At 63.1% G+C, this 57087-nt stretch carries 52 protein-coding genes (2 of these 52 cut by a window edge); 25 read left to right on the top strand and 27 right to left on the bottom strand.

Annotated elements, in window-relative coordinates; translation table 11 throughout:
• The 4 genes from AC1DX4_RS02060 to AC1DX4_RS02045 all read left to right on the top strand — a co-directional run.
• A protein-coding gene (locus AC1DX4_RS02060) for a hypothetical protein (RefSeq protein WP_477218724.1) crosses the window boundary here: on the top strand, positions 1–397 show its 3' portion. The gene continues 155 nt to the left of window position 1, outside the view; only the last 397 of its 552 coding nucleotides appear in the window; its start codon lies beyond the left edge, outside the window; its stop codon occupies positions 395–397.
• A 2-nt stretch (positions 398–399) separates the two neighbouring features.
• Positions 400–1095, top strand: coding sequence for an abortive infection family protein (locus tag AC1DX4_RS02055; RefSeq protein ID WP_477218723.1), 696 nt, complete (start codon positions 400–402; stop codon positions 1093–1095).
• Complete coding sequence (locus AC1DX4_RS02050) at positions 1092–4235, top strand: type I restriction endonuclease subunit R (protein WP_477218722.1); 3144 nt, start codon at positions 1092–1094, stop codon at positions 4233–4235. The genes AC1DX4_RS02055 and AC1DX4_RS02050 overlap by 4 nt, the downstream gene beginning before the upstream one ends.
• A 328-nt stretch (positions 4236–4563) precedes the next feature.
• Positions 4564–5910, top strand: a complete 1347-nt coding sequence (locus tag AC1DX4_RS02045) for an MFS transporter (RefSeq protein ID WP_477219104.1) — start codon at positions 4564–4566, stop codon at positions 5908–5910.
• A 39-nt stretch (positions 5911–5949) separates the two neighbouring features.
• On the opposite strand, the gene AC1DX4_RS02040 is transcribed toward AC1DX4_RS02045, so the two are convergent.
• Positions 5950–7068, bottom strand: a complete 1119-nt coding sequence (locus tag AC1DX4_RS02040; protein ID WP_477218721.1) for a LacI family DNA-binding transcriptional regulator — start codon at positions 7066–7068, stop codon at positions 5950–5952.
• Between the two features lie 602 nt (positions 7069–7670).
• Here AC1DX4_RS02040 and AC1DX4_RS02035 point away from each other — a divergent pair.
• The 7 genes from AC1DX4_RS02035 to AC1DX4_RS02005 all read left to right on the top strand — a co-directional run bounded on the left by AC1DX4_RS02035 (position 7671) and on the right by AC1DX4_RS02005 (position 14900).
• Positions 7671–8633 (top strand): sugar-binding protein, encoded by a 963-nt coding sequence (locus AC1DX4_RS02035; protein ID WP_477218720.1) that lies wholly within the window; start codon positions 7671–7673, stop codon positions 8631–8633.
• A gap of 115 nt (positions 8634–8748) precedes the next feature.
• Positions 8749–10287, top strand: coding sequence for a sugar ABC transporter ATP-binding protein (locus AC1DX4_RS02030; RefSeq protein WP_477219103.1), 1539 nt, complete (start codon positions 8749–8751; stop codon positions 10285–10287).
• 60 nt (positions 10288–10347) lie between these two features.
• Positions 10348–11343, top strand: coding sequence for an ABC transporter permease (locus AC1DX4_RS02025; RefSeq protein WP_027040757.1), 996 nt, complete (start codon positions 10348–10350; stop codon positions 11341–11343).
• A gap of 84 nt (positions 11344–11427) precedes the next feature.
• Positions 11428–12207, top strand: a complete 780-nt coding sequence (locus AC1DX4_RS02020) for an SDR family NAD(P)-dependent oxidoreductase (RefSeq protein ID WP_477218719.1) — start codon at positions 11428–11430, stop codon at positions 12205–12207.
• Positions 12204–12800, top strand: a complete 597-nt coding sequence (locus AC1DX4_RS02015; protein ID WP_477218718.1) for an SDR family oxidoreductase — start codon at positions 12204–12206, stop codon at positions 12798–12800. The genes AC1DX4_RS02020 and AC1DX4_RS02015 overlap by 4 nt, the downstream gene beginning before the upstream one ends.
• A complete protein-coding gene (locus tag AC1DX4_RS02010; protein WP_477218717.1) occupies positions 12784–13683 on the top strand; it encodes an aldose 1-epimerase in 900 nt (299 codons plus the stop codon). The genes AC1DX4_RS02015 and AC1DX4_RS02010 overlap by 17 nt, the downstream gene beginning before the upstream one ends.
• A 185-nt stretch (positions 13684–13868) precedes the next feature.
• Positions 13869–14900, top strand: coding sequence for a substrate-binding domain-containing protein (locus AC1DX4_RS02005; protein ID WP_477218716.1), 1032 nt, complete (start codon positions 13869–13871; stop codon positions 14898–14900).
• Here the strand turns inward: AC1DX4_RS02005 and AC1DX4_RS02000 are convergent, their stop codons facing one another.
• Genes AC1DX4_RS02000 through AC1DX4_RS01985 form a run of 4 tightly spaced genes read right to left on the bottom strand, consistent with a single transcriptional unit; the run spans position 14901 to position 18730 of the window.
• A complete protein-coding gene (locus AC1DX4_RS02000) occupies positions 14901–16088 on the bottom strand; it encodes a mandelate racemase/muconate lactonizing enzyme family protein (RefSeq protein ID WP_477218715.1) in 1188 nt (395 codons plus the stop codon).
• An 8-nt stretch (positions 16089–16096) separates the two neighbouring features.
• Complete coding sequence (locus tag AC1DX4_RS01995) at positions 16097–17086, bottom strand: transketolase family protein (RefSeq protein WP_477218714.1); 990 nt, start codon at positions 17084–17086, stop codon at positions 16097–16099.
• Positions 17083–17931: a transketolase gene (locus AC1DX4_RS01990; protein ID WP_477218713.1), complete on the bottom strand. Its 849-nt coding sequence runs from the start codon at positions 17929–17931 to the stop codon at positions 17083–17085. Before AC1DX4_RS01990 ends, AC1DX4_RS01995 begins: the two co-directional genes overlap by 4 nt.
• A 4-nt stretch (positions 17932–17935) precedes the next feature.
• Positions 17936–18730: an SDR family NAD(P)-dependent oxidoreductase gene (locus AC1DX4_RS01985; RefSeq protein ID WP_477218712.1), complete on the bottom strand. Its 795-nt coding sequence runs from the start codon at positions 18728–18730 to the stop codon at positions 17936–17938.
• 119 nt (positions 18731–18849) lie between these two features.
• Between AC1DX4_RS01985 and AC1DX4_RS01980 the strand changes: the two genes are divergently transcribed.
• From AC1DX4_RS01980 to AC1DX4_RS01930, 11 genes are all read left to right on the top strand, one after another.
• Positions 18850–20070: a mandelate racemase/muconate lactonizing enzyme family protein gene (locus AC1DX4_RS01980; protein WP_477218711.1), complete on the top strand. Its 1221-nt coding sequence runs from the start codon at positions 18850–18852 to the stop codon at positions 20068–20070.
• Between the two features lie 139 nt (positions 20071–20209).
• Entirely contained in the window at positions 20210–22594 is a 2385-nt protein-coding gene (locus tag AC1DX4_RS01975) for a thiamine pyrophosphate-dependent enzyme (protein ID WP_477219102.1), read from the top strand.
• Positions 22595–22626: 32 nt separating this feature from the next.
• Entirely contained in the window at positions 22627–23637 is a 1011-nt protein-coding gene (locus AC1DX4_RS01970) for a C-terminal binding protein (protein ID WP_477218710.1), read from the top strand.
• On the top strand, positions 23634–24362 hold the full coding sequence (locus AC1DX4_RS01965) for an E3 binding domain-containing protein (protein ID WP_477218709.1): 729 nt from the start codon (positions 23634–23636) through the stop codon (positions 24360–24362). Before AC1DX4_RS01970 ends, AC1DX4_RS01965 begins: the two co-directional genes overlap by 4 nt.
• A gap of 82 nt (positions 24363–24444) precedes the next feature.
• The gene (locus AC1DX4_RS01960) at positions 24445–25209 is read left to right on the top strand and encodes a GntR family transcriptional regulator (protein ID WP_027040744.1); all 765 of its coding nucleotides are present in this window, start codon (positions 24445–24447) and stop codon (positions 25207–25209) included.
• Between the two features lie 296 nt (positions 25210–25505).
• The gene (locus AC1DX4_RS01955; protein WP_477218708.1) at positions 25506–26570 is read left to right on the top strand and encodes a sugar ABC transporter substrate-binding protein; all 1065 of its coding nucleotides are present in this window, start codon (positions 25506–25508) and stop codon (positions 26568–26570) included.
• 164 nt (positions 26571–26734) lie between these two features.
• Positions 26735–27802 (top strand): substrate-binding domain-containing protein, encoded by a 1068-nt coding sequence (locus AC1DX4_RS01950; protein WP_477218707.1) that lies wholly within the window; start codon positions 26735–26737, stop codon positions 27800–27802.
• Positions 27803–27870: 68 nt separating this feature from the next.
• On the top strand, positions 27871–29373 hold the full coding sequence (locus tag AC1DX4_RS01945) for a sugar ABC transporter ATP-binding protein (protein ID WP_477218706.1): 1503 nt from the start codon (positions 27871–27873) through the stop codon (positions 29371–29373).
• 36 nt (positions 29374–29409) lie between these two features.
• A complete protein-coding gene (locus AC1DX4_RS01940) occupies positions 29410–30408 on the top strand; it encodes an ABC transporter permease (RefSeq protein ID WP_477218705.1) in 999 nt (332 codons plus the stop codon).
• Complete coding sequence (locus tag AC1DX4_RS01935; protein ID WP_477218704.1) at positions 30405–31373, top strand: ABC transporter permease; 969 nt, start codon at positions 30405–30407, stop codon at positions 31371–31373. Before AC1DX4_RS01940 ends, AC1DX4_RS01935 begins: the two co-directional genes overlap by 4 nt.
• Before the next feature lie 2 nt (positions 31374–31375).
• Entirely contained in the window at positions 31376–32257 is an 882-nt protein-coding gene (locus AC1DX4_RS01930) for an SMP-30/gluconolactonase/LRE family protein (RefSeq protein ID WP_477218703.1), read from the top strand.
• Positions 32258–32261: 4 nt separating this feature from the next.
• On the opposite strand, the gene AC1DX4_RS01925 is transcribed toward AC1DX4_RS01930, so the two are convergent.
• The 14 genes from AC1DX4_RS01925 to AC1DX4_RS01860 form a co-directional block, all read right to left on the bottom strand.
• Complete coding sequence (locus tag AC1DX4_RS01925) at positions 32262–32954, bottom strand: amino acid ABC transporter permease (RefSeq protein ID WP_477218702.1); 693 nt, start codon at positions 32952–32954, stop codon at positions 32262–32264.
• Between the two features lie 3 nt (positions 32955–32957).
• Positions 32958–33623 carry an amino acid ABC transporter permease gene (locus tag AC1DX4_RS01920; protein ID WP_477218701.1) on the bottom strand — a complete coding sequence of 222 codons (666 nt, stop codon included), beginning with the start codon at positions 33621–33623 and terminating at the stop codon, positions 32958–32960.
• Positions 33624–33691: 68 nt separating this feature from the next.
• Positions 33692–34501: a transporter substrate-binding domain-containing protein gene (locus AC1DX4_RS01915; RefSeq protein ID WP_477218700.1), complete on the bottom strand. Its 810-nt coding sequence runs from the start codon at positions 34499–34501 to the stop codon at positions 33692–33694.
• A 287-nt stretch (positions 34502–34788) separates the two neighbouring features.
• Entirely contained in the window at positions 34789–35004 is a 216-nt protein-coding gene (locus AC1DX4_RS01910; RefSeq protein ID WP_477218699.1) for a hypothetical protein, read from the bottom strand.
• Positions 35001–35756, bottom strand: coding sequence for a COG4280 domain-containing protein (locus AC1DX4_RS01905; protein WP_477218698.1), 756 nt, complete (start codon positions 35754–35756; stop codon positions 35001–35003). Before AC1DX4_RS01905 ends, AC1DX4_RS01910 begins: the two co-directional genes overlap by 4 nt.
• A gap of 195 nt (positions 35757–35951) precedes the next feature.
• Positions 35952–36581 carry a phosphonate metabolism protein/1,5-bisphosphokinase (PRPP-forming) PhnN gene (gene phnN, locus AC1DX4_RS01900; protein ID WP_477218697.1) on the bottom strand — a complete coding sequence of 210 codons (630 nt, stop codon included), beginning with the start codon at positions 36579–36581 and terminating at the stop codon, positions 35952–35954.
• Entirely contained in the window at positions 36578–37717 is a 1140-nt protein-coding gene (locus AC1DX4_RS01895; RefSeq protein WP_477218696.1) for an alpha-D-ribose 1-methylphosphonate 5-triphosphate diphosphatase, read from the bottom strand. Before AC1DX4_RS01895 ends, phnN begins: the two co-directional genes overlap by 4 nt.
• A gap of 51 nt (positions 37718–37768) precedes the next feature.
• The gene (locus AC1DX4_RS01890) at positions 37769–38476 is read right to left on the bottom strand and encodes a DUF1045 domain-containing protein (RefSeq protein WP_477218695.1); all 708 of its coding nucleotides are present in this window, start codon (positions 38474–38476) and stop codon (positions 37769–37771) included.
• 152 nt (positions 38477–38628) lie between these two features.
• On the bottom strand, positions 38629–39441 hold the full coding sequence (gene iolB / locus AC1DX4_RS01885) for a 5-deoxy-glucuronate isomerase (RefSeq protein ID WP_477218694.1): 813 nt from the start codon (positions 39439–39441) through the stop codon (positions 38629–38631).
• Positions 39442–39445: 4 nt separating this feature from the next.
• Positions 39446–39664, bottom strand: coding sequence for a hypothetical protein (locus AC1DX4_RS01880; RefSeq protein WP_027040732.1), 219 nt, complete (start codon positions 39662–39664; stop codon positions 39446–39448).
• Between the two features lie 43 nt (positions 39665–39707).
• Positions 39708–40625, bottom strand: a complete 918-nt coding sequence (gene iolE, locus AC1DX4_RS01875; RefSeq protein WP_477218693.1) for a myo-inosose-2 dehydratase — start codon at positions 40623–40625, stop codon at positions 39708–39710.
• 107 nt (positions 40626–40732) lie between these two features.
• A complete protein-coding gene (gene iolD / locus AC1DX4_RS01870) occupies positions 40733–42583 on the bottom strand; it encodes a 3D-(3,5/4)-trihydroxycyclohexane-1,2-dione acylhydrolase (decyclizing) (RefSeq protein ID WP_477218692.1) in 1851 nt (616 codons plus the stop codon).
• A gap of 32 nt (positions 42584–42615) precedes the next feature.
• A complete protein-coding gene (locus AC1DX4_RS01865; RefSeq protein WP_477218691.1) occupies positions 42616–44550 on the bottom strand; it encodes a bifunctional 5-dehydro-2-deoxygluconokinase/5-dehydro-2-deoxyphosphogluconate aldolase in 1935 nt (644 codons plus the stop codon).
• Positions 44551–44705: 155 nt separating this feature from the next.
• The gene (locus AC1DX4_RS01860; protein WP_477219101.1) at positions 44706–45551 is read right to left on the bottom strand and encodes a MurR/RpiR family transcriptional regulator; all 846 of its coding nucleotides are present in this window, start codon (positions 45549–45551) and stop codon (positions 44706–44708) included.
• Positions 45552–45708: 157 nt separating this feature from the next.
• Here AC1DX4_RS01860 and AC1DX4_RS01855 point away from each other — a divergent pair, with 157 nt between their 5' ends.
• Together AC1DX4_RS01855 and AC1DX4_RS01850 are read left to right on the top strand one after the other, a co-directional pair.
• Positions 45709–46818: a Gfo/Idh/MocA family protein gene (locus AC1DX4_RS01855; protein ID WP_477218690.1), complete on the top strand. Its 1110-nt coding sequence runs from the start codon at positions 45709–45711 to the stop codon at positions 46816–46818.
• A 221-nt stretch (positions 46819–47039) separates the two neighbouring features.
• Positions 47040–48509, top strand: coding sequence for a KAP family P-loop NTPase fold protein (locus tag AC1DX4_RS01850; protein WP_477218689.1), 1470 nt, complete (start codon positions 47040–47042; stop codon positions 48507–48509).
• Here AC1DX4_RS01850 and AC1DX4_RS01845 read toward each other — a convergent pair.
• On the bottom strand, positions 48506–49225 hold the full coding sequence (locus AC1DX4_RS01845; protein WP_477218688.1) for a helix-turn-helix transcriptional regulator: 720 nt from the start codon (positions 49223–49225) through the stop codon (positions 48506–48508). The genes AC1DX4_RS01850 and AC1DX4_RS01845 overlap by 4 nt on opposite strands.
• Positions 49226–49354: 129 nt before the next feature.
• Here AC1DX4_RS01845 and AC1DX4_RS01840 point away from each other — a divergent pair, with 129 nt between their 5' ends.
• Positions 49355–49990: a LysE family translocator gene (locus tag AC1DX4_RS01840; RefSeq protein ID WP_477218687.1), complete on the top strand. Its 636-nt coding sequence runs from the start codon at positions 49355–49357 to the stop codon at positions 49988–49990.
• Positions 49991–50035: 45 nt separating this feature from the next.
• Here the strand turns inward: AC1DX4_RS01840 and AC1DX4_RS01835 are convergent, their stop codons facing one another.
• The 7 genes from AC1DX4_RS01835 to AC1DX4_RS01805 form a co-directional block, all read right to left on the bottom strand.
• Positions 50036–51127, bottom strand: coding sequence for a 3-deoxy-7-phosphoheptulonate synthase (locus AC1DX4_RS01835; protein ID WP_477218686.1), 1092 nt, complete (start codon positions 51125–51127; stop codon positions 50036–50038).
• A 200-nt stretch (positions 51128–51327) separates the two neighbouring features.
• A complete protein-coding gene (locus tag AC1DX4_RS01830) occupies positions 51328–52122 on the bottom strand; it encodes an SDR family oxidoreductase (RefSeq protein WP_477218685.1) in 795 nt (264 codons plus the stop codon).
• Positions 52123–52154: 32 nt separating this feature from the next.
• The gene (iolG, locus tag AC1DX4_RS01825; protein ID WP_477218684.1) at positions 52155–53150 is read right to left on the bottom strand and encodes an inositol 2-dehydrogenase; all 996 of its coding nucleotides are present in this window, start codon (positions 53148–53150) and stop codon (positions 52155–52157) included.
• 113 nt (positions 53151–53263) lie between these two features.
• Positions 53264–54031 carry an ATP-binding cassette domain-containing protein gene (locus AC1DX4_RS01820; RefSeq protein ID WP_477218683.1) on the bottom strand — a complete coding sequence of 256 codons (768 nt, stop codon included), beginning with the start codon at positions 54029–54031 and terminating at the stop codon, positions 53264–53266.
• A 2-nt stretch (positions 54032–54033) separates the two neighbouring features.
• On the bottom strand, positions 54034–55110 hold the full coding sequence (locus AC1DX4_RS01815) for an ABC transporter permease (protein WP_477218682.1): 1077 nt from the start codon (positions 55108–55110) through the stop codon (positions 54034–54036).
• A 106-nt stretch (positions 55111–55216) separates the two neighbouring features.
• On the bottom strand, positions 55217–56158 hold the full coding sequence (locus AC1DX4_RS01810) for a sugar ABC transporter substrate-binding protein (RefSeq protein ID WP_027032509.1): 942 nt from the start codon (positions 56156–56158) through the stop codon (positions 55217–55219).
• 349 nt (positions 56159–56507) lie between these two features.
• Positions 56508–57087 carry the 3' portion of a hypothetical protein gene (locus AC1DX4_RS01805; protein ID WP_477218681.1) on the bottom strand. Its footprint extends 212 nt past the window's final position, so 580 of the gene's 792 nt are visible here — the last part of the coding sequence; its start codon lies beyond the right edge, outside the window — the gene reads right to left on this strand; the stop codon is at positions 56508–56510.

Raw genomic sequence — 57087 nt, 5'->3', positions numbered from 1 at the left:
CTTGCTGGACGAGGCTAGCAGCTGCAACGAGTCCTGGGAGAGCATCGATCCGATTTTGTTCTGCTTCCGGCACGCTCTCGAACTGAACCTCAAGGCGATCCATGAGGCCCAACCGCAGCGAAACCATGGCCTCCGCGACCTCGCTTTCCAACTGCACGAGCGTCTGACAGGTTGTTATCAGCAGTCGCAGTTGGACTGGCTCAGGGATCGCATTCTGGAGTTCGATACCGTCGATCCACGTTCGACGGCGTTCAGGTATGACGACGTCGCCAATGCCAATGTCGCGCCTGAGGTTTGGGTCGACTTCGCGCGGCTCCGTCGGATCATGAACGCAATCTTCAGCGCACTTGACAGGGTCCGGCTTGACGACTTCGAGCGTGTCAGGAAGGAACCCTGACGATGCCCTACTCGCTCCAGATGCTCCGCGCCCTGCTTGAGCTCCACCCAGACCGTGCGGAGCCTCTCAGGATTCACATAGAGGCCTTGGAGCGCAGCATCGAGAGCCAGCCGGCCTTCTGCCTGCAGAGTGTCAGGACGCTCTTCGAAGCGGCACATTCGACGATAGGGCCACGCTTGGGTATCGAGTTTCGCAAGAAAGACGGCTTCCCGGACCGAATGCGCGGGGTGATCGATGCGATGGATTTCTCGCTAACAGATCACCCAAACGCAGCGGATATCAACGAACACATCAAGGCGCTTACCAAGGGAATCGATGACATTGCTGTCGCGCTGGCGAAACTCAGCAACGTACCCAACATGCGCCATGGCGGATCGCTCGATTGGGGAACGCTGCAGCGCCAGCATGCACTGATGCTTGGCGGCCTTTGCGACAGCCTTGTCGCCTTCTTGTTCGATGTCGCGTGGAGCCGAGCGGAACCGGGGCTGCAGGACGACGGTGCCGCGACCTACAGCACAAATGCTGCGTTCAACGAGCATCTCGATGCCGAGTACGACATGGTCGAGATAGCAGCCGCAAGCTTCCAACCGAGCTACGTTCTCTTTCACTTGGACGAAACGGCCTATGATGCCGCCCGCCTCGATTGGGAGGCAGAAGGTCTGACCGCAGGCTCTCAGGGCGCCGAGATTGCGGCATGACCGAGAGTTACGTCCTGCCGACGGAAAAACGACGCCTTGAGCTTGCAGAGGAGGCGGTCGAACTCGCAGCCCTGTCCTGGTTCGAACTGATTGGTTGGAAGTCGGTTCCCGGCGACTATCTCGCGCCTGATGGCCCCATGGGCGCCCGTACGGATTATCGGCAGGCAATCCTGGAGCCGGAGCTACGTAGCGCACTGGCAAGCCTCAATCCGGAAGCGACGGCAGCCATGGTCGATGCGGCAGTGCGAACGATCATGGCCGTGCCCAGCCAGGATCTGATCGAGAACAACAGGCTTTTCCATCCGTTTCTAGTTTCTGGCGTTCCAGTCGAGATCAACGACCGTGGAGAGACGCGAACTGTCGGGTTGCGAATTCTTGATCGCGATAGCCCCTCGGCCAACCGTCTGCTCGTCGCGAACCAGTTCATCGTGAAGGGAGACCGTGGCGTCGTTCGCACGGACCTGACCGCCTTCGTGAACGGACTCCCGGTAGCGATCTTTGAGTTCAAGAGCCCAGCCAGCATCAATGCTACGCTGGAACGGGCACATACCCAGTTGAGGAACTACGCCGAGAAATGCCCGGACCTATTCCGTGCGAACCAGGTTCTCGTCGTAAGCGACGGCATGAAAGCCCGGATCGGGTCGCTCACGGCGGAACCGGATCGGTTCGCGCCTTGGAGAACCATTGATGGAACCGATCTGGATGACAGCGGTCGGTCGGAACTCGAGGTGCTCATCCGTGGTGTCTTTGCGCCGGAGCGCTTCCTCGATTTCATCGTCGACTTCGTGGCGTTCGAGGTGAAGGACGGGACCGTCAGGTCGAAGAAGCTCGCCGGATATCATCAATTCTACGCCGTCCGGAAGGCATTGGCTTCAACCGTGGCCGCCTCAGAGAGCAGATCACGGAAGGGCGGTGTCGTGTGGCACACGCAAGGGTCTGGCAAGTCGCTGACGATGCTATTCTTCGTGCGTCAGCTCCAGTTGGCCAAGGCGCTTAAAAACCCGACGATCGTCATGGTAACGGATCGCAACGACCTGGATGACCAGCTCTTTGGCACCTTTGTTGACCATAGTGCGGCTCTACGCGGAACGCCCCGCAAAGGCGAAACAGCGGAGGAGATGCGAAGGCTGCTGTCAGTTGATATCGGCGGCCTCGTATTCACGACGATACAGCGGTTCCGTGGTGCGGATGGCACACACCCGCTGCTCACGGATCGCAGCAATGTCGTCGTGATCGCCGACGAGGCCCATCGAACGCAATACGGGTTCAAGAAGACATTCGTGGAACGCGACGGCGAGATCAGGGAAGCTGTGGGGTTCGCGGACTATCTCCATCAGGCCCTGCCGAATGCCACGGCCGTTGGGTTTACTGGGACACCTATCGACGAAAGGGATCGCGACACTTACGGAACCTTCGGCGACGTCATCGACACCTACGACATGACGCAAGCGGTGAGGGACAAGGCGATCGTTCCAATCCACTACACCGCACGGCTGGCTAGATTGCACTTAAACCTGTCCGATGAGGACCGGGTCCAACTCGACACACTGGCGGAGGAACTTGCGGAAGGAGAGGACGCTGCCGTCGAGCGGATCAAAGGCAAGCTCGCGAGATTCGATGAGGTCGTCGGCGCCCCAGACCGGGTGGAAGAAATCGCGGCAGACGTCGTCGCGCATTTCGAGAAACGCAGGGAGGCGATGGCCGGCGGCAAAGGAATGATTGTCGTGATCAGCCGGAAAGTCGCGGTGATGCTCTATGACGAGATTGCCAAGTTGCGCCCTGACTGGGTTTCGGCCGAAGCGCGCGATGACACTAGTGGTATGCTAAAGGTCGTCATTACCGGGAACCGCTCTGACGACCCTGCTTCGCTGCAACCGCACCTACGCACGAAGTCTCGGCTGGAAGCTCTCGCCAATCGCTTCAAGAAGCCGGCGTCCGGCTTCGACTTGGTCATTGTCCGTGATATGTGGCTGACAGGATTCGATGCACCCTCGCTTCACACTCTCTATGTCGACAAGCCGATGCAAGGGCATGGCCTCATGCAGGCCATCGCGCGTGTCAATCGCGTCTGGGGTGATAAGCCTGGTGGCTTGGTCGTTGACTATCTCGGTATCGGAGCCGAATTAAAGGCGGCTCTTTCGAAATACACCCAGGGCGATCGCGACCAGGTGCGGATGGACGCCGACGAGGCTGCTCGGCAGACGCTTACAAATCTTGAAAGCTCCTTGGCATTCCTGGAAGGTGCACCGTGGCGTTCCTTCTTTGGGGCAAGTCCTGTTCAGCGCCTTACGCTTCTCAAGCAGTGCCTTGAGCACCTTCTGTCGACCCAGCACCGCGACGCCTTCATCGATGTCGCTTTGAAGCTTGAGGTCGCTTACGCGATTAGCGCCGGTGACGAGCGGGTCACGGCGAAGCGGAATGAGATCGCGTTGATCGCGGCCCTCCGGGCGAACCTGGTGAAGTATACCTCCGGTGGCGGCCGCAGTCGCATTTCGGTCGAGCGCGACATACGTCAACTCCTGTCGCGAGCGGTTATGGCTGATGGGATCCTCGACGTCTTCCAGTCTGCGGGACTAGACCAGCCCGACCTTTCAATCTTTTCCGAAGAATTCCTTGCCGAGGTACGCGGTAGCAAACAACAGAATCTGGCGATTGAGACCCTTCGCCGACTGCTTGCTGACGAAATTAGATCACATGCCCGAACGAATATCGTCCAATCGACAAAGCTGAGCGATCGCCTCGACGACACCCTTCGGCGATACCATAACCGCGCCGTCGACAGCGTGCAGGTCATCGAAGAGCTAATCGAACTCGCCCACGAAATTCGGGACAATGCAGCGCGCGCTCGGGAGTTAGGTCTCACTGAAGAGGAAATAGCATTCTACGAGGCACTGGCGGACAACGGATCAGCAAAGGAACTGATGGCCCACGAGACACTCCGAACCCTCGCGCAGTTGCTTGTTCACACCATACGGGCGTCAGCGACGATTGATTGGACGCGGAAAGAAGGCGTCCGGGCAAAAATGCGAATTGAGGTGCGAAAGCTGCTGGCTCGGTATGGTTATCCGCCCGATCTGCAGAAAGCAGCTGTGGATCTTGTCGTCAGACAGGCGGAGACAATCGCAGCCGACTGGGGGTAAACCATACGATGGCATCTTTCGGCCATTTTCGGCTCATCATGAGCAGTTAAACTAGACGGCTCTTCCGCCATTGCAGGTCAGCGGGCACTTCCGCTTCGTAGTCGGATATCACCCTTCCCAACAGGGGCCGGCCAGCGCGCAACGCTCGTGACAAAGCTGGCCGACCATTTCCCCGCCTCTGGTCTGCCCATCCATCATTGCCAACAATCCACACGCCCCCTATTTCGATCCCCATCGATCCTGATGAGGTTCCCACCCACTCGGCCATAGCCTCATCGACAGCAGAAGAGGGCGCTACCCAGCCCCGTCGGAGTATGTCCCAGTGTCCATCTCAGCCACCGCAGCGTCCGCCAACGCCGTTCCCGCCAATCCGCGTTCGCGCGTCATCCTGGCGAGCCTGATCGGCACCACCATCGAATTCTACGATTTTTATGTCTACGCCACGGCAGCGGTGCTGGTCTTCCCGCATCTCTTCTTCCCGGCGGGCAATGAGACGACAGCGCTTCTCGCCTCCTTTGCCGTGTTCGGCGCGGCGATGATCGCGCGGCCGCTTGGCGCCATCTTTTTTGGCCATCTCGGCGACAGGCGCGGCCGCAAGATCACGCTGGTCGGCGCGCTGCTCACCATGGGTGTCGCGACGTTCCTGATCGGCCTCTTGCCGACCTATCCGGTGGCCGGCTGGTTCGCGCCCGCGCTGCTGGTCCTGCTGCGGCTGGCGCAGGGCTTCGCGCTCGGCGGCGAATGGAGTGGTGCGGCCCTGGTGGCAACGGAGAACGCGCCGAGGGGCAAGCGCGCGATCTATGGCACGTTTCCGCAGCTTGGCGCGCCGATCGGGTTCATCATCGCCAACGGGCTGTTCCTGATCATCGCGGCCGCACTGCCTTCCGACGATCCGTCGCGGCCGTCGCTCGCCTTCCTGGCGTGGGGATGGCGCATCCCGTTCCTGTTCTCGATCGTCATGGTCGCCATCGGCCTGTGGGTGCGCCTCAGCCTCGTGGAAAGCGCTGCCTTCGAGAACGCGGTCCGGAAAGGCGAGGTCAAGAAGGTGCCGCTGGCGGCAGCGGTGAAGACGCACTGGCGGCAGCTGATCCTCGGCACGTTCTACATGCTGGCGACCTACGTGCTGTTCTACCTGATGACGACCTTCTCGCTGAGCTATGGCCGGGCTGCGCCCACTGGCGCGGTTCCGGGTCTCGGCTACGACTACACGACCTTCGTGCTGATGATGATCATCGGCGTGGTGTTCTTCGGCATCTTCACCCTGGTTTCCGGTCCGTGGGCGGAGCGTTGGGGACGGCGCAGGACACTGATCGCGATCACCCTCGGCATCATCGTCTTCGGCTTGCTCTGGGTTCCCATGCTGGCGGCCGGCACCGTCGGTGTCATGGCCTGGCTCATCATCGGCTTCACCCTCATGGGCATGACCTTCGGGCCGATGGGCGCCCTGCTGCCGGAACTGTTCCCGGCCAGCGTCCGCTATACGGGCTCGGGCATCTCCTACAATGTCTCCTCGATCCTTGGCGCCGCCGTCGCGCCATTCATAGCGGTGGCGCTGTGGCGCGTCGGCGGCGGCAGCCCGTTCTGGGTCGGCGTCTATCTCTCGGCGATGGCCGTGCTGACGCTGATCGCGCTGATGATCGGGCAGGAGACCAGGGATATCGACATCGACAGCTAGCGCTGTCGTTAAGGGGCCGATAGCGGTCGTGGGTAGCAATCAACCGCCCGCCACCGCCCTTACACTCTCCCGCTCGACCAGTGGGCATTCCAGCTTGGTGATGGGATAGCGCCCCTGCCCGGGCGCCGCCGGCGCCTCCAACTGTTCGATCGCCCATTGGCCCATCGCCATGTGCGGCAGGATCGAGGTGGTCAGCGGCGGGAACAGATGCCGGGCGATCTCCTCGTCGTCGTAGCCGACCACTGAAATGTCTTGCGGAATGTGCAGGCCGGCTTCCTTCAGCGCTTCGTAGCAGCCGATCGCGGTGCGGTCGTTCTGGCAGAAAATCGCCGTCGGGCGGTCCTTCAGCGCCAACAGCTTGACGGTCGCGGCATAGCCCGCACTGGCCGACCAGTCGCCCTCGACCACCAGCTCCGCGTCGAAGGGGATGTCGGCCGTGGCGAGCGCGCGTCGGTAGCCTTTCAGCCGGTCCTGCGCGGCCTGCATCCACGGCTCGCCGGTGATGGTGGCGATGCGGCGGTGGCCGTGGCTGATCATATGCCGGGTCGAGCTCTGGCCGCCGGCGATCTCGGAAGGCACCACGGCGGGAAAAGCGTAGTCGGCCGTATAGCAATTGAGCAGGATCACCGGAATGTCGAGGCTGTAGAGGAAGTCGGGCGCCGTGATCTCGCGGGTGAAGATGGTCATGTAGATCAGCGCCGAAATGCCCCGCCGGGTCAGCGCCTGGATGGCGCGCGGCTCCATCACGGCGTCGCCCATGGTCTGCGCCACCAGCAGCACATTGCCGGCATTCCACGAAGCCTGGCGTGCGCCTTCGATGGCGACCACCGCCTCCGGGCTGGTCGCCAGCTGGTCGACGGCAAAGCCGATCACCCCGTCGAGTCCATCAAAGGTGGGTCCATCAAAGGCGGCAACAGGCTTGCGCAGCGCCGAGAAGGCGGGCGCGCTGTAGCCCAGCGCTCTTGCGGCCTCGATCACCCGTTCGCGGGTCTGCTGCGACAGCCGGATGCCGGGCGAATTGTTGAGCACGAAGGAAACGGTCGCCTGCGAACAGCCGGCGGCCCTGGCGATGTCGGTCATGGTGACCCGCCCCTTGGGCTTTGCCGGCGCCTTGCGGCGCTTCGCGGTCTCGACGGCCGGATCCCTGGTCTCGCTCATTGCATCCGTGTCCCCAATCCCCGGCCTGTCTAGCGGCAGCCTGCCGGCCCGACAAGATGCCGCGGTGGCGTCGATTTATAGAAACCGTCGCTGAATTTATATCTATTAGCAGGCTGTTGATCCATCGGTCGAGCGGCTCCGGGTACTCAGAAAGGTAGGAATAGCAAGGATTGGACTGCCGCGCTGGCAAGCAAGCCATCGTCGGCAGATCGGTTGCGATGTCGCGCGGATCTGTCCAGGCGCGGGCGAATACTAATACTGTTTACTAATACAAAGATGCGCTGTAACGTCAATCCGTCGCGCCCAGCCCACTGGGTCCCGGGTGCGGCGGGAGTGCTCGTGAATGGTCCGATGGTGAGCGGATATTGCCTCCGCGAGCCTTGTAGCAGATATGTGATATGTCAGACAAATCGGACTATTTACGAATGAGGGATGAGTCTCTAAAGTCCGTGATCGTGGCTGGACGACGCCATTCTTTCAGTGCCGGGAACCCCTGAGGAGGAGGGGCGTCCAAGCCGCAAACGGCAAACTCAGATGAGCAAGGCAATTCTAGTGAGCAAGACCGGTCAGCCCGAAGGCTGGACCAAAACGGGAGGTTGAACATGAAGTCCTTGATACGCAATGCATCCGTGGCCGCCGCGGCCCTGGCTGTCGGCCTGACGGCGACAGCCATCGCGCGCGCCGACGACAAGCCGACGCTGGCTTTCGTCGTCAACGGCGCTTCCGATTTCTGGAAAGCGGCCGAAGCCGGCGTCAAGAAGGCGCAGGGCGAACTGCCCGACTATACGCTCGAGCTCAAATATCCGGAACAATCCTCGGTCGCCATCCAGCAGCGGCTGATGGACGATCTGGTGACGGCCGGCGTCAAGGGCATCATGGTCTCGGCGGTTGATCCGAAGACCTCGACCGATGGCCTGAACAAGATCGCCTCGGAAACAGCGCTGTTCACCACTGACAGTGACGCCCCGCAGACCAAGCGCGTCGCCTATATCGGCTCGTCCAATGTCGATGCCGGCAAGCAGGCGGCCGAAATCGCCAAGAAGGCGATGCCGAATGGCGGCAAGTGCCTCGGCTTCGTCGGCTTGCTCGGCGCCGACAATGCCAAGGAGCGCATCCAGGGCATGAAGGATGGCCTGGCCGGCACCAAGATCGAACTCGTCGACGTACGCGGCGACGATATCGACCAGGCGCGCGCCAAGAAGAACGTCGAGGACGCGCTGGTCGCCAGCCCCGACGTCACCTGCATGGTCGGCTTCTACTCCTACAACACGCCGCGCATCTATGAAGCGCTGCGCGATGCCGGCAAGCTCGGCTCGATCACGGTCGTCGGTTTCGATGACGATCCGATCACGCTGGGCGGCGTCAAGGAAGGCACCATTGCCGCCACCGTCGTGCAGCAGCCCTTCGAATGGGCCTATCAGGGCATGAAGCTGATGGCCGCATATCTCAAGGGCGACAAGTCGGGCATCCCGGCCGGCAACCTCATCATCATCCCGACCAAGATCATCGGCAAGGATGACGTCGACGCCTACGCCGCCAATCTGAAGGCGATGTCTGGAAACTAACATCGAAAGCAGTTCAGCCGGCTCAACTTTGCTTGAGCCGGCTGCGCGCATTGACGAAGACCGCTGGGATCGTCAGTCTACCGAGAGGTCGGCTCGCCAATCGCTGTCAGGCATGATGAATTATTCCGACACATCCATAGCCACGACCACACCGTTTCTCAGCCTTGAGAACGTGCGCAAGACCTATCCGGGTGTTGTCGCGCTCGATGGTTTTTCGATGGAGGTGAGACCGGGCGAGGTCATCGGCCTCGTCGGTGAGAACGGCGCCGGCAAGTCGACCTTGATGAAGATCCTTGGCGGCGTCACCACGCCGGACACCGGCACGATCACGGTCGACGGCACCGCCCACAAGGGCCTGAGCGTCGAAGGCAGCCTCGGATCCGGCATCGCCTTCGTCCACCAGGAACTCAATCTGTTCGACAATCTCGATGTCGCCGCCAACATCTTCTTCGGCCGCGAACCGTTGCGCGCCGGGCCGCTCAGGCTTGTCGACCGCACGAAGCTGCGGGAGATGGTGGCGCCGCTGTTGAAGCGGGTCGGCGCCAATTTCACTGCCGACGCGCAGGTTGCCGACCTGTCGCTCGCCCAGCAGCAGATGGTCGAGATCGCCAAGGCGCTGTCGATCAAGGCACGGCTGGTCATTCTCGACGAGCCGACATCCAGCCTGCCGCTCGCCGAGACCGACAAATTGCTCGACGTCATCAAGGCACTGAAGGCCGACGGCATCAGCGTCATCTTCATTTCGCACCGCCTGCACGAGGTCGAGCGCGTCGCCGACCGTGTCGTCGTGCTGCGCGACGGCATGCTGGCCGGCACACTGGGCAAGCGCGACATCGGCCACGACCAGATGGTCAAACTGATGATCGGCCGCATGCTGAAGGAGCGCGAAAAGGCCTCCGAGGCCGCGCGGGCGCCGGGCGCCACGGCACTCGCGGCCAAGGCCATCCGCACCCCCACCTATCCCAGCCGGCCGGTCGACCTTGACGTCAGGCGCGGCGAGATTCTCGGCCTTGCCGGCCTGGTCGGCTCCGGCCGCACCGAACTGGCGCGCGTGTTCTTCGGCATCGACGCCAGCCTTGGCGGCACGCTCGAGCTCGACGGCAAGCCGCTTGTGCTGGGCTCGGCCGCCGACGCCGTCGCGCACGGCATTTTCCTGGTGCCGGAAGACCGCAAGCTGACCGGCATCCTGCTCGATTTGTCGATCGCCCAGAACATTTCGCTGCCCAATTTGCCGGCGCATGCCAAGCGTTCGCTGGTGTCCGCAAGTGCGGAGACCGCCACCGCGGAAAAGCAGAAAAAAGATCTCGGCATCAAGGCGCCTTCGGTGCAGACACGCACCGGCACGCTGTCGGGCGGCAACCAGCAGAAGGTCGTGCTCGGCAAGTGGCTGGCCATGAACCCGAAAGTGATGATCCTCGACGAGCCGACGCGCGGCATCGATATCGGCGCCAAGGCGGAAATCTACGGGCTGATGCGTGCGCTGGCCGATGCTGGCGTCGCCGTGCTGATGATCTCAAGCGACATGGAAGAGGTGATCGGCGTGTCCGACCGCATCGCCGTCATGCATGAGGGCCAGATCTCGGGCATTCTCGACAAGGACCAGTTCAGCCAGGAAAACGTGCTGCTGCTGGCGGTGGGCAAGCAGCCGAAATAGTTTTTTGTTTTTGCCGCAGGTCTCGCGGAACCTGCTCAGGCAGGCATTGGGGAGAAGACGATGAGCAAGAAAGATCTCGGCCTGCTGATCCTGATCCTGGTGGTGGGCGCCATCGTCGCCATCATCAATCCGCGCTTCCTCTTGCCGATCAACCTCGCCAACACCTCGAACCTGATCGGCCTGTTCGGCATTCTGTCGATCGGCCAGGCCTTCGTCATCATCACCGGCGGCATCGAACTCTCGGTCGGCTCGGTGGTTGCGCTGCTGGGCACGCTGTTCATCGACTTCATCGCCGTGCGTGGTATGGGATGGCCGGTTGCCTTCGTGCTCATCCTGGTGCTCGGCGCCATCATCGGCCTGGCGCATGGCTGGCTGATCACGCGGCTCAAGCTGCAGCCCTTCGTCGTCACGCTGTGCGGCCTGCTGATCTATCGCGGCGTGGCGCGCTTCTACACCGGCGACGGCACCGCCGGTTTTGCCTTCGGCCAGAATTTTCCGGACCTCGAATTCCTCACCGCCGGCCGCTCCTATGGCGTGCCCAACAGCTTCATAGCGTTGATCGTCATTGCCATCGTCATGTGGGTGGTGCTGCACCGCTCGGTGTTCGGCCGCTATCTCTATGCTATCGGCAAGAACGAGGAGGCGGCGAAATATTCCGGCATCCGCACGGGCCGCATCGTCATGGCAGCTTACGTCATCTGCGGCGTGCTGACCGCGCTGTCGGCGATCTATTTCGCCATGTACACGCGCTCGATCTCGCCGGCCAGCCACGGCCAGTTCTATGAGCTTTACGCCATTGCCGCAGCCGTGCTCGGCGGCTTCTCGCTGCGCGGCGGCGAGGGGTCACTGATCGGCGTTGTGCTGGGCACCGTGCTGCTGCAGGAACTGCAGAACCTCGTCAATCTGCTCGGCATCCCGTCCTCGCTCAACTTCGCGGTGATGGGCGGCGTCATCCTCATCGGCGTGCTGGTCGACCAGCAATGGGGCGTGTTCCGGGCACGGCGACTGATGATCGATGCGGCCCGCAAAAACGTCGCTGGAGCGCCAGCGGAATAACGCCTTGCCGCGGCGCAATTGCTTGTCCGCGCCTTGAGAATATTATAATAGCATAACCCGAATTGGTTCGGGGGCGGACGGGACATGCGCTGCGATTTGCGAGGCAAGGTAGCGCTGGTAACGGGGGCCGCGGGCGCCATAGGCAGTTCCATCACCAGACGCCTGTCCGACAATGGCGCCGCGGTCGTCGTTGCCGACATCAACGGCGAGGGCGCCGGCCAGGTCGCGGCCGGGCTAAGCAACGCCATGGCCTGCACCACCGACATCCGTGATCCTGCATCGGTCGACAGCACGGTCGCCGCGATCATGGAACGGCACGGCCGCCTCGATATCCTCATCAACAATGCCGGCGTCAACACGCTGGCGCACCGCGTCACATTGGATGAATTCCCTCCCGAGGAATGGGATCGCATCACCGGCATCGATCTCGACGGCCTCTACATCATGAGCCGCGCCGCACTTGGGCCCATGCTCGCCGCCGGCAAGGGCGGACGGATCGTCAACATCGCCTCGGTGGTCGGGCTTGCCGCCATGCGCCTGCAGAGCCCGTTCGTCGCCGCCAAGGCCGGCATCATCCATCTGACGCGATCGATGGCGATTGAACTCGGCGCCAAGGGCATCCTGACCAACGCTATTGCCCCGGGGTCGGTGATGACGGCGCTGACCGCCAAGTTGTTTTATGGCGAGGACGGCAAGTTCGCCGGCCGCACCCAGGAATTCTTGGCCCATGTGCCGCTCGGCCGGCCGGCTGAGCCGCAGGAAATCGCCGAGGCGGTGCTGTTCCTGGCCTCGCCGGCCGCCAGCTATGTCAATGGCCAGGTGCTGGCCGTCGATGGCGGCTGGACGGCGGGATACATGATGTGAGCGACGCCATGGAAATCGACCTCAACGGTGCCGCGGTGGCGCTAGATGGCGACAGCAACCCGGTCGCCGAAGCAGCGATCACGGCGTTGCAGGCCAATGGCGGGATTCTTGTCGAGGGCTCCGACGCACGCGCTGCCGATATCCTGCTGATGTCCTGTCCGTTGCGGCCGGGAAATGCGGCCGGAGATCCGAGATCCTTCTACGCCGATGCGCGCAAGATGGCGGTGGCCATGACAGAGCGCGGCAGCGGACGCATCGTCTTCCTGCTGTCGGCTACCGCCGGCATGCCGATGCGCCGCCACCCGCGCTTTTCCATGGAAAACGCCTCGATTCTCGCCGGCATGCGCACGCTGGCCATGGAGTTCGGCCCGAAGGTGCTGGTCAATGCCGTCGGCGTAGGGGCGGTCGAGGATGAGACCATGGTGTCAGGCGACAAGGCGATGCTCAGCCACACACCGGTCGGCCGCTCAGGCAACATCGAGGAAGCGGTTGCGGCCGTGCTGTTCTTCTGCGATCCACTCAACACCTACACGACGGGCCAGATGCTGGGCGTCGACGGTGGATGGATGGCAGGCTATGGGCGCAATTTCTGAACTGGTGAACATCCGATCGGGAGCACTCGAAGTCGGGCTGGTGCCGCAAATCGGCGGCTCCGTGAGTTCGCTGCGCTGGCGCGGCATCGATCTCATGCGCCAGCTCTCGGACGACGATCGCGAGGCCGGCAATGTGCTTGGCGTCGCCATGTTCCCGATGACGCCCTATGCCAACCGCATCACCGGAAACGCCTTCGACTTCGGGGGAAAAAGCTGGCTGGTGCAACCCAACAATCCACCCGAAAAATTCAACGTTCATGGCAGTGGTTGGCAACACGCCTGGATGGTCACCGAGGCCGCAACTGCCAACGCCACGCTGTCGCTGGACATTGCTGCCGGAGCCGAGCCCTATTCGTACCACGCGACGCAGACTTTCACGGTCTCCGATGAGGGGTTGCGTGTGACCATGACACTGACCAACACCGGGGCGGTTGCCATGCCGTTCGGTTTTGGCCTGCATCCCTGGTTCGATCGCGATCCCGACGTGACATTGCAGTTCAGGGCCAGGCGCTTCTACCTTGAAGAGCCCGATGGCATTGCGGGCGATCCGATCACGCTGCCACCCGAACTCGATTTTGCCGAGCACCGGCCTTTGCCGGGCGGCTGGCGCAACAATGACTATGGCGGGTGGGGCGGTGAAGCGACGCTCCGCTTTCCGGCACGCGGCGCGGGGCTGCGCATCAAGGGTGATGCGGGTTTCAAGCACCTGATGCTCTACGCCGATCCCACCAAGTCATATTTCTGCGTCGAGCCGCAGACCAACGCCTCGGGTGCGTTCAACCGGGGCCGATGGGACGATCCGGAAGAAGGCGTGATCGTGCTCGCCCCAGGCGAAAGTGCTGCCGGCACGGTCGCGTTCACGCCCTTCGCGCTCGGGACCTGAAGAAGCCGCGCCACGCGACCCTGTTGGGCTCGAAGGACAGCCCAGCGCTTCCGCGCAATGGCGAAAATTCTTGATCATGCGTTGGCTGGGCCGGTTGCTGGAAACTGTCCGCCACAACCGCTATGAAGTGGCGACGCGATAGGCAGGATACTGCTTTGCTGGATCGCGCCTCTTGGAGCAGGGTGATGATCGACAAGCCGCCGGCGGGCGAGAAGAAGCCGCGACGCCTTGGCGTCCGCGAGATCGCCAAGCGTGTCGGCGTGGCGCCGATGACGGTATCGCGCGCACTGTCCAATCCCGACATGGTCTCGCCGGAAACGCGCGCCAAGGTGCTGGAGGCCATCGAGCAGGCCGGCTTCGTGCCCAACCGGCTGGCCTCCAGCATGCGCGGCCACGGCCGCATGATCGGCACCGTGGTGCCGCCGCTGATCAATTCGGGCATCGCCGAACAGGTGCAAGGCATGTCCGACGAATGCCATGAGAGCGGCTATTCGATGCTTCTGGTGCAAGGCGAGTTCACGCAGGAAGCCGAGGAGAAATCGATTCGCAATTTGCTTGGCTGGCGCCCGGTCGGCATGATCCTGCAGAGTTTCGTGCAAAGCGAGACGGCGCGCGCGCTCCTGAAAAGCAGCGGCGCACCGGTGGTCGAAATCTCCGAAATCAAGGGCCGCAAGCCGATCGACATGGTGGTCGGCGTCTCCAATTTCGAGACCGCCTACGCCATGACCATGCATCTGGCGGCCAAGGGCTACAAGCGTATCGGCTTCGTCTCGACGCCGGTCCACGGCAATGACCGCTTGCAGCAGCGCCGCACCGGCTATCACGCCGCACTCACCGAACTCGGCATCAAGAACCATGCCGACATGGAGGTCGAGGTGCCGATCACCGCGCAGGGCGGCGCCGAGGCGCTGGTGACGCTGACCTCCCGCCATAGGGACATCGACGCCATCTTCTTTTCCAGCGATACGCTGGCCGTCGGCGCCGTGCAGGAGTGCCACCGTCGGCGCTGGGCGGTGCCGAGCAAGATCGCCATTGCCGGCTATGGCGATATGGATCTGGCAGCCCAGCTCTATCCGCCGCTGACCACGGTCAAGGTCAACCGCTACGAGATGGGCCGGCGCGCGGTGCGGCAATTGCTGGCAAGGCTAGGCGGCGACACCAAGGTGCCAACCATCACCAGCCTCGGTTTCGAGATCGTCGACCGCGAAAGCGCGTGATCAGCTTTTTCGCTTCGGTTTCGCCGTCTCTTCACGCCGGCCGAGGCGTTTCTCCCAGCCTTCGGCATGGACGTTGAGATAGGCATTGGGATCATAGGGATGATCCTTGATCGCATCGATGTTGAGGTCGATGCCGAGCCCTGGCGCGTCAGGCAGCGACAGATGGCCGTTCTTCGCATCGATCGTTGGGTGCCAGGTCACCAGCTCGCGTGTCCACGGGTCGTTGAAGGCGTCGAAATGTTCCTGGATGAGGAAGTTCGGCACTGCCGCCGCCAACTGCAGGCACACCGCCGTCGCCACCGGGCCGCCGCTCTGATGCGGGGCGATGTGGCTGCCATGCGCGAGCGCCAGATTGGCCACCTGCATCGACGGCGCAATGCCGCCGAGCGACATCGGCTCGGGTTGGAAGATGTTGACGCCGCCGCCCGCAGCCAGCGCGTAGAACTGGCCGACCGTGTCGTACATTTCGCCGGTCGCCACCGGGATCGGCGAGCGATGCGCCACTTCGTGCACGGTCTCCTGCCGGTCGCGCGAGGTCGGCTCCTCCCACCAGTAGATATCCAGATCGGCGAATTTCTGCGCCGCCTGCAGCGCCGCGATCTCGGTGAAGCGCGCATGCACGTCGATCAGGATCAGCGTGTCCTTCGGCAGCTTGTCGCGCAGCATCCGGCAGATCGCATAGGACAGGTCCAGCTCCTCGCGCGAAATGAAACCTTGCGCGGTGCCGAACGGGTCGAGCTTAAACGCCTTGAAGCCTTTGGCCAATACTGCCCTGGCGGCTTCGAGAAAGGCTTCGGGCGTACGCTCGGTGCGGTACCAGCCATTGGCGTAGCCGAGCACGCTGTCGCGCATTTGGCCGCCGAGCAGTTGGTGGATCGGCACGCCGAGGCTCTTGCCCAAAATGTCCCAGCAGGCGACCTCGGTCGCCGCGATCACCGTGCGGTGGATATGGCCGCCATCGAGCGAAACGCTGTCCAGCATGCGTTTTGCCAGCGCGTTGATGTGGCGCGGATCCTGGCCGATGGCGAGATGCTTGAGCTCATGCACGCCGGCTTCGGTGGTCTTGATGAAGCCGTTCAGCGTGCCTTCGCCGACACCGTGGATACCCTTGTCGGTGTGGACTTTGACGAACAGCCAGTTCTTCCAGCCGGCGCCGACGGCAAAGGTCTCGATCTCGGTGATCTTCATGCGGAACCCTAACTCAGCGCAGCGATCGTCGCGATGACGGCCTCGGTGGTCAGGCCGTATTTCGCTTGCAAGGTCGGCACCGCACCACACTCGATGTAACGGTCGGGCAGGCCGATGCGCGTCACTGTCTTCGCAATGCCGGCATCGAACAAGGTCTCGACGACGAGGCTCGCCAATCCACCGACCACGACATGGTTTTCCGCCGTGACAATACGGCCAACTGAGCCGGCAAACGCGGCCACCGCTTCGGCATCGAACGGCTTGATGGTCGGCACATGCAGCGCGCCGACGGAGATACCCTGTTTGCGCAAGGCGTCGGCCGCGTCCAGCGCCCGCTCGGTCATGAAGCCGGTAGAGATGATGCCGACATCCGAACCGTCGCGAAGGCGGCGCGCCTTGCCAATTTCGAAGATGTAGCCGGGTTCGAACACGACAGGCACGCTGCCGCGCAGCAGCCGCATGTAGACCGGTCCTCGATGCTCGGCGATCGCTGCCGTCGCGGCATCGATTTCGGTGGCATCACAGGGATCGATGATGGTCAGGCCGGGGATCATGCGCATCAGCGCCAGGTCCTCGATCGCCTGATGCGTGCCGCCATAGCCGGTCGTCAGGCCGGGCAGTCCGGCGACGATCTTGACGTCGAGGTTGGAGTGGGCAAGCGCGATGGCGACGAAATCATAGGCGCGCCGCGTCGCGAACACGCCGTAGGTGGTGGCGAACGGCACATTGCCGGTGCGCGCCAGGCCGGCGGCGACGGCGACGAGGTTCTGCTCGGCCATGCCGACATTGAAGAAGCGCTCGGGGAAAGCATCGCGGAACGGCAAGATGTCGGTGTATTTGCCGAGATCGGCGGTTAGCCCGACAATATCTGGCCGGCTTTGGCCGAGCCTTGCCAGCGCCTTGCCAAAGGGAGCCTCCACGCTTTGCCGTCCGCCGCCAATGGCTTCGTCCTGGCCCATGGCCAGCGTGCGACCGGCCTCCATTGCCGCGCCGCTCATTGGGCTGCTCCCACGGTCTTCTCGAATTCGGCGATGATGCCGTCCCATTGCGTCACGTCGATGCGGAAGAAGTGCGATTTCTCAGAGGTTTCGATACGCGGCACGCCCTTGCCGGGCAGTGTGCGCAGCACGATCGCCTTCGGCTTGCCGTTGCGGTCTCTTGCATCCGCCAATGCACTGATCACCGCTGTCATGTCGTTGCCGTCAATCTCCGCTGTCTGCCAACCGAAGGCGCGCCATTTGTCAGCCACCGGCTCCATGTCGAGCACCACGGGCCCGTCGGCCTGGATGCCGTTGCAGTCGATCAACGCCACCAGCCCGTCGAGCTTGAAATGGCTGGCCGACATCGCCGCTTCCCAGGTCGATCCCTCCTGCATTTCGCCGTCCGACAACTCGACGAAGACGCGTGCGTCGGATTTGTCGAGGCGCAGGCCCAGCGCCTGGCCGACGCCTTGCCCGAGGCCATGGCCGAGCGAACCGCCGATCATTTCGACGCCGGGCGTGGTGTCGAGCGTCGACATTTCCAGCCGGCTGTTGTCGGCGCCATAGGTGATGAGTTCCTCGACCGGGATGATGCCGGCTTCGGCCAGCGCCGCCCACAGCGCGATCGAATAGTGTCCGGTCGAGAGCAGGAAACGGTCGCGATCGGGCCACGCCAGATTGTGCGGGTCATAGCGCAACTCGTGGAAATAGAGTGCTGCCAGCGCATCGGCGATGCCGAGGCCCTGGCCGATATAGCCCTGGCCCTGACCGCGCGCCATGGTGAGCATATGGCGGCGCAACTGCGTTGCCTTGCGTTCGAGCGCGTCGATATCGGCACTGCCGGGTGGAGAATTTCGCAGCATCGGATCAGTCCTTGTCGAGCCCGCCCGACATGTTGAGCCGCTCGGCGGTCATGTATTTCGGCGCGTCGAGGCAGAGCCAGATGACGGCTTCGGCCACCTCGGAAATCTCGGCGCGGCGGCCGAGCGGGATGCGGCGCGTGCGCTCGTCGAGGAACGTTTGCAGATCGTTGCGGCCGTTGGCGCGGGCAAGATCGGCCTCGGTCGAGCGCTGCATCTCGGTGTCCATCATGCCGGGCGCCAGGCTGTTGACCAGCACGCCATAAGGCGCCAGCGCCACGGCGGCGGCGCGGGTGATGGAATCGACTCCGGCCTTGCTCGCCGTGTAGGCGGTGTAATCGGGCAGCGCCATGCGCGAGCCGGGCGAGGTGATGTTGATGATGCGACCCGAGCGCTGGTCGCGCATGACCCGTCCCGCCGCCTTGCAGGCCATGGCAAGCGCGGTGACATTGAGCGCCAAGGTGCGGGTCCAGGCCTTGAAGGTGGCGTCGAGAAACGGCTCGATCACGCCATAACCGGCATTGTTGACCAGGATGTCGATGCCGCCCCATCGCGCGACGACTTTTTCAACCGCCGCTTCCGGCGCGCCTTCCCCAGTGAAATCGCTGATGATGCTTTCGTTCTCCGCTCCGGTTTCGCCGATCTGCCTGGCAGTCTCGGCAAGCCCCTCGCCATTGATATCCGTCACCGCGACGACGCAGCCGCGCCGGGCCAACTGGATCGCCACCTCGCGGCCAAGGCCACCCGCGGCGCCGGTGACCAGGGCTCTCCTTGGTATGGTGTTTTGATTTTCGGCAGGCAAGCGAACACCCTCCCGGTGACCATCTTGACGGAATTGATACCGGTACCATAAATGGCTGTCAACGCCGATGTGCTATTGTCCCATCGACCGTGCGGTCCGCTGCAATGGGGAGAAAAAAGATGAAAGTCGTCGCGCTCGAAACGCTGCAACTGGCCGAGTTCCCGTTCCTGTTCTGGCTACGCGTCCACACCGATGCCGGCCTCATCGGCACCGGCGAGACATTTTGGGCGCCGGGGCCTGTTGCCGCCTACATCCACGACAATGTCGCGTCCTATCTCCTGGGCAAGGATCCGCGCGACATCGAGCTGCATGACCGCACGCTGGGCAGCGTCTATGTCGGCGCGCGGGATTCCGGCGCCGAGGTGCGTGGCAATTCCGCCGTCAACGTCGCGCTGTGGGATATCTATGGCCAGGCGCTCGGCGAGCCGGTCTGGCGGCTGCTTGGCGGGCGCACCCACAAGACCGTGCCGATCTACAACACCTGCGCCGGCTACAAACACGTGCGTGCCACCAAGAAGAACGCGCTGTTCGAGCGCGGCGAGGACTGGTCGCTCAAGCCTAGCGATTCCAACGAAGGCCCTTATGAGGACCTGCTCGCCTGGCGCTACAATGCCGGCGACCTTGCCAGAAGCCTGAAATCGGAAGGCATCGGCGCAATGAAGATATGGCCGTTCGACATCGCCGCCGAGGCGTCGAACGGCACCCGCATCTCGCTTGCCGATCTCGACAAGGCGCTGGAGCCGTTCCAGAAGATCCGCGACGCCGTCGGCCGCGACATGGAAATCATGGTCGAGCTGCACGGGCTATGGACCTTGCCACCGGTGCTGCGCATCGCCGAGGCGCTGAAAACCTACGACGTCGCCTGGCTGGAGGAGCCGATCCGCTACAACGAGCTCGACGCCATGGCCGAACTTGCCCGCCACACCTCGATCCCGATCGCTGCCAGCGAGCGGCTGGCCTCGCGGCAGATGTTCAAGCAGCTGATCGACAAGCGCGCGGCCAGCGTTATCATGATCGACCTCGCCTGGTGCGGCGGGCTCTCCGAGGCGCGCAAGATCGCCAACATGGCCGAGGCCAGCGAACTGCCGGTCACCTTGCACGACTGCACCGGGCCGATCGTCTATGCCGCCAGCTGCGCGCTGTCGGCCACCTTGCCGAACGTTAATTACCAGGAAGCGGTGCGGGCCTATTTCACCGGCTGGTACACCGAGATCGTTGCCGACATTCCGCCGGTCAAGGATGGCCATGTCGCGCCGCTCGAAGGGCCGGGCCTTGGCCTCAGCCTGCGGCCGGAGCTGTTTCATCGGCCCGACGCCACGGTGCGCATCACCAAAATCTAGCCTCTCGCGCTGCCCCTTTTCAGAGCCAGTAGACATTATGCTATTATAATCTATGATGTGCCGAAGCGAGCGGCCAACAAGCTCGCCGCCGGCGCTTTGCCGCCCGGCGTCAGACGCATTCAGGGAGGCTTTGGTGGCAATGTCTGTGGCGCGCACACGCGAGGAGTCCAGGGGTGCGCCAAACCTCCCCGACCGGAAGACCCTGCTCGATCTGTTCGAACGCATGGTGCTGTTGCGCCGCTTCGAAAGCACTGCCCAGATCGCGTGCCGCAAAGGCGAAACGCCAGGCTTCCTGCATCTCTATATCGGCGAGGAGGCAACCGGCGTCGGTGTCTGCGCGCATCTCAGGCCAACCGACTGGGTCACATCAACCCATCGCGGCCATGGCCACGCTTTGGCCAAGGGCGCCAATCCGGGCCGGGTGATGGCCGAACTGTTCGGCAAAGTTGAGGGCATTTGCGGCGGCCGCGGCGGCACCATGCATCTTTACGACCGCTCGGTCGGCCTGTTCGGCACCAACGGCATCGTCGCCGCCGGCATCGGCCATGCCGTCGGCATCGGCATGAGCGCCCGACAGCAGGGGCGGGACGATATCGGCGTCGCTTTCTTCGGCGACGGCGCCGCCAACCATGGCGGCTTCCACGAGGCGCTCAACTTCGCCGCCGTGCAGCGGGCGCCCGCAGTTTTCGTCTGCGAGAACAACCTCTACGCCACCGCTACCCCATTGAAATCCATCACGCTCAATCCCGAAATCGCCACCAAGGCCGCCTCCTACGGCATGCCTGGCGTTGCTGTCGACGGCAATGACGTGTTCGCCGTCTGGCTGGCGATGAAGGAGGCCACCGAGCACGCCCGTTCCGGCAAGGGGCCGACGCTGATCGAGGCCAAGACCTATCGCACGGTCGGCCACCACGAAGGCGATCCGGTCATCGGCACTTACCGCACGCAGGAAGAACTCGACGCCTGGATCAAGCGCGATCCGATCGACATGTTCCGCAAGAAGCTGATCGAGGACTACGGCATCGCCGATGCGGAAGCGCTCGCGGCAATAGAGACGCGGATCGAGAAGGTGGTCGAGGAGGCGCTGGCCTTCGCCCGCAACTCGCCCGAGCCCGATCCGGCAACGGTGCGCCTGCATGTGTTTGCCGATCCGATCAATCCGGCTGTAGCCATCCAGCCGCGCGCCGTCGGCGAGACGCGCACGCAAGGCTGGCTCGAGGCGGTGCGTGACGGCATCGCCGAGGAGATGCGCGCCAATCCGGCGATCCTCTATTTCGGCGAGGGCACCGGCGAACGCGGCGGCAGTTTTGCCCACACCAAAAATCTCTGGCAGGAATTCGGCGCCGATCGCATGGTCGACACGCCGATCTCCGAACAGGGTTTTACCGCTGCCGCCGTCGGCGCTTCGGCCACCGGCGCCCGCACCGTCTCGGACCTGATGTTCGCCGACTTTGCTTTCGAAACCGCCGGGCAGATCTTTTTACAGGCGGCCAAGCTGCGCTACATGACCAGCGGCCTGATGAGCGCGCCGATGGTGGTGCGCGTCGGCGCCGGCGCTTTGCGCTCCTCCGGCCCGCATCACAGCGGCATTTATCACCCGGTTTTTGCCCACATGCCGGGCCTCATCGTCTGCGTGCCTTCGACCCCGGCCGATGCCAAGGGGTTGATGAAGACGGCGCTGAGGGCTGGCGATCCGGTCATCATGCTGGAACCCAAGGCGCTGTTCGCCTCCAAGGGCGAGGTGCCGGTAGGCGAACACTATGTGCCGTTCGGCGTCGCCCGCATCGCGCGGGCCGGCTCCGACATCACCATCGTTGCCGCCGGCCAGATGGTGCAGCGCGCGCTGGAGGCTGCCGAGACGCTGGCGGCCGAAGGCGTCGAAGCAGAGGTGATCGACCCACGCACCATCATGCCGCTCGACATCGACTCGATTGTCGCCAGCGTCAGGAAAACCCATCGCTTGCTCGTCGTCGATGAGGCCTGGGCGATGTGCGGCCTTGGCGGTGAGATCGCGCAAGCCATCAACGAGCTCGCCTTCGACGAACTCGACGCGCCCCCTGGCAGGCTGCACACGGCGCCAACCTCGCATCCCTTCGCGCCGGTGCTGGAGCGCGCCATGCTGGTCGACACCGCCCGCATTGTCCAGGGCGTGCGCGATGTCATTGCCGGCAAGCCGCCGGTGCCGGATCACTGGTACACGGTCGGCCTGAAAAGTGCTGCGCCGGCTAACCCTGCGCCTGTTGCCGCCAAGCCGCAGCCCGTCGCGCCAGCGGTTGCCGCTCCCGGTGACGACGAGCCGATAACAATGCCGTTTGGCGATCTCACCGTCAGCGAAGGCACCGTCATCAAATGGCTGAAGGCGGTCGGCGATGCGGTCAGGGAAGGCGAACTGATCGCCGAGATCGAGACCGACAAGGCCGTTGTCGAAATCGAAGCGCCCATCAGCGGAACACTCAGCGCCATCGATCAGCCGGTTGGCGCCGTGGTGCCGATGGGCGGCCGCATCGGCGGCATCAAGAAATAACCATCCGTACCCATCAAATTCGAAGGGCAAGCATGAAGATCCTGTGCGCCAACTGGCAAGCCGCCGACGAGGCCGAACTCGAGCGCGAGCATTATCCCGATATCGATTTCGTCCTCGCCCGCTCGACCAACGACAAGGCCGCGACGCTGGATCCGGCCGTCTGCGAAACGGTCGACGCCGTCATCAACTATTCGCCCACGCACAATGTCGCCGCCGCTCCGACCGCGTTCCCCGGGGCGAGGATCGCGGTGCGCTCCGGCGTCGGCTTCGACAACATCGACACATCAGGCTGGGGCATGCGCAAGATACCGGCCTGCAACGTACCGGACTATGGCACGACCGAAGTGGCCGACCACGCCATCGGCCTGATGCTGGCGCTGACGCGAGGCACCTCAGCCTATGGCGCCGAGCTTTCCGGCCATGGCGCCGAAGGTTGGCATTTTTCGAAAGCGCCGTTGGTGCGCAGGCACAAAGGCGCCACCTTCGGCATAGTCGGGCTCGGCCGCATCGGGCTTGCCACCGCACGTCGTGCCGCTGCCTTCGACATGAAGGTGGTGTTCTACGATCCGCATCTGCTGTCCGGTGTCGACCTGTCGACCGGCTATGAGCGGGTCCATTCGCTGGGCGAACTGATGGGGCGGGCGGATGTCGTCAGTGTCCACACGCCGCTGAGCGAGGAAACCCGCAAGCTGCTCGGCGCCGCCGCCTTCGCCGCGGCCAAGCCTGGTCTCGTGCTGATCAACACCGCGCGCGGTCCGATCGTCGATCTCGACGCGCTGGAAACCGCCATGCGCGAGGGCACAGTCGCCGGCGCCGGATTGGACGTGCTGCCGAACGAACCCGGCGATCTCGATCATCCGCTGCTGGCGGCATGGCGCCGCCGCGAGCCATGGATCGCCAATCGCCTGATCGTCACCCCGCACGCCGCCTTCTACAGCCCGGCATCGATGCGCGACCTCCGGCTGAAATCGATCGAGGTGGTGCATGCCTATCTCGTCGATGGACGGCTGACCAACTGCGTCAATTCAGAGTATCTGAAATGAATGCTGCCGTTGCACGGACAAGGCGTCTTGCGGTTTCGCCCTATGCGCGCCGTTTGGCGCGAGAACGCGCGCTGCCGCTTGAAACGCTTCGCGGCAGCGGCCCAGGCGGGCGCATCCTGGCCGCCGATGTGCAGGCCTTCGTTCCGGTTGTCGCGCCGGTCATTGCGTCTGATGTCGTCGCCCCTGCGGCGGCGCCTTCCCCGGCCGCTCCCCGGATCGCCGCCTTTGCGACGTCCGTTGCTCTTGGCGCGCTGCAAGACCTGTTGGCGGCGCTTGAGAACTTGGGAAATGTATTCGCTATCGACGACGTGCTGCTGCGCGCTGCTGGTCGAGCATTTGCCGAGATATCGGACGCCGCCAAGGGCGGCGACGCTTCCGTGGCGCTGGAGCTGGCGGGCCGGCAAACCGTGTTCGCAGTGATCTCCGAAATGTCCCTGACGTCGCTGCGCGCAATGCGGCTTGCGGCATTGGCCGACAGTCGTGATGAAACGGAAACCCCGGCGGACCTGTCGCTGCGGCTGCTGCCGGCGAGCGACGTCCGGCCGATGATGATGCCGCTCCTTGCCGGCCGCTCCATGCGCCTCACCGTCTCGCTCGACGCGGCGGGCGACCACGCCGAATGCCTGCTGACGGTGGATGCGGCAAGCCTCGACGAGGCAATCGCTGCCGCTTGGCTCGGGGCCCTGAAATCGGCGATCGAACACCCACTTCGGCTCTTTGTCTGAGGCGGTTGATCGTCAACAGCCTTGCCTAGCCTCGGGCGCAGGAAGCTATTATAAAAGCTTCGACACAGGCGTGACGAGGCACATGGACCATCCCACCATCGACAGTCTTCCCAAGCGTACACTCGGCCGCGCCAACGGCCCGCTTTATCGCCAGCTCGCCGATCTTCTGCGCGAGCCGATCGGCAACGGCACCTTCCCCGTCGGCGGCGAGTTGCCGAAGGAAGCGACCATTGCCGAACATTTCGGCGTCAGCCTGATCACCGTGCGCCAGGCGCTGCGTGACCTCGAGGCCGACGGCTTGATCCGGAAGCGCTCGGCCAAGCCGGCCGTGGTCGCGGCGCGCAGCCCCTCGGTCAATCTGAGCTGGAAGTTCAAGAACTTCGCCGACATGGCGGCCTTCACCAAGGACGCTGAACTGACGGTGAAATCCTATCGCAAGGAGGTTTCGCCCGTGCTCCAGCGCCATTTCGGCATGGGCAAGGACGAGGCGGGCTATTGTCTGCGCAGCGTCCTGTCGATCGGCGAACAGCGCAAGGCGCAGATCACCACCTATTTCCCGCCCGACATCGGCGCGCGCCTGAAGCGGGAAGACTTTTCCGACGTGCTGATCTTCCGTTCGGTGCAAAAACATCTCGGCCTGCGGCTCGACGTGGCGCATGTCACGGTGCGCGCCGAAATCGCCGACGAGGCGGTTGCCGCCGACCTCGGCATCACGCTCGGCAGTCCGGTGCTGACGGTGGAGATGCTCTACCAGTCGGCGGACCAGCGCAGCATCGAATTCTCCGTTGCCCGCCACCCCGCCGATATTTTCAGCATCACCTACGACGCGCCCAACGACCTGTCCTGAACCCGGTCGGCGACATTGGCGTCCGCCGATTTCCTGGTCTCGGTCATGGACAGCCTTATAAAATTATAATAGCATCATAGCTAAGATGAAGGCTGCGCGGAGGACCACGATTGAACGTGGATGCGAAGCCTCATCCGACGCTTAGCATTTGCCTGGTGCATGTCACCCAGGATGCGCAGCGGTTCTGGGACAACGGCATGCACAAGAACAAAGTCTGTCCATAAGGGGTGTGCCTCGAAGGTACTCGATAGACGGCGGCGTCCGCGCTGCCGACACCAACACGGGAGGAGGAAATCATGAAAGCAGGCGTATTTTTCGCCGGCCTTGCGGTGATTGCGACGACGTTCCTGTCGGTCGAAACCGCGCCGGCCAATGCACAGGACAAGAAGCCCTACACCATTTATCTCTCAAACAATTTCGTCGGCAATGATTGGCGCCAGCAGATGCTGCGCAGTGCCGATATCGCGGTCAAGAAGCCGCCGCTTGCCGGTCGCGTCGACCTCAAGGTCGAGGTGGTCGAGACGACGGTCCAGGCGCAGATCAATTCCCTCAACAACATCATTCGCAACAAGCCCGACGCCATCGTCATCGACGCGGGCTCCGGCGAAGCCCTCAACCCGACGATTGAGAAGGCCTGCAAGGCCGGCATCGTGGTCATCGCCTTCGATCAGATCGTCAGCGCGCCCTGCGCCTACACGATGGAGTCCGATTGGGGCCGGGCGCCGCGCGTCGAGGCCGAGTGGCTGGTCAAGAAGCTCGGCGGCAAAGGCAAGATCCTCGTTGACCGTGGGCTTGCCGGCGCTCCAATCTCCGCCCAGCTGCAGGGTGGGTTCGAGGAAGTCATCAAGAAATACCCAGGCATTGAAGTGGTCGGCTATTTCAATGGTGACTATGCGCTGGGGCCGGAACAGGCTGGCGTCGCCAGCTTGCTGGCGGCGCACCCGCAAGTCGACGCGATCTTCGTCCAGGGCTACGGCGCCGGAGCGATCAAGGCGCTGCAGGATGCCGGGCGTCCGATCGTTCCCATCACGGGCAGCCCTTTCAACCTGACGACGACGACCTGTGCCCAGACCCAGGGCGCCCAGTGCATCCTTGCACCCAACCCGGCCTATCTGTCGGCCGAGGCCTTGAAACTTGCGGTCGAGATACTCGACGGCAAGAAGCCGGCGGAGAAGAAGATCCTGCTGCGCAATGCCTTCCTCACCACCGATCCGGTCCCGTCGGAATTGTATCCCGATGCGACCATGCAGAAGATAGAGGTTGGCAAGAATGCCTTTCCGGACATGGCACCGGGACTGTTTCTTCCGGTCAGCCCGGATTGGGTTGAAATCACCCCGGCCGAGGCCGCCGGCTCGAAATGACGATGCCTTCCGACGGCGACGAAATGGTCGCTCCAGGCCTCTCCAATGCGCCTTGGCTTAAATTGACAAGGCGCATTGGTACCGGTATCAATTTACACGCAGCGCCCACCAAGATGGCGAAGTCCGTCACCGGCTGATGCAGGAAACACCAAGGAGGAGAGACCATGAAACTGAAGACAGTTTGCGCCGGATTGGCAGCGCTTGCCATCTCCGCGATCGCCGTCGGCACCGCGCCGAGCCACGCCGAGGACAAGAAGCCCTACACCATCTATCTCTCGAACAATTTCGTCGGCAATGACTGGCGTCAGCAGATGGAGCGTGTCGCCACCGTGTCGGTGAACAAGGGGCCGCTGAAAGGCCGCGTCGACCTCAAGATCGAGAATGTCGAGAACACCGTCCAGGCGCAGATCAACTCGCTGAACAACATCATCCGCCAGAAACCTGACGCCATTCTCGTCGATGCCGGTTCGGATTCGGCACTCAACCCGACCATCAAGAAGGCCTGCGACGCCGGCATCGTTGTCATCAGCTTCGACCAGGTGGTGACCGAGCCCTGCGCCTTCGCCGTTGCCTCCGACTGGGACCGGATCCCTTCGGTGATGGCCGAATGGATGGCGACGCAGCTCGGCGGCAAGGGCAACATCATCCTCGACCGCGGCCTCGCCGGCGCGCCGATCTCGGCGCAGCTGCAGGGCGGCTATGAGAAGGTGCTGGCCAAATATCCCGACATCAAGGTGGTCGGCTATTACAACGGCAACTATGCGCTCGGCCCGGAGCAGTCAGGTGTCGCGGCCCTGCTTGCCGCCAATCCGAAGATCGACGGCATCATGACGCAAGGCTATGGCTCCGGCGCCATCCAGGCGTTGAAGGATGCCGGCCGGACGATCGTCCCGGTCGTCGGCTTCTCCTACAACGTCGCCGCCGTCACTTGCGCGCAGACGCAAGGCGCCAAGTGCATCCTTGGCTCCAACCCGGCCTATCTCTCCTCGGAAGCGATCAAGCTGGCGGTCGACATTCTCGACACCGGCAAGAAGCCGGTCGAGCGCTCCGTTTCGGTCAAGGGTGACTTCGTCACCACCGATCCCTTCGAGTCCAAGCTCTATCCCGGCACCAAGATGATCAAGATCGCGATTGGCGAAAATGCCTTCCCCGACCAGGCGCCCGGACTGACGCTGCCGATCACGCCCGATTGGGTCGAGATCACCGCTGCGGAAGCCGCCGGTACCAAGTAACATCCTGTGACCACGACCCTGTCTCCCGGCATCGCAAGATGTCGGGAGAGCTTTTCGAAAGCGAAAGCATGGACCTCGTCACCGTCAACGGCCTGTCCAAACGCTATGGCGGCATTGTCGCGCTGAGCGAGGCGACATTCAGCGCCCGCGCCGGCGAGGTGCACGCCCTGCTCGGCGAGAACGGCGCGGGCAAAAGCACCTTCATCCAGATCCTGTCCGGCGCCGTGCAGCATGATGGCGGCTCGATCCTGGTCGACGGCCAGGACTATCGCCCGGCCAATCCGGATGCCGCGCAGGCGCGCGGCATCGCCGCCGTCTTCCAGGAACTGTCGCTGATCCCCGATCTCAGCGTCGAGCAGAACATCTGGTTCCGCCACGAACCGCGAACGTTGCTGCGCACCGTCAATCGCGCGGAGATGCGCCGCAAGACGCTGGCGCTGCTGGAAAAGTACAATTTCCCGACGCTGCGTCCCGACCAGGAGTTGCGGCGGCTGACCCTGGCCGAACGGCAGATCGTCGAGATCGCCAAGGGCCTCGCCAAGGACCCGCGCATCCTGATCCTCGACGAGGCGACCTCGGCGCTGCCGGCGCGAGAGGCCGAATGGCTGCTCAAACTCACCCGGCAACTGGCGGCCGAAGGCAGGCTGGTCATCTTCATCTCGCACCGCATGGCCGAAGTGCGCGCCATCGCCGACCGGCTGACCATCTTCCGCAATGGCGCTACCGTCGCCGCGCATGAGGCCAACGCCGTGTCCGACAACGAGATCGTCACGCAGATGATCGGCCGGCATCTCGACCGGCTCTATCCCGAACGCGTGGCAACAGCGACCGATCGCATTGCGCTGAGGGTCAGGAATTTCTCCAGCGGCAGCCGCCTCTCGGGCGTCGACCTTGCGCTTCGTGAGGGCGAGGTGCTCGGTGTCGGCGGCTTGCAGGGTCATGGCCAGCGCGAACTGTTCCAGTCACTGTTCGGCGCCACCAGAGCGAGCGGCACGATCGAGCTGTGGGGCAAGCCGGTCTCGATCAACAATCCGCGCCAGGCGCTGACCGGCAAGGACGGCATTGCCCTGGTGCCGGAGGACCGGCGCGGGCAGGGCCTGCTGCTGACCAAGAGCGTGCGCGAGAATTTGACGCTGTCGGTCATCAAGCGCTTTACCGAAAACGGCTTTCTCAGCCGGCAAAAGGAAGCCGCCCTGGTCAAGGAGATGGTCGATTTCCTGCGCATCAAGGCTGGCACGCCGGAGCAACTTGCCGGCACGTTGTCCGGCGGCAACCAGCAGAAGGTGATCTTCGGCAAGATGCTGCTTACCGAGGCGCGCGTGCTGCTGCTCTACGATCCGACGCGCGGCGTCGATGTCGGCACCAAGGGCGAGATTTTTCAGCTGATGCGAGATCTTGCCGCCAAGGGCTATGCGATCCTGTTTCATTCCAGCGACATGCCGGAACTCGTCCATGTCGCCGACCGCGTGCTGGTCATGCGCAACGGCCGCATTGCCGCGACGCTGGAAGGAGATCACATTTCGGAGGAGGAAATCCTGCGCGCGGCCATGCTTGAAACCAAGGCGGCCTGAGGCATGGTGATGTCAGCTGCGGAGGGACCGTTGGAGATGGCTCAAAGGTCAGCTGAAGAGAAACAAGCCAGGCCGGCCATCGATTGGCGCGGCCGCTTCCTCGACCGTGCGCCGTTCCTTGTCGCTTGCCTGATGCTGGCCTTGATCGTTGCCATCTACGGCAGCCTGCAGTCCGGTGTCTTCACGCTGGACGAACTCAACCTCGACACGGCGGCGGCGATGACGCTGATGCTGGCGGCGACCGGGCAGACCATCGTGCTGGTGCGGGGCGGCATTGATCTGTCGATCGGCGGCATGATCAGCCTCGGCACGGTGATCGCCGCCACGCGCTTTACCGACGACCCTTCGACCGTGGCACTCTGGACACTGATCATTCTCGCGCTTGGCTTTGCCATCGGTGCGCTCAACGGTCTGCTGATCTCGCTGCTCAAGCTGCAGCCCTTCCTGGTGACGCTCGCCACCTGGTCGATCCTCAACGGCGTCGCCATGATCATCCTCCCGACCGATGGCGGCAGCATTCCCGGCTGGTGGGTCGGCTTTGCCTCCAGCCAACTTTTCGGCCTGACCAGCCCGGTCTGGATGCTGCTGGCGCTGCTTTTGTTCTGGTGGTGGTTTCGCGCGACCCGGGTCGGCATTGCCATCCAGGCAACCGGCTCGAACGAGAAATCGGCCTTCCTGTCCGGCGTCTCGATCACCCGCGTCAATCTCGTCACCTACGGCCTGTCCGGCCTGTTTGCGGCCGGCGCAGCGCTGTTTCTGGTGACGCAGACCGGCGCCGGGTCGCCGACCATCGGCAAGGACTATATCCTGCCCTCGGTGGCGGCGGCGGTCATCGGCGGCGTCAGCCTGTTCGGTGGTCGTGGCCATCTCGCCGGCACGCTGATCGGCGCCTTTGTGCTGACCCTCATCGGCAACCTCGTCTTCGTCCTGCATGTGTCGAGCTACTGGCAGCCGGTCGCGTCCGGCGTCATCCTGCTGCTCTCGGTGCTGGCCAGTTCCGTCGCCGAAAAGGCCGCAAGGAACCGTGTCCAATGAGCGCCTTCCTCGCCCGCAACCGGCTGATCGTGCTTGCCTATGCCGGCATGGTCGTGCTGCTCCTGGTCACAGCGCTTTTCTCGCCCGGCTTCCTCTCGGTCTCCAACATGCGCTCGACCGTCGTGCTGGCAGCCTTCGTCGGCATCGTCGCGCTCGGTCAGACCTTCGTCATCATTGGCGGCGGCATCGACCTGTCGGTGCCCTGGGTGCTCAATTCGGCGGCGATCATCATGGCGCTGCTGTGTGGCGGCCAGGATTTGCCGCTGGTCTGGGTCATGCCACTGCTGCTTGCTGGCGGCGCCTTCATCGGCCTGATCAACGGTGTCGGCGTTGCCCAGTTCGGCGTGCCACCGATCATCATGACACTGGCCACCAACGTCATCCTGCAAGGCTTGATCCTGGTGTTGACCGGCGGCTCGCCGACCCCCTCGGCGCCGGCCTTGATCCAGTTCCTGTCGGTCGGGCGCATCGGCGGTTTTCCGGTGATTGCGCTGATCTGGCTGGCGCTGACGCTGCTGGCGACGCTGCTGCTCTCCAAGGCGGCGTTCGGCCGCCATCTCTATGCGCTCGGCACCAGCGCCACGGTGGCCGAATTCTCCGGCGTGCCGACGGCGCGCACCACCATCCTCACCTATGTCATCTCGGGCCTCACCGCCGCCTTCGCCGGCATGCTTTTGACCGGCTATTCCGGCCAGGCCTATCTCGGCATGGGCGACGCCTATCTGTTCACCTCGATCGCCGCGGTGGCCATCGGCGGTGCCTCGATACTTGGCGGCAGCGGGCACTATCTCGGCACTGTCGCCGGCGCCATGGTGCTGACCATCCTCACCGGTCTTTTGCCGGCGCTGAACCTGTCGAGCGGCGCGCTGCTTATCGTCTATGGCGCGGTCATCCTGCTCACCGTGTCGATCGGCAGCGAAACCTTCGCCGGCCTTGGCGGCAGACTGCGCAGAAAAGAGGGCTGACCATGGTCGAAATCATTTGCGTCGTCGATGCCAGGGCCGAACTCGGCGAAGGCACGCTCTGGGACCCCAAGGCGGGCGTACTGTGGTGGATCGACATCTGGAAGAAGCTGATCCATCGCTACGATCCCGCGACCGGCAAGGATGAGGTCTTCGAGACGCCGGAATATCTCGGCTGCCTCGGCCTGCGCGAAAAGGGCGGCCTGGTGCTGACGATGACCAACGGCTTCCATTTCTTCGATCCGGCTACCGGCAAATTCGAGGCGATCGTCGATCCGGAAGCGCATATGCCGGAAACCCGCTTCAATGACGGCAAGCCGGATCGCCAGGGCCGCTTCTGGTCGGGCTCGATGTTCGAGGTGCCGGGCGAGCCGATCGAATTCGTCGGCGCGCTCTATCGGCTCGATCCCGATCTCTCCGTCCACAAGATGATCGACGGCATCGGCTGCTCCAACGGGCTCGCCTGGAGCCCGGATTCGAAAACCATGTATTTCTCCGACAGCCATGCCGGCGCGGTGTGGGCTTATGATTTCGACCCCGCCACCGGCGACATCGAGAACCGGCGCACCTTCATCGACATGACGGTGACCGGCGGCGTCGCCGACGGCGCCACGGTCGACGCCGAAGGCTGCTACTGGGTGACCATCCCGGTGACCAGCAAGGTCTGCCGCTATGACCCCGACGGCCACTTGATGCAGACAGTGCTGCTGCCGACCGACCTGCCGACCTGCTGCGAATTCGGCGGCAAGGATCTCGACATCCTCTATGTCACCTCCGCCGTGCTCAAGCGTCCCGACAGCCACTTCATCGGCCAGAAAAACCCGGGCGGATTGTTCGCGCTCGACGTCGGCGTCAAGGGCCTGACCTTGCCGGCGTTCAAGGGTTGAAGGATCAGACCGCCGACATCACCAGCGGGTTCTCGATCTTGCGTGTCGTTCCGGTAGCGAAACGACGCTCCAGATACCCGGCGTAGAGCGACAGCGGCCAGCACAGCGCGAAGTAGATAATCGACACCGTACCGAATACCATCACCGGCTGGAAGGTGACCGTGTTGACCTGTGTGGCGGCCCGCGCAAGTTCTGTCAGCCCGATCAGCGAGGCGATCGACGTCGTCTTGACGATCTGCACCATGAAGCCGACCGTCGGCGGCAGCATCAGCCGTATCGCCTGTGGAATGATCACCAGCCGCAATGTCCTGACAAAGCGGAAGCCGAGCGCCGTCGCCGCTTCCCACTGCCCCTTGGGGATAGCCTCGATGGCGCCGCGAAAGATCTCGCCGAAGAAAGCGCCGCCATTGAGCGAGAACGTCACCGCCGCTGCCACCCACGTGTCCGGCCTGTAGCCAAGGAACGAAGAACCGTAATAGGCCATGAACAGCTGGATCAGGATCGGCGTGCCCATGAAGAACTGGATGTAGCCGGCGGCCAGCCAGCGCAGCGGCCGTGCCGGCGCCACCCGGATCGCCGCCACGATGAGACCGATCAGGCCGCCGCCGGCAAAGGCGATCAGCGCCAGAAGGATCGTCCATCGCGTGGCCAAGAGCAGGAACATTAGTTCGTTAGGACCGAAATCACGCAAGCTCATGGCTCAGACCTTCCAGCGGAACATCAGCTTGCCGATGCCGGCGAAGAGCAGGCTGGCCGCCTGCACCAGCACGAAATAGATGATGGCGATGATGATGTAGACCTCGAAGCTCCTGAAGGTCTGCATCACCAGGTTGTTGGCGACCGCCGTCAGTTCTTCCGCCGCAATAGCCCCGACGATCGATGTCCCCATAATCTGCAGGATGAACTGCGCCGACAACGACGGATAGACCGCGCGCGCCGCCGGCACCAGCACGACATGGCGGATGATCCGGTAGCGGCTGAGCCCGAGCGATTTTGCCGCCTCGATCTGCCCTTCGGGGATGGCTTCGATGCCGGCGCGCAATATCTCGGTCGCATAGGCGCCGAGATGGATCGAGAGCGCGACGACGGCCGCGGTGTTGCTCGACAGCTTGAAACCGAACAGCGGCAGCGAGAAGAACACGAAATAGAGCTGGATCAAAAGCGGCGTGTTGCGAATCAGCTCGACATAGGCAGCGATCAGCCAGGACAGAAAGCGCGGGCCGAAGCTGCGGCCGACGGCGCCGAGGACACCGATGGCGGTGCCAAACAGGATCGACAATGCCGCCAGCTGGATGGTTTTTTCCAGGCCGCGCAGCAGCAAGTCGAGATGGACAAGGATCGGGCCGAATTGCAGGGCGGTTTGCACTGATATCCCGTCACGAGATCAAGGAAGCGGGACCGATACGATGCCGGCCCCGCTCAGGAGTGAAGAAATCAGAAAACCGGCAGCACCGGCAGCGGCTGGTTGCGGTATTTCATCGACAGCGCGTCCAGTGTGCCGTCGGTCTTCATCGTGAACAGCCAAGTGTTGATCCACTGGCGCAGATTGTCGTTGCCCTTGGCTACGCCGATGCCGAAATAGAAAGTCTTCAGCACATATTTCTGCTCGAAGGCGTCGCCATTCTGCGCCTTCTTCAGATAGATCTCGCCATAGTCGCCGCCGCCCATGGCATCGATCTGGCCCGACACCATCGCCTGCAGCAGCGAGGAATAATCGTCGAAGCGCAGGATCTCGATGCCCGGATTGGTTTCCGCGGCCTTGGTCAGCAATCCGTCCTCGCCGGTGCCACGCGTCAGGCCGACCTTCTTGCCGACGAGGTCGGCGACACCCTTGATGCTGGTGTTCTTCGGCGCGATGACCACCGCCGACTGGCCGGCATAGGGGATCGAATAGTCGATCTGGATGGCGCGCGCCGGCGTGATCGAGAAGATCGAGATCACCGCATCGACCTGCTTGGTCAGCAGCGCCGGAATGCGGCCGGGCGAAGTGACGGTGACGAATTCGACGGGCACGCCGAGCGCCTCGCCCATCTTGTTGGCGACCTCGATGTCGAAGCCGGTCGGCTTCAGATTGGCGTCGAGAAAGCCGTAGGGCGGTGTCGTGGTGTCGATGGCGACGACCAGCTTGCCGCGCGCGATGATGTCCTCGACCGACTGCGCCAAAGCGACCGACGGCATGAGCGCCGACAGCGCCAGCACGATGCCGGCCAGCAAGGCGCCGACCCTTCCCAGGAAAGTCCGCATGTTTTCCTCCCATGCATTTTTGGGCGCCTGGCGTCGATATCGTTCGGGCGGGGCGCGCTGGCCGCCCAAGGATTTGAAACAGATCGGTCTCACCCGCTGCCATCCCTTGCAAACCGGAGATTCAGCGGTTCCCCTGCGAGTTATAATGGTATGCTATTATAATGTTATTCGCCTGTCTACGAGCGCCTAAGGCAAGAAGTTCCACTATCTTGATACCGGTACCATAATTTCGGTTTTTACATTCGGCGTCAACGGTTCCGACGTCGGCCGATGGAGCTCGTCAAAAGCTACCGATTGATCGCGCGTGCAGCGCGGCGAACGCTTTGCAGCAGGATGGCGAGGCAGCCGACCAGCAGCAACGTGCCGCCGAGCAGTGGTGGCAGTGCGAGCAGCTTCACCGCCGCCACGACTGCGGCCACCAGCACCAGCGCCAGCAGCGCCAGATTGCCGTCATCGACGAACATGCCGAAGAATTCCTTGGCAACAAGACGAACGGCGTTCATCGGGCGAACCCTCCGGCGGCTGCGGGGTAGGTGCCGCGCAGCCAGCGCACCATGGCAAAGGACGCCAGTGCGACGATGGCGAAGATGGCGAGCAGGGCGAGATCGGCGCCTGGCCAGTCGGCGCCGATGCCCTCGCCGGTCCAGAAGATGCCGAAGCTGGTCAGCATCAGCCCGACGACGAATTTGAGCGCATTCTCCGGCACGCGCGCCAGCGGCCGGTGGACGGCCAGGCCGACGAGCATCACCAGGATGAATGCCGCCAGCGCGCCCAGGCCGGCATACAGCGTCTGCCCGTGCGCGGCACCCACGGCAATGACGATGAACACCACCTCGACACCTTCGAGCAGCACCGCCTTGAACGACGCCAGTCCGGCGAGATAGTCGGCGCGGCGGTCATTGGCCTGGTGGTGCAGGGCCGCCGTTTCCTTGGAGAAGGCCGCCTCCTCATCATGCAGCGCGATGACGCCGACGCTGCGCAGGATGGCCTTTCGCAGCCAGCGCATGCCGAACAGGATCAGCAGCACGCCGACGACGAACTGCAGCGTGGTGATGGGCACCAGCGCCAGCAGCGGTCCGAACGCCAGCACCAGCGCCGCCAGCACCGCCAGCGCCAGGGTGGCACCCGTCAGTGCCGGGCGCCAGCCGCGCGTCACGCCCACCGCCAGCACGATGGTGAAGGCTTCGACGACCTCGACGAAGGAGGCAAGAAATGCCGCCGTGACCGTCGAGAGGATGGGCGTCAGCGTCTGCATCAAGGCTTCCTGTCGTGTCTCGTTCGCCCCGGACCTTCTGGGCGCCTTTCCGGCAAGCTTGGCCCGGAATCACAATGGGGTCAGCACCACATAGCGCTCCGGAGGCATCGGGAAAGCAAGTGGAGCGCCAACGGGGCGGCCGCTTTGGGCCAATCGAGCCGCACGTGCTGCGGCTTGAGGGATGGGGGCGTTAAATCAGATCAGACCCGACATGTCCGAGAAGGCCATCGCCTTGCGCAGGATCTCGGCGAAGCGCTCGCCGGCCACTTCACGCGCACCGCTATTGTCGATCGAGGTCACGCCAGGGCCGGTCAGGGTCACATTTGCGCTGCGCGCCAGGCGCGCCAGCACTTCGCCGCGCGACTCGCGGCCACGCATCGCCAGCCGCTCGGCCAGCACATCGGGCGAAGCGGTGATCTCGACAATGGCCAGATTGGCATAGCGCTCGCGCAGCACCGGAATAATCGCGCGTGACACATTGGCGATGGCGACATGGCCGTTGGTGACCGACCAGTCGACATCGGCCGGCAGGCCATAGCGCAGGCCATGCGCCTCCCAGGAGATGGCGAAGGCGCCGTCGGCCTCAGCTTCGACAAAGGCGGCGTCGGCCAGCGTGTCGTGATCCTCGCTTGCCGCATCGCTCGGCCGGGTGATGACGCGGCGGACGAACTCCAGCCGGGTCTCGTCAGTGAAGAGCGCGCGGGCGTAGCCGATCACCGTGTCCTTGCCGGCGCCGCTTGGGCCGACGACGGCGACAAAGACGCCATGGCGGATCGGAAAGGTTTCAGCGGACAATTCACGCTCGATCAAGGCTGACACCATCATGCGACGCGGCGCCCCTGCCGCCAGACGGTGCGCACCACCGGCAAATGGTCGTCGACGCGCACGCGCACCAGATCGGCCCTGCGGCCCTGCTCGATGATGCCGCGGTCGTTGAGGCCAATGGCCTCGGCCGGGTTCTTCGACACCATGGCGACCGCTTGCGGCAGCGAAATACCTTCGACCATATCACCGAGGAAGAAGGCCGACTGGATCAGGCTGAAGGGAATGTAGTCGGACGACAGGATGTCGAGCAGGCCGTCGCTGGCCAGCGTGCGCGCCGAGACATTGCCTGAATGCGAGGCGCCGCGCATGACGTTCGGCGCCCCCATCAGCACGCCGAGCCCGGCCTCTTTCGAGGCCCGTGCGGCTTCCTCCGTCGTCGGGAACTCGGCAACGCGCACACCTTGCTCTATCGCCTCCCCGACATGGCCAACGGTCGCGTCGTCATGGCTGGCGAGCACGATGCCGCGCTCATGGCAGGCGGCGGCGATCACCGCCCGGTTTGGCGCCGAATTGCGCGCCGATTCGCCCATCCGCTTCTCGCAGAACAGCTTGAAGTCGCGGTCAGTCAGCTTCAGCTTGCGCTGATAGTAGTAGGCATAGGTTTCGAGATTGACGAACTGGCGCTGGCCCGGCGCGTGGTCCATCAGCGATGCCAGCTTGACCCTCTCGTCGCCGTCGAAATTGGCAAAGGCCTTGAGGCAGTCCGGCGCCGAAACCTCGCAGCGCAGATGAATAAAATGGTCGGCTCGCAACCGGTCCTGCGCGACGCTGTCTTCGATCGCGTCGGCCAGCTTGCGGATATCGTCCGATGTCAGGTCGGCGTCCTCGTCCATTCCGACGCGCAAGGCGTCGAGCACGGTGGTGATGCCGGCGGTTGCCACCTGCGCGTCATGGGCAAGCACTGCGGCGATCGGGTTCCAGCGCACCTTCGGCCGTGGAGCGTAGTGGCCCTCGAGATGGTCGGTGTGCAGTTCGACCAGCCCGGGAATGACATAGTCGCCGCCCATATCCTCGCCGGTCCGGCCAGAACCCGCATCGATGCCGGCGATAAAGCCGTCGCGCAGCACCAGCGACCCCTCGACGATCTCGTCGGCAAGCACGATGCGGGCGTTGGAAAGAACGGTCTCGGCGGTCATTTCAGGCAGTCCTTGGTTCTTCTTGGTCGGAGCTATTCCGGCTGGGGTTATTCAGGCGATTTTTCTGGCCGGGCGACGTCCCAGCGCGTGCTGGGAAAGTACCATGAACGGCGCGCCGGGTTCGGGTTCGACAAACAGGGTCAGGGTGTCGACCAGCACCGGCTGCCGCAGAACCTCCGCGAACAGGCTGTCGATTGCTGCGCGCAAACGGGGGCTTTCCTGTGGCCCCGCCCGGCCCGACAGCGTCATGTGGAAACGAAAAGTCTCGAAGACGTAGGGGTAGCCCCACTGGCAGAGATTGCGGAACTCGGCCGGCTTCAGCGAATCCGGGCTGCGCCGTTCGATCTCGGCCTCGGTCAGCGGTGCGCGAAAACGGTCGAAGTCGCGCACCACATCGTCAGCGAAGCGGTTGAGAGAAGGCAGCGGTCCTTCCGGCACGAGCGCGAAGAAGCTGTCGATCTGGCTGACGACGAGACGCGGGATCGTCACCACGGGCGTTGCTTCGGCAAAATGGTCGAGCCCCGCGCGCAGCGAGGTCTCGGTCTCGTCGGCAGCCAGGAGGAAGGGAGCTTTCAGCGTCGCGTGAAAACCATAGCGGCGTGCCGAAGCGGTGTGGAACGCCACTTCCGCCGCCGCCAGATCGGCCACGGCCTCAACCGGCCTTGTCGCGGCGCCGAACGGATCGCGGCCCAGCCAGTTGGCGGCGATCCGCGCCAGCGGCTCGTCCTGCCTCGGGGTGAAATAGATGGCGTAGCGCATCGAAAGTCCTCGTCAGTCTCGCTGCCATAGGTGATTTCCATGACGGATTGACGAAGCTTTGAAGGGTTTTCGAAGGCAAATCGACCCCACGGGTCCTTAGCCGACGATTTTTCCGAGCTGGACCAACAAGTTCAGCCGGAATCTCCGACTGATCAGGCCTTCATCAACCATTCGTGCTCGGGCGCATTGTGGAATTTCCACGTCCGCTTCGGCCCGGCCATGACGTTGAGATAATAGAGGTCGTAGCCATGGCAGGCTGCGCAGGGGTGATAGCCCTTGGGCACCAGCACCACATCGCCGTCCTCGATCGCCATCGCTTCGTCGAGCGCGCGATGGCCATCCTGGTCGGCGTCGGTGTAGACGCGCTGGAAGGCAAAACCCTGCGGCGGGTTGAGGCGATGATAGTAGGTCTCTTCGAGATAGGATTCGGCGGGCAGATTGTCCTGGTCATGCTTGTGCGGCGGATAGCTCGACGTATGTCCGCCGGGCGTGATGACCTCGACCACCAGCAGCGAGTCCGCCGGCTTGCCTTCCGGCAGGATGTTGGTGACGTAGCGCGTGTTGGTGCCCTTGCCGCGCACCTCCTGGCCGAGATCGTCGGGTCTGATCACCCGGACCGGCAACTCGCCGCCGAGGCCAGGCGCCGAGCAGACCGCGAGTTCGAGATCCGTATCGGCCGTCACCGACCAGTCCGATCCCGCGGGAACATAGATCGACCACGGCTTGCCTTCGAAGGGCGACATGCGCTCGCCGAGCAGGCCGAGATCCTTGCCGCCGGCTTTCGCCGTGCCCTTGCCGGTGACGAACACCAGGCAGATTTCGCGATCGTCGGTTTTGCCTGAGGCGCTCTCGCCGGGCTTCAGCCGATGCAGGTCGAAACCGACATAGGTCCACCCAGCGCTTTTCGGCGTCACATGGGCAACGCGGCCATGGCCCTTATCGGCCTTCACCAGCAGCTTCGACATCGGGTTACTCCTTCGGTTCGGCCTCGGCCGTCGCCTTGTTCTCATCGGCCGGCTTGTAGAGATAGAAAAACTGCCAGACGGCATAACCGGCAAAGCCGAGCGCGATGACGCCCCAGAACGGCGTGCCGGTGGCGAATTCGATGATCGACCAGATGACGCAGACCGCGACGACGGCGACACGCCGCCATAGCGGGCGGAAGAAGGGGTGCTCGTAATCTTTCATCGGGCCAATCTACAGCAACCTGCTTCGCCGTGAACCCGTCGCGTCAGGCATTCGGGAAACCCTGGGTTTCCACTGTGTAGCCGGCTGATGTCATCACCCGCATCAGCTCCTTGTGGCCAACCTGCGCCATCTTGAGCGGCGGGTTCTTCTTCGGGTCCTGCTCGGCCTCGACCACAAACCAGCCCTCATAGCCATGGTCGGCGAAGCGTTGCACGATGGCGCCGAAATCCAGCGAGCCGTCGCCTGGCACGGTGAAGGCGCCGAGCGCCACGGCGTCGAGGAAGGACTGTTTCGTACGGTCGAGCCCGTCAATCACGCCCATCCGTACATCCTTCACATGGACATGGCTGATGCGCTTGTGGTGGTTGTCGATGGCGCGCAGCACATCGCCGCCGGCAAAGGCCAGATGCCCGGCATCGAGCAGCAGCGGAATGCCTTCGCCGGAATGGCGCATGAAGGCATCGAGCTCCGGCTCGGTCTCGACCACCGCCGCCATGTGATGGTGGTAGGACAGCGGCATGCCTTGTTCGGCGCACCATTCGCCGAACTCGGTCAGACGCCTTGCATAGGCTTTCATCTCATCGCCAGACAGTTTCGGCTTGGTGGCGAGCGGCTTCGAGCGGTCGCCTTGGATCGAGCGGCCGACCTCGCCATAGACGATGCAAGGCGCGTTGACCGCCTTGAACAGGTCGATCATCGGCTGGATGCGATCCTTGTTCTTGCCCATCTCCTCATCGACCAGCGTGCCGGAAAACCAGCCGCCGCAAAGCGTCACATCGGCTGCCTTCAGGATCGGCAGCATGACAGCGGGATCGTTGGGAAAACGCCGGCCCATCTCCATGCCGGTGAAGCCCGCCGAACGCGACTGGCGCAAACACTCCTCCAGCGACACGTCATCGCTGAGTTCGGCAAGATCGTCGTTCCACCATGCAATGGGGGACATGCCCAGTTTGGCTTTCAAGTCGTCACTCCAGATTAGAACAGTTCATTCTTTGGCCGCTGGCGCCGCCCCTCATCCGCCTGCCGGCACCTTCTCCCCGTATAGGGACGGGGAGAAGGGAGCTAGCATCAATCGCCGATGGTCTGCATCTGCCGCTTCTCGTCATAGGCCTTGCGGGCCGCGTTCACCTGCGGACGTGCCGACACTTCCGGCACCGCCACATCCCACCAATGGCCACCGGCATCGGTGGAGACCAGCGGATCGGTGTCGATGACCAGAACGGTGGTGCGGTCGTTCTTTTTGGCCTTCTGCAGTGCGTTTTCGAGACCGGCGATCGACGGCACCTTCTCGGCGATTGCGCCCATGCTCGCCGCATGCGCGGCAAAGTCGATATCGGGTAGGATCTCGTGGCGCGAGTCCTTCAAGAGATTGTTGAAGTTGGCGCCGCCGGTCGCCATCTGCAGCCGGTTGATGCAGCCATAGCCGCGGTTGTCGAGCAGCACGATGGTCAGCTTCAAGCCGAGCATCACCGAGGTGGCGATCTCGGAATTCAGCATCAGATAGGAGCCGTCGCCGATCATGACGACGACTTCTTCGCCGGGCTTCGCCATCTTGGTGCCGAGCCCGCCGGCAATCTCGTAGCCCATGGTCGAGAAGCCGTATTCGGCATGATAGGAGCCGGGCGCGCCGGCCTGCCAAAGCTTGTGCAACTCTCCAGGCAAGCCGCCGGCGGCATGCAGCAGCGTCACGCCGGATCCCATGGCGCGCTGCACGGCGCCGATCACCTGCGCGTCGGACGGGAAGGCCGCGTTGGTCGACGCCGTCACCTTGGCCGCATCGGCCTGCCATTCCTTCTTGCCCTTGGTCGCATTGTCGGTCCAAGTCGCCGGTGCTTTCCAACTCCCCAGCGCTGTACCCAGTTCGGTCAGCCCCTCGGCCGCATCGGCGACCAGCGGCAGCGCGCGGTGCTTGCCGGCATCGAAAGGCTGCACGTTCAAGCCAATGATGGTCTTGCCGGAATTCTTGAACAGCGCCCACGAGCCGGTGGTGAAATCCTGCAGGCGCGTGCCGATAGCAAGCACGACATCGGCCTCTTCCGCCAGCCGGTTGGCAGCGGATGTGCCGGTGACGCCGACCGCCGCCATGTTGAGCGGATGACCATCCGGCAGCGAGGATTTGCCGCCTTGCGTTTCGCAGACCGGAATGCCGGCGCCTTGCACGAATTTGGCCAGCTCATCGGAGGCCTGCGAATAGAGCACGCCGCCGCCGGCGATCACCAGCGGCTTCTTCGCGCCCTTCAGCGCCGAGACTGCCGCCGCAAGCTCGTGGCGGTCCGGGCGCGGCCGGCGCTGGTGCCAGACACGTTCGGCGAAGAAGCTCTCGGGATAGTCATAGGCCTCGGCCTGCACATCCTGGCAAAGCGACAGCGTCACCGGCCCGCACTCGGCCGGATCGGTCAGCACAGCCATCGCACGGCTGAGCGCCGGTATGATCTGTTCCGGCCGGGTGATGCGGTCGAAATAGCGCGACACCGGACGGAAGCAGTCGTTGACCGTCGCCGTGCCGTCGGAAAAATCCTCGGCCTGCTGCAGCACCGGGTCGGGGATGCGGTTGGCGAAGACATCGCCGGGCAGAAACAGCACAGGCAGCCGGTTGACATGCGCGAGCGCTGCCGCCGTCACCATGTTTAGCGCGCCGGGGCCGATCGAAGAGGTCGCCGCCATGAAGCGGCGGCGGAAATTGGCCTTGGCATAGGCAATCGCCGCATGCGCCATCGCCTGTTCATTGTGGGCGCGGAACGTCGGCAGCTCATCGCGCACCTGGTAGAGCGCCTCGCCGATGCCGGCGACGTTGCCATGGCCGAAGATCGCCCAGACACCGCCGAAGATCGGCACTTTTGTGCCGTGCATCTCGGTCATCTGGCGGGACAGAAAGCGGGTCAGCGCCTGCGCCATCGTCAGGCGGATTGTCTTGCTCATGGTGGTTTCCTCCGCAGTCTTATGCCGCGCCTTTATGCTGCTTTACGGCCTCGCGCGGCAAGCCACGCCTCGGTCAACTGTTCGAAGCGCGAGGCCATGTCGGCGACAGCCTCGTCATCCGACATCCTGCCGGCCAGCCACTCCTCGGCGGCGTGAACGAAAATGGTGCGGCCGACGGCAAAACCCTTGACGATCGGCGCCTTGGCGGTGGCGGCAAAAGCCGCTTCCAGCTCGTCCTGCGGCGCCTCCAGGCCAAGCAGCACGACGCCACGGCACCAGGGATCATGCTTCAGGATCACCGCTTCGATCTTGGCCCAGGCGCCGGCCGAGGCCTGCGGTTCGAGTTTCCACCAGTCCGGCTTGATGCCGAGCGCATAGAGTTCCTCCAGCGCGCGCGGAATGGTCGTGTCGTCAAGCTTGCCGTGCTTGCCGGCGATGATCTCGACGAGCAGTTCCCGGCCGACTTTCCGCGCCGCCTCGAACAGCGCGCGCAGTTTCTGCTGCTGTTCTTCCTTCAGCGCCGCCGGATCGTCGGGATGGTAGAAGCACAGGCATTTGATGCAGTGATCGACTGGCCATTCGGTGAGCTGCGAGCCGATATCCTGCGAGAACTCGAAACGCAGTGGCCGCGAGCCCGGCAGTTCGACCGGGCGCCCAAGCCAGGCGAAGGAATGGCGGGCGAATTCGAACATCGCCTCGCGGCCATGCTTCTCGTCAAGCAGCATACCGTAGCCGTCCCGGCCGGCGGCAACTTTGGCCGCTGCCTTGACGGTCAGCACCTTGAAATCGCGGATGCGCGCCGGATCGGCGCCGGCCTTCGCCGCCACGTCCTCGAGCTGTATGCGATGGTCGCAGGCGAGCGCCATCAGCGAGGGAATGTCGCGCCGGCGCGTCGTCGCCCAATGGATGTGGTTGATCGCCTCGTCCTTGCGCAAGGCGAGATGCTTGCTGCCGTTCTTGAGGAAGAACTGCAGCTCCTCGAAGGTTGGATATTCCGGCGCGCAGAGCAACCGCGACACGGCGAAGGCGCCGCAGGCATTGGCCCAGGTCGCCGCCGTCGCATGGTCTTCGCCACCCAGCCAGCCGCGCAGGAAGCCGGACATGAAGGCGTCACCGGCACCCAGCACATTGTAGATCTCGATCGGGAAACCCTTGCCGACGACGCCGTCTTCGAGATCGTCGCTGATCGGTCCGTCATAGACGATGCAACCCATGGCGCCGCGCTTCAAGACGATGGTGGCCGAGGACAGCGCGCGGATCGTCTTCAGCGCGCTCAGGCAGTCGTCGGCGCCCGAGGCGATCATGATCTCTTCCTCGGTGCCGACGATGAGATCGCAATCGGGCAGAACCGTCTTCAGCTGGGCCGAGACCCGGTCCGATTTGACATAGCGCTCGAAGCCTTCGGCATGGCCGGCGAGGCCCCACAGGTTCGGCCGATAGTCGATGTCGAAGACAACCTTGCCGCCCTTGGCCTTCATGATGCGGATCGCCTTGCGCTGGGCGGCATCGCTGTTGGGTCGGGAAAAATGCGTGCCGGTGACGACGATCGAGCGCGCCGAGGCGATGAAGGCCTCGTCAATGTCTTCAGGCGCCAGCGCCATGTCGGCGCAGTCGCTGCGATAGAAGATCATCGGCGAAACGCCTTCGCTCTCGACCGAGAGCAGCACCAGCGCGGTCAGCCGTTCCTTGTCGGTCTTCAGGCCGTCGGTGTTGACACCTTCGCGCTTCAGCTGCTCGCGGATGAAGCGGCCCATCTGCTCGTCGCCGACGCGCGTCAGCAGCGCCGAGCGCAGGCCGAGCCTCGCCGTGCCGACGGAAATGTTGGCCGGACAGCCGCCGACCGACTTGGCGAAGGAGGTGATATCCTCCAGCCGCGAGCCGATCTGCTGGCCATAGAGGTCGACGGAAGCGCGACCGATGGTGATGACGTCGAGCGGCGCCTGTTTCGCGTCCACGGCTTCGCTCATTGGAACCTCCCGTCAGTCTTGTTGTCAGGAACAACATTGTTTGGGTAACACGCGCGAGCGGCAGCGTGGTGCCGAGAATATGAAATAATAATTCCAATCCATAGTCAATATGGAATGAGCATTCCCGGATGGAAAAGTGCCTTTGGGGCGCCCGATCAGGCTTTGCGCTTGCGGGTGGCGTCGCGCCGTTTCTCGCCGACGCCGACGGTCAGCGCCATGGCCAGAGCCATCGTCGCCGACAGCGAACGGAAGCCGGCGAAGTCCGCTTCGGCAACCTCGAACCAGACTTTGGCGAACTGGGCAAGCGGCGAAAACGAGCTGTCGGTGATGGCAACGATCGGTACGCCCTGTTCCGAAATGGTGCGCGCTTCCTCGATGGTGGCCGGCGCATAGGGCGAGAAGGAGATGGCGATGACGGCATCCGCCGGTGTGGCGAAGCCGATCATTTCGGCATTCAGCCCGGCGGCCGATTCGATCAGCTGGTTGCGGATCTTCAGCTTGCCCAGCGCATAGGCGATGTAGGACGCCACCGGATAGGAGCGCCGCTTGGCCAAGACATAGATGGTCTGCGCCTTTGCCAGCAGCGAAATCGCATCTTCCAGATGCGCGTCGTCCAGCGTGCGGGAGATGTCGTTGAGCGAGGTGCTGGCAGCGGCGACGAAGCCGTCGAAGATGGCACGATGACCAGCGCCGCCTTCGGCCTTGGCGCGCAGCGCTTGCAGCCTTTCGTCATAGGACGAATTGCGCTCGCGCAGCCGCTCGCGAAACACCTGCTGCAGGCTGGTGAAGCCATCGAAGCCAAGCTGCTGGGCAAAGCGGATCAGGGTCGACGGCTGCACGCCGGCCGAGGCGGCGATGCTGGCGGCGGTGCCGAAGGCGATGTCGTCGGGATTGTCGAGCGCGTAGGCGGCGATCTGGGCGATACGCTTGGGCAGGCTTTCGCGCCGATCGAGGATGGTGGCGCGCAGCGTCTCGAAGTCGCGAGGTACCCGTTCGTCCATCGTCGGCCCGTCCAAGCTCATCGGTGAAAGCGTCCTCTCTGCCCCATCATAGCGAGCCTGCGCAAGAACGCCATTAAAAATGAGGCAGACATTCCATTCCCAGAGAAAATGGATTAATTCATCCACGCAGCACTTCAGGCGATGGAGAAAAGGCAAGATGGTCGGCGTAGGTCTTATCGGCACGGGTTTCATGGGCAAATGCCACGCTATCGCGTGGAGCGCCGTCGGCGCCGTCTTTCCCGATGTCGCCAAGCCCAGGCTCGTCCATCTCGGCGAGGTCAACGAGGAGTTGGCCCAGCGCAAAGCGGGTGAGTTCGGTTTCGCCAAGGCCTCCGGCGACTGGCGCGCCGTCGTCAACGACCCGGAGGTCGATATCGTCTCGCTGACCACGCCAAACCAGTTCCATCCGGAAATGGCCATCGCCATTCTCGAGGCCGGCAAGCATCTGTGGTGCGAAAAGCCGATGGCGCCAAGCTTTGCCGAAGCCGAGGCGATGGCGGCGGCGGCGAAAAAATCCGGCAAGATCGCGGCGCTCGGCTACAACTACATCCAGAGCCCGGCCATCCGTCACATCGGCGCGCTGCTCGACGAGAAGATCATCGGTGAGGTCAACCATCTGCGCATCGAGATGGACGAGGACTTCATGGCCGATCCCGAAGCACTGTTCTTCTGGAAGCACGAGGCGGCTTCCGGCTACGGCGCGCTCGACGATTTCGCCGTCCATCCGCTGTCGCTGGTCTCGGCGCTGTTCGGCCGTGTCGCCAGCGTCATCTGCGACATGGCCAAACCCTATGCCGACCGCAAGGTGGCTGGCGGCGGCCGTCACGCGGTCGAGACCTACGACATCGCCAGCGTCTTGATGCATCTGGAAAACGGCATTGCCGGCACGCTGCTGGTCAACCGCTCGGCCTGGGGTCGCAAGGGCCGTATCGCCATCCAGATCTTCGGCTCCAAAGGGTCGATCCTGTTCGACCAGGAGCGGATGAACGAAATCCAGCTCTATGTCACATCGGATCGCCCGACCGAACAGGGCTACCGCACCATCCTGATGGCGCCGCATCACAAACCCTACGACGCCTTCCTGCCGGCACCCGGGCACGGCCTCGGTTTCAACGACCTCAAGATCATCGAGTGTCACGAATTGCTGACGCGGCTCGCCGGCAGACCGGCGCGGCTCATCGAGTTCGCCGAAGGCCTGGAAATCGAGCGCACCGTGCACGCAATGGCAAGGTCGTTTGATGAAAAGCGCTGGGTGGACGTGCGGTAGATACGCCTCTCATAACAGAGATGCCGGGCCGAGCTTTGCCGAGCGGAAAATGCATTCCTGCTCCGCCACGACGAGCGAGATATTCTTCCCCGTCCTAGCCATCTCCGCGCCTTCGCGTTTGCGGCGGCTAACGCCTTCAGTCATGCAAATCTTGATGCATATGAGGGGCTGACGAGGCTGTTGACTCTGCCTATGCTTCCGGATCGACACGGGGGATAGTTATGAGCGCAATAAAGAAAGAAATTGATGAGGTCTGGAAAGACGACAAGATCGGTAGAAAAAATGATGCGCGCTTCATCATCGATTTCTTGGTCCAGAGTGTTGATTTGCGGAAGAGGCTTGGCAAAACCGCCTCTTACGTTTTGAACATTGATAGTGAGTGGGGAAGCGGAAAGAGTTTCTTCGTTTCAAGATTTGCTCGTCAGCTGCGGGTAGAGGGCTATCTGGTTGCTGAAGTGAACGCTTGGCGGGACGACCATTCAGACGATCCCTTGGTTGCCATCATGGCCGAGATCGACAAGGTCTTGAAGCCCCACGCAGGCAAGAAGGCCATCGTCAAGAAGGTCTGGAGCGCTGTAAAATCCAACGGGGCACAGATAGCTGGCCGTACGTTGATCGCGTTGGGCAAATCTGCAATCCGCCGCTACACAAATTCGACGATTGACGACCTTTTGCATGGCGAGGATGCGCGCAACGCGTCACCTGTCGAAAAATCACAGCCGGACGTTGGAGTTCTTGATGATGCAATAGCTGCCACCGGCAAGGAGATTGAAGCTCTTACTGACAAAACTGCTGACACATTGATCGCCGAATTTGTAAAAGCTAGCCAGTCGATTCAGTCATTCCGCTCGAATATGGGGGAGCTAACCTCAAAATTACCCGAGGTCGGGATAAAATCTCCACTTTTCGTCGTGATTGATGAGCTAGATAGGTGTCGACCATCTTACGCCGTCGCCGTGCTTGAGCGCGTGAAACATCTATTTGAAGCAAATGGGGTCGTCTTCGTTTTCTCGACTGACACGAGCCAGCTACAGCACACAATCAGGGGCGCTTACGGCGGTGATTTTGATGGGCGCGGCTACCTAAGCCGGTTCTTCGATCGCCGCTATAGCTTCGCTGAACCGCGGCTGGGAGAATTTGTTGCAAGCAAGCTGGACCTAATCGACCTTACAAAGCTTTCCAGCCCAGCGCAAAGCGATCTTCTTGAGCCAAATGACGTATTAAAAACCGTCATCACGACTGGCTTTGCTGCCCAAAAGCCAATCCCCCTTCGGGCAATTGAGCAGATCATGGATATAATGGGGTCTACGACGGCTGCATGGAGGTATCCAGAAAAAATAGACCTTCCATCCCTGCTGATCCTGGCATCCTGCTATCATCGAAGACAGAATTTCGACTACGCTTCCTTCGTAGCCACAATGTCATCGTGGAATGCCGATGCGTTATGGGCTCAAGCCAGGGAGTCAATGAACGTCACACAGATAGCCCTTAACGTTATGAACCGGGCACAAAATATCCGGACAGCGCTGATGGATTCGCCTCGATCTGCCGCAGATTCGTACGTGGAGTCAGTTTTTGCAGAGGAGTACCACAGACGTCGCGAGGCCGGCGGGTCCGCTCCAGCGAGCGTGCAGGCGGAACTTCAGGGACTGATCAGAAACGCTGGTCGAATTACTAGGGGCAGTGCCTAGCTATTTGAGAGAGTAAGGGGGCCACCAGCAGCGGTGTTCGCCTCCCAGCCGTTCACCCAGACCTGCCGCAAACGATCGCCTTCGCCCTTGAAGCGTAGGCCGGTCGGCTGGCAATCTTCAATGCGGTCGCTGCGGAAATTGCGGATCGCCTGGCGCAACTCGCACCAGGCGACGATGTTGGCAGCCTCGGCATAGTAGATCAGCGCGATCGGCCGGATGAGGCGCTCGGAGGCACGGCCCATCTCGTCGCGATAGGAGAGGTCGAGCTTCTCTTCGTCGCGGATGGCGCGGCGCACCAGCGCCAGGTCGATCGTGCCGGCCGACGGCGCGGCGAAGCCCCAGGCATGCAGCGCATTGGCCTCGAACGTCTGGCGCAAAGGCTGCGGCACGGCGCCGGCGATCTTGGCGCTGACACGCTTGGCCGCTTGCTTGAGTTCATCGTCTCCCGTGCGCTCCAGCAGCGCCAGCGACAGCACGATCGCCTCCATCTCCTCGATCGAAAACATCAGCGGCGGCAGGTCGAAGCCGGGGCGCAATATATAGCCGATCCCGCGCCCGCCTTCGATCGGCACGCGCATCGCCTGCAGGGCTGCGATGTCGCGATAGATCGAACGCATCGTCACTTCCAGCCGCTCGGCAATCATGGCCGCCGTCACCGGCTGCCGCGCCAGCCGCAGGATCTGGATGATCTCGAACAGGCGTGACGCCTTGCGCATTTTTCTCACCCGCTGCCGATCGCAACTGACACTACACTGTCAGTTGGACCGGCCTATAGGACTGCCTATCGAATTGAAAATCAACAGGTTCCGCTGCGGCTTGGCGGAATGAGGCGGCAGGCAACTGACATGGGTTACGCGGAAAATCTCTGGCTTTTCTTTATCCTGCTGTTCGGCATCATTGTCGTTCCAGGCATGGACATGCTGTTCGTGCTGGCCAACGCGCTGACCGGCGGGCGCGACAGGGGCTTGGCTGCCACCGGCGGCATCATGGTCGGCGGCATGGTGCACACGCTGAACGGCGCCATCGGCGTCGGCCTGCTCATGCATTTCGTGCCGATCCTGTTCACCCCGCTGCTGCTTGCCGGCGCCGCCTATATGGCCTTCATCGGCATCACGCTGATGCGCAGCTCCATCACTGTCGGCCAGGACGGGCCTGTCGGCAGCCGCTCGGCATGGAAGGCGTTTCGCCAGGGGCTGGTGACCTGCCTGATCAACCCGAAGGCCTATCTGTTCGTGCTTGCCGTCTATCCGCAGTTCCTGAGGCCGGACTACGGCCCGATCTGGGCGCAGGCGACAATCATGGGCCTGATGACGGTCATCACGCAGGCCGCGATCTATGGTGGGCTCGCGATCACTGCCGGCCGCAGCCGCAACCTTCTGATCGCCAACCCGCGGGCGACCATTCTTGCCGGCCGGGCGGCCGGGCTGCTGCTCTTCGCGGTCTCGGTGTTCACCGCTTGGGAAGGACTGAGGGCGGGGTAATCCTGGCTAAACCGGACCCGCCGCCCTGCCTTATATCCGACCAGATCAGGCGGCGCCCTGCCGGCTTTCCATCATGGCGCGGCGCGCTGAGCGGCGCCACTCGACGGCGCCGGCAAGACCGTGCAGCACGGTCTCGGTGGTCGCCCAGTCGATGCAGCCATCGGTGATGCTCTGGCCGTAGACGAGCGGCTTGCCGGGCACCACATCCTGTCGGCCGGCAACGAGATTGCTCTCGATCATGAGGCCGATGATGCGCTCGTCGCCCGCCGCCACCTGGCCCGCCACGTCGGCCGCGACCTTGGGCTGGTTCTCCGGCTTCTTGGCCGAGTTGGCGTGGCTGACATCGATCATCAGCCGAGGCGCGACACCGATACGGGCGAGTTCGACGCTAGCCGCCTCGACGCTCGCCGCGTCGTAGTTGGGCTGAACACCGCCACGCAGGATGACATGGCAGTCCTCATTGCCGGTCGTGGTCGCAATGCCGCTGCGTCCGCCCTTGGTCACCGCCATGAAATGGTGCGGCTGGGCGGCGGATTTCACCGCCTCGGCGGCGATGCGCAAATTGCCGTCGGTACCGTTCTTGAAGCCGACCGGGCAGGACAGGCCCGAGGCCAGCTCGCGGTGAATCTGGCTCTCGGTGGTGCGCGCGCCAATGGCGCCCCAGGCGACAAGGTCGGCAATATATTGCGGCGTCGTCATGTCGAGGAATTCGGTCGCCGCCGGCAGGCCGAGATTGTTGACGGCCGACAGCACGTTGCGCGCCATCCGCAGCCCCTTGTCGATGTTGAAGCTGCCGTCGAGGTCGGGATCGTTGATCAGGCCCTTCCAGCCGACCGTCGTACGGGGCTTTTCAAAATACACCCGCATCACGATCTCGAGCCGGTCGGACAGGGTCTCGCGCAGCGCCGCCAGACGGCTGGCATAGTCAACGGCCGCGACCGGATCGTGGATCGAACAGGGGCCAACGATGACGAGCAGTCTATCGTCGGTCCCATTCAAAATGGCGTGGATGGCGTTGCGTGACGCGCTGACGGTGCGCGTCGCCGTCAGCGTGCGCGGAATCTCCCGCATCACCTGGTCCGGTGTACTCAGTTCTCGGATTTCCTTGACCCGAAGGTCGTCTGTGGTGGTCAACACGGCTTTCTGCTCCTGGTTTAGGAGACCTGCCGGCTGAAACAAAAAAGCCGCCAGGTCTGGCGGCTGTTCGGATCTTGTTGCTGCAATCTTCAGATCGAGCGCAATCCTCCCGCCGCCAGCGAGCTCCTAAAGTACCAATACGTGGCGGACAGGTTGATCATGAGGCTCATATAGTCGAAGCGGAGGCGTTTGTCACGCCCCTACTCGCCGACCACCCCGGCAATGTTCTGATCGTAGTCGACCAGCGACCCGGTCATGACGCCGGCCTGCGGGCTGATCATGTAGCTGATCAGCCGGGCGAGCTGTGCCGGTTTCACCAGCTGGCCCATCGGTTGCGCGGCTTCGGCCTTTTCCAGCCAGTCATCGGGCGCGTCATGCCAGTTCTTCTGCACGATCGCCTCGCCCTCGGTGTCCATCCAGCCGGGCAGCACGGCGTTGCAGCGGATGCGGTTTTTCCGGTACGAGCTCGCGACGTTCTTGGTCAGCGTCATCAGCGCGCCCTTGCTGGTCGAATAGGGCGTCAGGAAGGACTGGCCGGCATGCGCCGACATCGACAGCACGTTGACGATCGAGCCCGGCGCCTTGCGCTCCAGGAGATGGGCGACCAGCCCCTGCATGAGGAAGAAGGGTCCGCGCACATTGGTGTCGAAGATCTGGTCGAAAAGCTCTTCCGAGGTTTCGACCAGCGAGCCGCGCGCCGACGTGGCGGCGGCATTGACGAGAGCGTTCAGCGTGCCGAAATGCGAGAGTGCTGTCGCCACCGCGCGCTTGCAGTCGGCCACCTTTGAGACGTCGGCGCTGATGAAGATGGCGTCGACGTCGGCTTTCTTGAAGTGAGCGACAGCCTTGTCGCCCTTCTCCTGCGAGCGGCCGATGAGCGCCAGCGCCCGGCAACCCTCGTCGGCCAGTGCCTCGGCGACGGCAAAGCCGATGCCTTGCGCACCGCCGGTGACGATGGCGCGTGTCTGTGAATTGCGATCGGCTGATGCGCTCATCGCTCTGCTCCTGTGGTTCTTTCCAAGTGCTCTTACTTGTCGAGACGGACGGTCTTGCCCGTCGTCGCCGACTTCAGCGCCGCATCGGCCAGCTTCAGCGCCACGAGGCCATCGGCGCCGCTCGGTGCCGCCTTCTTGCCCGAGGTTGCCGCCGTGATGAAGGCAGCGATTTCAAGGGCGTAGGCGTCGAGGTAGCGGGTCATGAAGAAGTCGTGCAGCGGCGGGCGGGTGTAGCCTTTGTCATTCGCCACTTCGATGGACACCGGCCGCTGGTTCTCGGCCGCGACCATGCCCTTCGAGCCATGCACCTCGATGCGCTGGTCATAACCATAGGTGGCGCGGCGCGAGTTGGAGATGACGGCCTGCTTGCCGGAAGCGGTTTCGAGGATGACGCTGACGCTATCGAAATCGCCGGCAGCACCGATCTTTTTGTCGACCAGCACCGAGGCGTGCGCGCTGACCGCCACCGGCTCCTCGCCGAGCAGGAAGCGCGCCATGTCGAAATCGTGGATGGTCATGTCGCGAAAAATGCCGCCCGAGCGGGCGATGTAGTCCAGCGGCGGCGGGCCGGGATCGCGCGAAGTGATGGTGACCATCTCGACGGTGCCGATGGCGCCGTCGTCGATCGCCTTGCGCACGGCGGCGAAATGCGGATCGAAACGCCTGTTGAAGCCGACCATCAGCGTTGCCTTGGCCTTCTCGACCACGGCCAGGCATTTTTCCACCCGCTTCACGCTGAGGTCGATCGGCTTCTCGCAGAAGATCGCCTTGCCGGCCTTGGCGAAACGCTCGATCAGATCGGCATGGGTGTCGGTCGGCGTGCAGATGACCACGGCGTCGATATCCGCGGATTTTTCGATGGCGTCGATCGTACGCACCTCGGCGCCATAGGCCGATGCCAGTTCCTTTGCCGCCTTCTCGAAAGCATCGGCGACGGCAACCAGTTTGGCCTGCGGGTTGGAGCCGACGGCGCGGGCATGGACCTTGCCGATGCGGCCGGCACCGAGGAGGGCGAAGCGGAGAGTCATGGAATGTCCTTTGAGGGTGGTTCGAAACTATCGGCGCCGGCTATCGGCGCGGGTGATTTTCCGGTCAAGACGAGATCGACAGGGAGGCGATGACCATCGCCTCCGCGCCCGGCCTAGGCCGCGAGTTCCGCCTCTCCGGTCTTGGCGCCGGTGATGTAGGAGACGATGTCCTGGCCGTCGGTGTTCTCCTTGCGCAGGTTGGCGACAATGCGGCCGCGCCTGAACACGACAATGCGGTCACAGAGGTCGAACACCTGGCGCATATTGTGGCTGATCAGAATCAGCGGCTCGCCATTGTCCTTCAGCGTGCGGATGATGTTCTCGACCTGCGCCGTCTCCTGCACGCCGAGCGCTGCCGTCGGCTCGTCCATGATGATCAGCTTGGAGGCGAAGGTTGCCGTCCTTGCGATCGCTACGCACTGCCGCTGGCCGCCCGACATGTGGCGGATGGTGTTGGACAGATTGGGGATCTTCACCGCCGTGCGGATCAGCGCCGCTTCGGTCGCCTTGCGCATGTATTTGCGGTCGAGGATCGAGAACGGTCCCAGATTGAACAGCACCTTTTCGCGGCCGAGGAACAGGTTCGACGGCACGTCGAGGTCGTCGGCCAGCGCCAGGTTCTGGAACACGGTCTCGATGCCCGCCGTGCGGGCCTCGATCGGTCCGTTAAAGTTCACTTCCTTGCCGTCGAACCAGATCTGGCCGCTGGTGCGCTGCTCGACAGCGGTGATCTGGCGCACGAAGGTCGACTTGCCGGCACCGTTGTCGCCCATGATGGCGACATGCTCGCCCTTGCGCAGCTCGAAATTCGCGCCTTCCAGCGCATGCACGCCGCCATAGCGCTTGGTCAGGTTTTCGGTCTTCAGGACGATGTCTGACATGATCAAGCCCTCATTGCCCGCAGGCGTTGACGCCACTGGTCGAGAACGACTGCGCCGACGATGATCACACCCTTCACCATCTCCTGGTAGTAGGCGTCGAGGCGCAGGAAGGTGAAGCCGGAGATGATGACGCCGAAGATCAATGAGCCGATCACCGTGCCGACGATCGAACCACGACCGCCCGACAGCGAAACGCCGCCGATGACCGCCATTGCGATGGCGTCGAGTTCGTACATCACGCCCATGCCGGACTGCGCAGTGAGGTTCTTGGAGGAGAGCACCACGGCGGCGAGCGCGGCAAGCACGCCGGCGATGACGTAGACGAGGATCTTGTGGTTGGCGATCTTGATGCCGGACATGCGCGCGGCATCTTCATTGGAGCCGATCGCGTAACAATGCTTGCCATACCTGGTGTAGGTCATGATGAGCTGGAACAGGATGGCCAGCGACAGGAAGATGATGACGGGCATTAGGCCCTTGCCGATTGCCGCGAAACTGTCGGTGGGAAACGAGATTGGCTGGCCCTTGGACCACCATTTGGCAATGCCGCGTGCGGTCACCATCATGCCGAGCGTGGCGATGAACGGTGGAATGCGCGTGTAGGCGATCAATGAGCCGTTTACCAGGCCGGCGAACAGGCCGCAGCCGATCGCCACCAGCACAGGCACGAGAACCGGCAGGTCGGTCCAGCCTTGCGCCAGGAACATCGCCTTGGGGTTGGGATTGCCGTTGACGGTCGCCACCTGGGCGAAACTCATGGCGATCATCGCGGTCGCGCCGACGATCGAACCGGAAGACAGGTCGATACCGCCGCAAATGATCACTTGCGTCACGCCGATGGCGATGATGCCGACGATCGACACCTGCAGGATGATGATCTGCAGGCGTGCCTCATTGAAGATTCCTGAGACGTCGCTGCGGGTGTTGAACAGGAAACTGTCGCCGAGAAAGAGGCGGCCGATCACTTCAAAGATGACGACGAGGATGACGAGCGCCAGGAAGACGTTGAACTCGGCCGGCCATGTCCGCTTCTTAGCGTCATAGCTGACCCCGCCGACGCCATGAGATGTCTGTGTCAATCTTCTATCCTCCGTCAGCCGCGGTCATCCTCGCGCCTTGCGAGCGCCCGAGGGAAAGAGGAGCGGCGCTGTCTTGCGCGAGAGCGCCGCTCCGTATGTCCGCTGCTCAGTTCTTTTTCAGGAACTTGTCGATATTTGCCGGCGTCACCAGTTGGAAGGGGATGTAGACCTTGTGGTCGACCTTCTCGCCCTTGGCCAGTTTCAGCGCCGCATCCAGCGCGCCTGCGCCCTGGCCGGCCGCGTCCTGGAACACGGTCGCGTCGAGGTCGCCCGCTTGCATCGCCACCAGCGCGTCCTGCGTGGCGTCGACACCACCGACGACAACAGTCTTCATGTCGATGTTGGCGGCCTTCATCGCCTGGATGGCGCCGATGGCGCTTTCGTCATTGTTGGCGATGACGCCATCGAACTTCTTGCCGGTCGACAGCCAGTTGGTCATCAGGTTCTGCGCTTCATCGCGGTTCCAGTTCGACGTCTGCTTGTCGATGATCTTGATGAAGCTGCAATCCGGCGTCGCGATGACATCGTCGATGTCTTTGGTGCGCTGCACGGCGGCCTGGTTGGAAAGCTCGCCCATGATCACGTAGACATTGGCTTCCTTCTTGCCGGCTTCCTTGAACAGGCGGCAGACTTCCTTGGTCTCGAGCGTGCCGGAATCGGCCTCGTTCGAGGCAACGAAGGCTTGGTTGTCCGGCAGCGTGTCGACATTGACCGGCTGGCGATTGACGTAGACCAGCGGAATCTTGGCGGCGGCAGCGGCGTCGGACATCGCCTGCGTGGCTGAGGTGTCGACCGGGTTGACGATGATGGCGTCGACGCCCGAAGCGGCGAAGTTCTTGATCTGGTCGAGTTGCTTGGCGACGTCGTTCTGCGCGTCCTCGACCTGCAGCTCGACGCCGCTTATGCCTTTGGCCTGCGCGATCATGCCGTTGCGCAGAACGGTCAGGAAGTTGTCGTCGAACTTGGCCATCGATACGCCGATCTTGGCGGCCATGGCCGATGAACTCATCAGCGCCGCGAAGGCGACGCCCAAAAGCAGTTTCTTCATTGTATCTCTCCTCCACTTTTGGTGTCCGGTTGCACCGATCTATCCGGAATCCCCGATCTCCCCGGGGAATCTCTCCCTGATGTCGTTTCGTTCCGCATTCCTTGGCTTCGGCTGGAACGCAAACCCGCTGTTTGAAACAGACGTTACGGAACGAAAGAACCAAAATGTACAGTTGGTGAAATATTTATTCCATTTCGCCACGAGGCGTCAAGGGCGATTCCAAAACCGGATGCGCGATTTTGGCCGATGCGGGGGAAGCGGCGTCGAAGCGGGCGAGCGAATGTGCGCTGTGGCAGGGCCGGCCCAGGCCGAGGCAAGTCTGGGAATGGCGACGGGACAGTGCGCGTGCCTAGAAGTGCCAGATGTCCCGCTGCGTCAACAGGTCCAGTGGAGCCCGCCACACCCGGTACTTCGCCGCAGACTCTATCTGCTGGCTTGCAGGTAGATGGTTGACGCGCTCGAAGAAGGCCGCAAGACGCTGCCTGGCGAAGAGCTTTCGGCCCCTTGTGGTGTAATTTCGAAGCGGCAGCCGATGGCGCCGGATCGTCCGGCCATCTTGTGAAAGCGCAACGCTAGCGCAGAATTGTTCTGGAGTGTGCGCCCTGACAACGCCAATCACGCGCTCGATCGCCACATAGGCGCGCTCTAAAGCAGGTATGTTGTCGTGGTGAACGCCAAGAACGCCACTGGCCCACATCGTTTCGTCGCCTGTCAGAACGCGATCCCCCAGGGTGATGCCCTTGCCTTGAAGTGATCGGTATTCGGGTTTTGGCCGCCCCTCACGTCGGTACATGATGGAATGCGAAGATGAGATGCGGTCGAAGCATCGTGAGATGTCTCCGACAGGATAGATGTCCGTGTCCATGACAAAGAGCCGCTCGCAACGCTGCAGCAGCTCGATAATGCCGGCAGCCTTGATGCCAAACTTG

This window comes from Mesorhizobium sp. P3_A8 (assembly GCF_056402995.1).
This window is presented reverse-complemented; position numbering and strand designations above follow the sequence as displayed.

What these genes read in the sequence shown, in the direction of transcription:
- AC1DX4_RS01865 (WP_477218691.1), bottom strand. Translation starts at nt 44,550, where the DNA reads ATGAGCGAAGCCGTGGACGCGAAACAGGCGCCGCTCGACGTCATCACC.
- AC1DX4_RS02040 (WP_477218721.1), bottom strand. Translation starts at nt 7,068, where the DNA reads ATGAGCGAGACCAGGGATCCGGCCGTCGAGACCGCGAAGCGCCGCAAG.
- AC1DX4_RS01855 (WP_477218690.1), top strand. Translation starts at nt 45,709, where the DNA reads ATGGTCGGCGTAGGTCTTATCGGCACGGGTTTCATGGGCAAATGCCAC.
- AC1DX4_RS01935 (WP_477218704.1), top strand. Translation starts at nt 30,405, where the DNA reads ATGAGCGCCTTCCTCGCCCGCAACCGGCTGATCGTGCTTGCCTATGCC.
- AC1DX4_RS01965 (WP_477218709.1), top strand. Translation starts at nt 23,634, where the DNA reads ATGAATGCTGCCGTTGCACGGACAAGGCGTCTTGCGGTTTCGCCCTAT.
- AC1DX4_RS01880 (WP_027040732.1), bottom strand. Translation starts at nt 39,664, where the DNA reads ATGAAAGATTACGAGCACCCCTTCTTCCGCCCGCTATGGCGGCGTGTC.
- AC1DX4_RS01945 (WP_477218706.1), top strand. Translation starts at nt 27,871, where the DNA reads ATGGACCTCGTCACCGTCAACGGCCTGTCCAAACGCTATGGCGGCATT.
- AC1DX4_RS01970 (WP_477218710.1), top strand. Translation starts at nt 22,627, where the DNA reads ATGAAGATCCTGTGCGCCAACTGGCAAGCCGCCGACGAGGCCGAACTC.
- AC1DX4_RS01820 (WP_477218683.1), bottom strand. Translation starts at nt 54,031, where the DNA reads ATGTCAGACATCGTCCTGAAGACCGAAAACCTGACCAAGCGCTATGGC.
- AC1DX4_RS02030 (WP_477219103.1), top strand. Translation starts at nt 8,749, where the DNA reads ATGAATTATTCCGACACATCCATAGCCACGACCACACCGTTTCTCAGC.
- AC1DX4_RS01890 (WP_477218695.1), bottom strand. Translation starts at nt 38,476, where the DNA reads ATGCGCTACGCCATCTATTTCACCCCGAGGCAGGACGAGCCGCTGGCG.
- iolD (WP_477218692.1), bottom strand. Translation starts at nt 42,583, where the DNA reads ATGAGCAAGACAATCCGCCTGACGATGGCGCAGGCGCTGACCCGCTTT.
- AC1DX4_RS01995 (WP_477218714.1), bottom strand. Translation starts at nt 17,086, where the DNA reads ATGAGCGGCGCGGCAATGGAGGCCGGTCGCACGCTGGCCATGGGCCAG.
- iolB (WP_477218694.1), bottom strand. Translation starts at nt 39,441, where the DNA reads ATGTCGAAGCTGCTGGTGAAGGCCGATAAGGGCCATGGCCGCGTTGCC.
- AC1DX4_RS01905 (WP_477218698.1), bottom strand. Translation starts at nt 35,756, where the DNA reads ATGCAGACGCTGACGCCCATCCTCTCGACGGTCACGGCGGCATTTCTT.
- AC1DX4_RS02020 (WP_477218719.1), top strand. Translation starts at nt 11,428, where the DNA reads ATGCGCTGCGATTTGCGAGGCAAGGTAGCGCTGGTAACGGGGGCCGCG.
- AC1DX4_RS01910 (WP_477218699.1), bottom strand. Translation starts at nt 35,004, where the DNA reads ATGAACGCCGTTCGTCTTGTTGCCAAGGAATTCTTCGGCATGTTCGTC.
- AC1DX4_RS01955 (WP_477218708.1), top strand. Translation starts at nt 25,506, where the DNA reads ATGAAAGCAGGCGTATTTTTCGCCGGCCTTGCGGTGATTGCGACGACG.
- AC1DX4_RS01930 (WP_477218703.1), top strand. Translation starts at nt 31,376, where the DNA reads ATGGTCGAAATCATTTGCGTCGTCGATGCCAGGGCCGAACTCGGCGAA.
- AC1DX4_RS02000 (WP_477218715.1), bottom strand. Translation starts at nt 16,088, where the DNA reads ATGAAGATCACCGAGATCGAGACCTTTGCCGTCGGCGCCGGCTGGAAG.
- AC1DX4_RS01840 (WP_477218687.1), top strand. Translation starts at nt 49,355, where the DNA reads ATGGGTTACGCGGAAAATCTCTGGCTTTTCTTTATCCTGCTGTTCGGC.
- AC1DX4_RS01895 (WP_477218696.1), bottom strand. Translation starts at nt 37,717, where the DNA reads ATGACCGCCGAGACCGTTCTTTCCAACGCCCGCATCGTGCTTGCCGAC.
- AC1DX4_RS01850 (WP_477218689.1), top strand. Translation starts at nt 47,040, where the DNA reads ATGAGCGCAATAAAGAAAGAAATTGATGAGGTCTGGAAAGACGACAAG.
- AC1DX4_RS01845 (WP_477218688.1), bottom strand. Translation starts at nt 49,225, where the DNA reads ATGCGCAAGGCGTCACGCCTGTTCGAGATCATCCAGATCCTGCGGCTG.
- AC1DX4_RS01810 (WP_027032509.1), bottom strand. Translation starts at nt 56,158, where the DNA reads ATGAAGAAACTGCTTTTGGGCGTCGCCTTCGCGGCGCTGATGAGTTCA.
- phnN (WP_477218697.1), bottom strand. Translation starts at nt 36,581, where the DNA reads ATGATGGTGTCAGCCTTGATCGAGCGTGAATTGTCCGCTGAAACCTTT.
- AC1DX4_RS01830 (WP_477218685.1), bottom strand. Translation starts at nt 52,122, where the DNA reads ATGAGCGCATCAGCCGATCGCAATTCACAGACACGCGCCATCGTCACC.
- AC1DX4_RS02035 (WP_477218720.1), top strand. Translation starts at nt 7,671, where the DNA reads ATGAAGTCCTTGATACGCAATGCATCCGTGGCCGCCGCGGCCCTGGCT.
- AC1DX4_RS01940 (WP_477218705.1), top strand. Translation starts at nt 29,410, where the DNA reads ATGGCTCAAAGGTCAGCTGAAGAGAAACAAGCCAGGCCGGCCATCGAT.
- AC1DX4_RS02050 (WP_477218722.1), top strand. Translation starts at nt 1,092, where the DNA reads ATGACCGAGAGTTACGTCCTGCCGACGGAAAAACGACGCCTTGAGCTT.
- AC1DX4_RS02005 (WP_477218716.1), top strand. Translation starts at nt 13,869, where the DNA reads ATGATCGACAAGCCGCCGGCGGGCGAGAAGAAGCCGCGACGCCTTGGC.
- AC1DX4_RS01990 (WP_477218713.1), bottom strand. Translation starts at nt 17,931, where the DNA reads ATGCTGCGAAATTCTCCACCCGGCAGTGCCGATATCGACGCGCTCGAA.
- AC1DX4_RS01925 (WP_477218702.1), bottom strand. Translation starts at nt 32,954, where the DNA reads ATGAGCTTGCGTGATTTCGGTCCTAACGAACTAATGTTCCTGCTCTTG.
- AC1DX4_RS02025 (WP_027040757.1), top strand. Translation starts at nt 10,348, where the DNA reads ATGAGCAAGAAAGATCTCGGCCTGCTGATCCTGATCCTGGTGGTGGGC.
- AC1DX4_RS01950 (WP_477218707.1), top strand. Translation starts at nt 26,735, where the DNA reads ATGAAACTGAAGACAGTTTGCGCCGGATTGGCAGCGCTTGCCATCTCC.
- AC1DX4_RS01975 (WP_477219102.1), top strand. Translation starts at nt 20,210, where the DNA reads ATGTCTGTGGCGCGCACACGCGAGGAGTCCAGGGGTGCGCCAAACCTC.
- AC1DX4_RS01860 (WP_477219101.1), bottom strand. Translation starts at nt 45,551, where the DNA reads ATGGACGAACGGGTACCTCGCGACTTCGAGACGCTGCGCGCCACCATC.
- AC1DX4_RS01915 (WP_477218700.1), bottom strand. Translation starts at nt 34,501, where the DNA reads ATGCGGACTTTCCTGGGAAGGGTCGGCGCCTTGCTGGCCGGCATCGTG.
- AC1DX4_RS02055 (WP_477218723.1), top strand. Translation starts at nt 400, where the DNA reads ATGCCCTACTCGCTCCAGATGCTCCGCGCCCTGCTTGAGCTCCACCCA.
- AC1DX4_RS01980 (WP_477218711.1), top strand. Translation starts at nt 18,850, where the DNA reads ATGAAAGTCGTCGCGCTCGAAACGCTGCAACTGGCCGAGTTCCCGTTC.
- AC1DX4_RS01960 (WP_027040744.1), top strand. Translation starts at nt 24,445, where the DNA reads ATGGACCATCCCACCATCGACAGTCTTCCCAAGCGTACACTCGGCCGC.
- iolG (WP_477218684.1), bottom strand. Translation starts at nt 53,150, where the DNA reads ATGACTCTCCGCTTCGCCCTCCTCGGTGCCGGCCGCATCGGCAAGGTC.
- AC1DX4_RS02010 (WP_477218717.1), top strand. Translation starts at nt 12,784, where the DNA reads ATGGGCGCAATTTCTGAACTGGTGAACATCCGATCGGGAGCACTCGAA.